General features: G+C 67.4%; 58 protein-coding genes and 1 other RNA gene. 36 read left to right on the plus strand and 23 right to left on the minus strand.

Annotated elements, in window-relative coordinates; translation table 11 throughout:
- Positions 1-170 precede the first annotated feature (170 nt).
- From NK1_RS35310 to NK1_RS24065, 3 genes are all read left to right on the plus strand, one after another.
- On the plus strand, positions 171-2513 hold the full coding sequence (locus tag NK1_RS35310; RefSeq protein ID WP_157104416.1) for a hypothetical protein: 2343 nt from the start codon (positions 171-173) through the stop codon (positions 2511-2513).
- A gap of 183 nt (positions 2514-2696) precedes the next feature.
- Positions 2697-3425: a DUF4231 domain-containing protein gene (locus NK1_RS36075; RefSeq protein WP_084461478.1), complete on the plus strand. Its 729-nt coding sequence runs from the start codon at positions 2697-2699 to the stop codon at positions 3423-3425.
- 159 nt (positions 3426-3584) lie between these two features.
- Positions 3585-4484 (plus strand): hypothetical protein, encoded by a 900-nt coding sequence (locus tag NK1_RS24065; protein WP_157104417.1) that lies wholly within the window; start codon positions 3585-3587, stop codon positions 4482-4484.
- 498 nt (positions 4485-4982) lie between these two features.
- Here NK1_RS24065 and NK1_RS34705 read toward each other — a convergent pair whose 3' ends face one another.
- Positions 4983-5156 (minus strand): hypothetical protein, encoded by a 174-nt coding sequence (locus NK1_RS34705; protein WP_157104418.1) that lies wholly within the window; start codon positions 5154-5156, stop codon positions 4983-4985.
- A 612-nt stretch (positions 5157-5768) separates the two neighbouring features.
- Here NK1_RS34705 and NK1_RS35425 point away from each other — a divergent pair.
- Both NK1_RS35425 and NK1_RS35430 read left to right on the plus strand, forming a co-directional pair.
- Positions 5769-6356 (plus strand): site-specific integrase, encoded by a 588-nt coding sequence (locus tag NK1_RS35425; protein WP_218023167.1) that lies wholly within the window; start codon positions 5769-5771, stop codon positions 6354-6356.
- 47 nt (positions 6357-6403) lie between these two features.
- On the plus strand, positions 6404-6727 hold the full coding sequence (locus tag NK1_RS35430) for a tyrosine-type recombinase/integrase (RefSeq protein WP_218023168.1): 324 nt from the start codon (positions 6404-6406) through the stop codon (positions 6725-6727).
- A 93-nt stretch (positions 6728-6820) separates the two neighbouring features.
- Here NK1_RS35430 and NK1_RS24080 read toward each other — a convergent pair whose 3' ends face one another.
- From NK1_RS24080 to NK1_RS24100, 5 genes are all read right to left on the minus strand, one after another.
- The gene (locus NK1_RS24080; protein WP_063012184.1) at positions 6821-8059 is read right to left on the minus strand and encodes an acyl-CoA dehydrogenase family protein; all 1239 of its coding nucleotides are present in this window, start codon (positions 8057-8059) and stop codon (positions 6821-6823) included.
- A 46-nt stretch (positions 8060-8105) separates the two neighbouring features.
- The gene (locus NK1_RS24085) at positions 8106-9491 is read right to left on the minus strand and encodes an acyl-CoA dehydrogenase family protein (RefSeq protein ID WP_039780112.1); all 1386 of its coding nucleotides are present in this window, start codon (positions 9489-9491) and stop codon (positions 8106-8108) included.
- A gap of 366 nt (positions 9492-9857) precedes the next feature.
- Positions 9858-10643: a histidinol-phosphatase gene (gene hisN / locus NK1_RS24090; RefSeq protein ID WP_245660771.1), complete on the minus strand. Its 786-nt coding sequence runs from the start codon at positions 10641-10643 to the stop codon at positions 9858-9860.
- 56 nt (positions 10644-10699) lie between these two features.
- Positions 10700-11506 (minus strand): SDR family oxidoreductase, encoded by an 807-nt coding sequence (locus tag NK1_RS24095; protein WP_063012188.1) that lies wholly within the window; start codon positions 11504-11506, stop codon positions 10700-10702.
- 292 nt (positions 11507-11798) lie between these two features.
- Complete coding sequence (locus NK1_RS24100) at positions 11799-12386, minus strand: NADPH-dependent FMN reductase (protein ID WP_063012190.1); 588 nt, start codon at positions 12384-12386, stop codon at positions 11799-11801.
- A gap of 132 nt (positions 12387-12518) precedes the next feature.
- Here NK1_RS24100 and NK1_RS24105 point away from each other — a divergent pair, with 132 nt between their 5' ends.
- From NK1_RS24105 to ftsX, 6 genes are all read left to right on the plus strand, one after another.
- Entirely contained in the window at positions 12519-13376 is an 858-nt protein-coding gene (locus NK1_RS24105; RefSeq protein WP_063012192.1) for a helix-turn-helix domain-containing protein, read from the plus strand.
- A gap of 64 nt (positions 13377-13440) precedes the next feature.
- Entirely contained in the window at positions 13441-14553 is a 1113-nt protein-coding gene (prfB, locus tag NK1_RS24110) for a peptide chain release factor 2 (protein ID WP_063012194.1), read from the plus strand.
- Positions 14554-14680: 127 nt separating this feature from the next.
- Positions 14681-15538 (plus strand): mechanosensitive ion channel family protein, encoded by an 858-nt coding sequence (locus NK1_RS24115; protein ID WP_063012196.1) that lies wholly within the window; start codon positions 14681-14683, stop codon positions 15536-15538.
- Positions 15525-15680: an Rv3103c transmembrane domain-containing protein gene (locus NK1_RS34710; RefSeq protein WP_157104419.1), complete on the plus strand. Its 156-nt coding sequence runs from the start codon at positions 15525-15527 to the stop codon at positions 15678-15680. The genes NK1_RS24115 and NK1_RS34710 overlap by 14 nt, the downstream gene beginning before the upstream one ends.
- Positions 15681-15754: 74 nt before the next feature.
- Entirely contained in the window at positions 15755-16444 is a 690-nt protein-coding gene (gene ftsE, locus NK1_RS24120; protein WP_063012198.1) for a cell division ATP-binding protein FtsE, read from the plus strand.
- The gene (gene ftsX / locus NK1_RS24125) at positions 16444-17349 is read left to right on the plus strand and encodes a permease-like cell division protein FtsX (protein ID WP_039780104.1); all 906 of its coding nucleotides are present in this window, start codon (positions 16444-16446) and stop codon (positions 17347-17349) included. Before ftsE ends, ftsX begins: the two co-directional genes overlap by 1 nt.
- Positions 17350-17363: 14 nt before the next feature.
- On the opposite strand, the gene NK1_RS24130 is transcribed toward ftsX, so the two are convergent.
- Positions 17364-17744 carry a nuclear transport factor 2 family protein gene (locus NK1_RS24130; RefSeq protein WP_063012200.1) on the minus strand — a complete coding sequence of 127 codons (381 nt, stop codon included), beginning with the start codon at positions 17742-17744 and terminating at the stop codon, positions 17364-17366.
- A gap of 80 nt (positions 17745-17824) precedes the next feature.
- Positions 17825-19375: an HD domain-containing phosphohydrolase gene (locus NK1_RS24135; RefSeq protein WP_063012202.1), complete on the minus strand. Its 1551-nt coding sequence runs from the start codon at positions 19373-19375 to the stop codon at positions 17825-17827.
- Between the two features lie 109 nt (positions 19376-19484).
- Here NK1_RS24135 and recQ point away from each other — a divergent pair, with 109 nt between their 5' ends.
- From recQ to NK1_RS24145, 3 genes are all read left to right on the plus strand, one after another.
- The gene (recQ, locus tag NK1_RS24140; protein ID WP_063012204.1) at positions 19485-21614 is read left to right on the plus strand and encodes a DNA helicase RecQ; all 2130 of its coding nucleotides are present in this window, start codon (positions 19485-19487) and stop codon (positions 21612-21614) included.
- A 155-nt stretch (positions 21615-21769) separates the two neighbouring features.
- Positions 21770-22000 (plus strand): Rv3103c transmembrane domain-containing protein, encoded by a 231-nt coding sequence (locus NK1_RS35120; RefSeq protein WP_167354297.1) that lies wholly within the window; start codon positions 21770-21772, stop codon positions 21998-22000.
- Positions 22001-22015: 15 nt separating this feature from the next.
- Positions 22016-22252 carry a WLR motif membrane protein gene (locus NK1_RS24145; RefSeq protein WP_036504248.1) on the plus strand — a complete coding sequence of 79 codons (237 nt, stop codon included), beginning with the start codon at positions 22016-22018 and terminating at the stop codon, positions 22250-22252.
- Between the two features lie 7 nt (positions 22253-22259).
- Here the strand turns inward: NK1_RS24145 and NK1_RS24150 are convergent, their stop codons facing one another.
- Positions 22260-22628, minus strand: coding sequence for a hypothetical protein (locus tag NK1_RS24150; protein ID WP_039780101.1), 369 nt, complete (start codon positions 22626-22628; stop codon positions 22260-22262).
- Between the two features lie 341 nt (positions 22629-22969).
- Between NK1_RS24150 and smpB the strand changes: the two genes are divergently transcribed.
- Together smpB and ssrA are read left to right on the plus strand one after the other, a co-directional pair.
- Positions 22970-23443 (plus strand): SsrA-binding protein SmpB, encoded by a 474-nt coding sequence (smpB, locus tag NK1_RS24155; RefSeq protein ID WP_039780117.1) that lies wholly within the window; start codon positions 22970-22972, stop codon positions 23441-23443.
- 81 nt (positions 23444-23524) lie between these two features.
- Positions 23525-23895, plus strand: a transfer-messenger RNA (tmRNA) gene (gene ssrA, locus NK1_RS24160).
- 747 nt (positions 23896-24642) lie between these two features.
- Here ssrA and NK1_RS24165 read toward each other — a convergent pair.
- Both NK1_RS24165 and NK1_RS24170 read right to left on the minus strand, forming a co-directional pair.
- Entirely contained in the window at positions 24643-24984 is a 342-nt protein-coding gene (locus tag NK1_RS24165; RefSeq protein ID WP_063012206.1) for a helix-turn-helix domain-containing protein, read from the minus strand.
- The gene (locus NK1_RS24170) at positions 24981-25364 is read right to left on the minus strand and encodes a type II toxin-antitoxin system RelE/ParE family toxin (RefSeq protein WP_063012208.1); all 384 of its coding nucleotides are present in this window, start codon (positions 25362-25364) and stop codon (positions 24981-24983) included. Before NK1_RS24170 ends, NK1_RS24165 begins: the two co-directional genes overlap by 4 nt.
- A 193-nt stretch (positions 25365-25557) precedes the next feature.
- Here NK1_RS24170 and NK1_RS24175 point away from each other — a divergent pair, with 193 nt between their 5' ends.
- On the plus strand, positions 25558-26568 hold the full coding sequence (locus tag NK1_RS24175) for a hypothetical protein (protein ID WP_063012210.1): 1011 nt from the start codon (positions 25558-25560) through the stop codon (positions 26566-26568).
- 64 nt (positions 26569-26632) lie between these two features.
- Here NK1_RS24175 and NK1_RS24180 read toward each other — a convergent pair whose 3' ends face one another.
- Complete coding sequence (locus NK1_RS24180) at positions 26633-27322, minus strand: DUF899 domain-containing protein (RefSeq protein ID WP_063012212.1); 690 nt, start codon at positions 27320-27322, stop codon at positions 26633-26635.
- 73 nt (positions 27323-27395) lie between these two features.
- The gene (locus tag NK1_RS24185) at positions 27396-28367 is read right to left on the minus strand and encodes a GlxA family transcriptional regulator (RefSeq protein ID WP_063012214.1); all 972 of its coding nucleotides are present in this window, start codon (positions 28365-28367) and stop codon (positions 27396-27398) included.
- Between the two features lie 90 nt (positions 28368-28457).
- Here NK1_RS24185 and NK1_RS24190 point away from each other — a divergent pair, with 90 nt between their 5' ends.
- The 4 genes from NK1_RS24190 to NK1_RS24205 all read left to right on the plus strand — a co-directional run bounded on the left by NK1_RS24190 (position 28458) and on the right by NK1_RS24205 (position 34658).
- Entirely contained in the window at positions 28458-29276 is an 819-nt protein-coding gene (locus NK1_RS24190; RefSeq protein ID WP_063012216.1) for a dienelactone hydrolase family protein, read from the plus strand.
- Between the two features lie 149 nt (positions 29277-29425).
- A complete protein-coding gene (locus tag NK1_RS24195) occupies positions 29426-32218 on the plus strand; it encodes an ABC transporter substrate-binding protein (RefSeq protein WP_245660773.1) in 2793 nt (930 codons plus the stop codon).
- A gap of 48 nt (positions 32219-32266) precedes the next feature.
- Positions 32267-33058, plus strand: a complete 792-nt coding sequence (locus tag NK1_RS24200) for a thioesterase family protein (protein ID WP_063012220.1) — start codon at positions 32267-32269, stop codon at positions 33056-33058.
- Between the two features lie 94 nt (positions 33059-33152).
- Positions 33153-34658: an alpha/beta fold hydrolase gene (locus NK1_RS24205; protein WP_063906100.1), complete on the plus strand. Its 1506-nt coding sequence runs from the start codon at positions 33153-33155 to the stop codon at positions 34656-34658.
- A 48-nt stretch (positions 34659-34706) separates the two neighbouring features.
- Here NK1_RS24205 and NK1_RS24210 read toward each other — a convergent pair whose 3' ends face one another.
- Positions 34707-35468, minus strand: a complete 762-nt coding sequence (locus NK1_RS24210; RefSeq protein ID WP_063012224.1) for a 3-hydroxyacyl-CoA dehydrogenase — start codon at positions 35466-35468, stop codon at positions 34707-34709.
- Positions 35469-35660: 192 nt separating this feature from the next.
- Positions 35661-36668, minus strand: coding sequence for a serine hydrolase (locus tag NK1_RS24215; RefSeq protein ID WP_157104420.1), 1008 nt, complete (start codon positions 36666-36668; stop codon positions 35661-35663).
- A gap of 129 nt (positions 36669-36797) precedes the next feature.
- Between NK1_RS24215 and NK1_RS24220 the strand changes: the two genes are divergently transcribed.
- The gene (locus NK1_RS24220) at positions 36798-37370 is read left to right on the plus strand and encodes a TetR/AcrR family transcriptional regulator (RefSeq protein ID WP_063012228.1); all 573 of its coding nucleotides are present in this window, start codon (positions 36798-36800) and stop codon (positions 37368-37370) included.
- A 20-nt stretch (positions 37371-37390) separates the two neighbouring features.
- On the opposite strand, the gene mscL is transcribed toward NK1_RS24220, so the two are convergent.
- Positions 37391-37852 (minus strand): large conductance mechanosensitive channel protein MscL, encoded by a 462-nt coding sequence (gene mscL / locus NK1_RS24225; protein WP_063012230.1) that lies wholly within the window; start codon positions 37850-37852, stop codon positions 37391-37393.
- 145 nt (positions 37853-37997) lie between these two features.
- On the opposite strand from mscL, the gene NK1_RS24230 reads away from it, so the two are divergent.
- Complete coding sequence (locus NK1_RS24230) at positions 37998-38738, plus strand: helix-turn-helix domain-containing protein (RefSeq protein WP_245660775.1); 741 nt, start codon at positions 37998-38000, stop codon at positions 38736-38738.
- On the opposite strand, the gene NK1_RS24235 is transcribed toward NK1_RS24230, so the two are convergent.
- Positions 38720-39112, minus strand: coding sequence for a VOC family protein (locus NK1_RS24235; RefSeq protein WP_084461493.1), 393 nt, complete (start codon positions 39110-39112; stop codon positions 38720-38722). The genes NK1_RS24230 and NK1_RS24235 overlap by 19 nt on opposite strands.
- A 221-nt stretch (positions 39113-39333) precedes the next feature.
- On the opposite strand from NK1_RS24235, the gene NK1_RS24240 reads away from it, so the two are divergent.
- Positions 39334-40341, plus strand: coding sequence for an AraC family transcriptional regulator ligand-binding domain-containing protein (locus tag NK1_RS24240; RefSeq protein WP_063012234.1), 1008 nt, complete (start codon positions 39334-39336; stop codon positions 40339-40341).
- Between the two features lie 124 nt (positions 40342-40465).
- On the opposite strand, the gene NK1_RS24245 is transcribed toward NK1_RS24240, so the two are convergent.
- From NK1_RS24245 to NK1_RS24255, 3 genes are all read right to left on the minus strand, one after another.
- Positions 40466-40657, minus strand: coding sequence for a hypothetical protein (locus NK1_RS24245; protein ID WP_030515537.1), 192 nt, complete (start codon positions 40655-40657; stop codon positions 40466-40468).
- A gap of 262 nt (positions 40658-40919) precedes the next feature.
- Complete coding sequence (locus NK1_RS24250; RefSeq protein WP_063012236.1) at positions 40920-42623, minus strand: AMP-binding protein; 1704 nt, start codon at positions 42621-42623, stop codon at positions 40920-40922.
- Positions 42623-44284, minus strand: coding sequence for an AMP-binding protein (locus NK1_RS24255; RefSeq protein WP_063012238.1), 1662 nt, complete (start codon positions 44282-44284; stop codon positions 42623-42625). The genes NK1_RS24250 and NK1_RS24255 overlap by 1 nt, the downstream gene beginning before the upstream one ends.
- Before the next feature lie 70 nt (positions 44285-44354).
- On the opposite strand from NK1_RS24255, the gene NK1_RS24260 reads away from it, so the two are divergent.
- Complete coding sequence (locus NK1_RS24260) at positions 44355-45236, plus strand: LuxR C-terminal-related transcriptional regulator (protein ID WP_063012240.1); 882 nt, start codon at positions 44355-44357, stop codon at positions 45234-45236.
- 116 nt (positions 45237-45352) lie between these two features.
- Here the strand turns inward: NK1_RS24260 and NK1_RS24265 are convergent, their stop codons facing one another.
- A complete protein-coding gene (locus tag NK1_RS24265; protein WP_062963607.1) occupies positions 45353-45892 on the minus strand; it encodes a YceI family protein in 540 nt (179 codons plus the stop codon).
- Positions 45893-45994: 102 nt separating this feature from the next.
- Here NK1_RS24265 and NK1_RS24270 point away from each other — a divergent pair, with 102 nt between their 5' ends.
- From NK1_RS24270 to NK1_RS24315, 10 genes are all read left to right on the plus strand, one after another.
- A complete protein-coding gene (locus tag NK1_RS24270; protein ID WP_063012294.1) occupies positions 45995-46816 on the plus strand; it encodes a helix-turn-helix domain-containing protein in 822 nt (273 codons plus the stop codon).
- Positions 46817-46959: 143 nt separating this feature from the next.
- A complete protein-coding gene (locus tag NK1_RS24275; protein ID WP_084461481.1) occupies positions 46960-47526 on the plus strand; it encodes an RNA polymerase sigma factor in 567 nt (188 codons plus the stop codon).
- A complete protein-coding gene (locus NK1_RS24280; RefSeq protein WP_218023169.1) occupies positions 47517-48101 on the plus strand; it encodes an anti-sigma factor family protein in 585 nt (194 codons plus the stop codon). Before NK1_RS24275 ends, NK1_RS24280 begins: the two co-directional genes overlap by 10 nt.
- Positions 48098-48478, plus strand: coding sequence for an Asp23/Gls24 family envelope stress response protein (locus NK1_RS24285; protein WP_063012242.1), 381 nt, complete (start codon positions 48098-48100; stop codon positions 48476-48478). The genes NK1_RS24280 and NK1_RS24285 overlap by 4 nt, the downstream gene beginning before the upstream one ends.
- On the plus strand, positions 48475-48798 hold the full coding sequence (locus NK1_RS24290) for a hypothetical protein (protein WP_245660776.1): 324 nt from the start codon (positions 48475-48477) through the stop codon (positions 48796-48798). The genes NK1_RS24285 and NK1_RS24290 overlap by 4 nt, the downstream gene beginning before the upstream one ends.
- Before the next feature lie 99 nt (positions 48799-48897).
- Positions 48898-49413, plus strand: coding sequence for an Asp23/Gls24 family envelope stress response protein (locus NK1_RS24295; RefSeq protein WP_084461495.1), 516 nt, complete (start codon positions 48898-48900; stop codon positions 49411-49413).
- 1 nt (position 49414) lies between these two features.
- Positions 49415-49603, plus strand: a complete 189-nt coding sequence (locus NK1_RS24300) for a hypothetical protein (RefSeq protein WP_030515548.1) — start codon at positions 49415-49417, stop codon at positions 49601-49603.
- A complete protein-coding gene (locus NK1_RS24305; RefSeq protein WP_063012244.1) occupies positions 49600-49950 on the plus strand; it encodes a hypothetical protein in 351 nt (116 codons plus the stop codon). Before NK1_RS24300 ends, NK1_RS24305 begins: the two co-directional genes overlap by 4 nt.
- On the plus strand, positions 49947-50519 hold the full coding sequence (locus NK1_RS24310) for a DUF6286 domain-containing protein (RefSeq protein WP_063012246.1): 573 nt from the start codon (positions 49947-49949) through the stop codon (positions 50517-50519). Before NK1_RS24305 ends, NK1_RS24310 begins: the two co-directional genes overlap by 4 nt.
- A gap of 138 nt (positions 50520-50657) precedes the next feature.
- Positions 50658-51239 (plus strand): hypothetical protein, encoded by a 582-nt coding sequence (locus NK1_RS24315; protein WP_063012248.1) that lies wholly within the window; start codon positions 50658-50660, stop codon positions 51237-51239.
- A gap of 66 nt (positions 51240-51305) precedes the next feature.
- Here the strand turns inward: NK1_RS24315 and NK1_RS24320 are convergent, their stop codons facing one another.
- Together NK1_RS24320 and NK1_RS24325 are read right to left on the minus strand one after the other, a co-directional pair.
- On the minus strand, positions 51306-52604 hold the full coding sequence (locus tag NK1_RS24320; RefSeq protein WP_063012250.1) for a D-arabinono-1,4-lactone oxidase: 1299 nt from the start codon (positions 52602-52604) through the stop codon (positions 51306-51308).
- A 150-nt stretch (positions 52605-52754) separates the two neighbouring features.
- On the minus strand, positions 52755-53429 hold the full coding sequence (locus NK1_RS24325) for a TetR/AcrR family transcriptional regulator (protein ID WP_063012252.1): 675 nt from the start codon (positions 53427-53429) through the stop codon (positions 52755-52757).
- Positions 53430-53558: 129 nt separating this feature from the next.
- Between NK1_RS24325 and NK1_RS24330 the strand changes: the two genes are divergently transcribed.
- Complete coding sequence (locus NK1_RS24330; protein ID WP_084461485.1) at positions 53559-55076, plus strand: MFS transporter; 1518 nt, start codon at positions 53559-53561, stop codon at positions 55074-55076.
- Positions 55077-55743: the final 667 nt, after the last annotated feature.

Genomic DNA, 55743 nt, shown 5'->3' on the forward strand with positions numbered 1-55743 from the left:
CGGTGGGTGTGCCACCAAGGCCGAGCGAGCCGCCATCTGCTGGCGTGCCATCCAAGCCGACCGAACCCCCCCTGAGGGGTGATGCGGGGGCCGATGGTGGTGTGCCGCTTCTACAAGAGGTGTGGAAAGGGCGAGCAGGGGTTGCGAGTGCTGACGACGTAGCTCGCTTGATGGCCGGATACGACCTTCCTGAGGGTGTTCCGCAGAACCGGGTACACCTCGCCATCAATGACGCTCTACGAGTCACTCGGCAGAGCGGCGGCGGGTTCGACGACTTCGTCAGAAATGTCGACACCCGTCTGAAGGCGTACAAAATTAGCCTGGATGAGCCGTCGGCCGCGTCGGAGAGGTCGACAAGTGAGCGATCTTCGCGTGAGTCGGATGCGAATACCACAGAGCCGAAGGGTGATTCAGGGAAGGAATCGTCGGCCGACTCCGCCAGGGCGCCCAAGCCGGACGAATCGCCGGGACGGCGGGATCCGAGTAAGCCAAACGACGCAGACCGGCCGCCACTTTCGCCACCGGGCCGACCTGAGAGCCCGGCGGCTCGTCCGGGTAGCGAGGGGGACGGTAGTACAGGCAAGCCCGCGAAGAGCGGCGACGGCTCGCGTGGGGACGGTGAAGCCGGCTCGGGCGCGGGGAAGGGGAAGAAGAGCGGCGACGGTTCGGCTGGGGACGGCGAGGGCGGCTCGGGTCCGGGGAAGGGTAAGAAGAGCGACGCCTCTGAGGGGGAGGGTAAGGACGAGTCGGCCAAGAAGGGCAAGACAGGCAAGAAGAGCGACGACGCCTCTGACGGGGAGGGTAAGGACGAGTCGGCCAAGAAGGGCAAGACAGGCAAGAAGAGCGACGACGCCTCTGACGGGGAGGGTAAGGACGAGTCGGCCAAGAAAGGGAAGACAGGCAAGAAGAGCGACGACGCCTCTGACGGGGAGGGTAAGGACGAGTCGGCCAAGAAAGGCAAAAAAGGCAAAAAGGGCGGTTCCGACGACGACGTGGAGACCGGGACCAAATCCGAAGGCGTCGACGACAAGAGCAAGGACGACAAGGGTGCCGACGACAAGGCGGCCGACGACAAGGGTGCCGACGACAAGGCGGCCGACGACAAGGGCGACAAGAACAAGAAGAAGTCCGACGACGATGACGACGACCCCGCCAAGAAGAAGATGAGCAAGGGCAAGAAGCTTCTTCTGGGGGCCGCCGCCGTCGGCGCCGTCGGCTATTTCGCCTCGAACCACTGGTCGCCGTGGGGGCACCAGGGCGACGACGGTGGGTCGGGCGCTGGATCGGGTGAAGGCAGCGGCTCCGGTTCGGGATCCGGATCCGGTTCGGGGTCTCCGGCGCCGATCACCCCGACCGTTCCGAGTACGGCCACCGAGCCGACTCTGCTGAGGCCGACCGCGCCCTCCGGTTACTCGTATACGCCGACTTCGCCCTCTGCTCTGACGCCGACACAGCTGGGCCCGTCCTCGTCGGGGTCGGCGCCGAACGACGGCGCGTGGTCGAACGACCCGACTTCGCTGGATCCGACCACGCCGGGTTCCCAGCCGACCACCCCCGGTTCGCTCCCGGACGACGGTTCCTCCTCCGATGGTTCCGGCAGCCTCGCCCAAGATCCCAGCCAACTGTCTCCGGGGACCGGTCTCGGCAGTGGCGGCAGCGGGGTTTTCGGCGGTGGCGGCACGAGTGCCGATCCGATGGGCGGTATGGGAAACCTGCTGGGGGCCGCGATGGCCGCCATGACCATGATGTCCATGGGATCCGGTGTGGGACCGGACGACAGCGGTCAGGACCCGTATTACTACGACGACGGCGCCGTCGCGCAAGCGCCGCAACCCGCGCCGGCCCCCGCACCCGCCGCCGACAGCGGTGAGGGTTCTGGTTCGGGTGAGGGCTCGGGGTCTGGTTCTGGTGAGGGTTCAGGGTCCGGCTCTGGTGAGGGCTCGGGCTCTGGTTCCGGTGAGGGCTCGGGGTCCGGCTCCGGTGACGGTTCGGGTTCCGGCTCCGGTGACGGTTCGGGTTCCGGCTCCGGTGACGGTTCGGGGTCGGGCTCCGGCCACGGTTCGGGGTCGGGCTCCGGATCCGGTTCGGGTTCCGGTGAGGGCTCGGGTTCTGGCGACGGATCCGGCTCCGGCAATGCCTCGGGTTCCGGTTCCGGTGACGGTTCGGCCTCCGGTTCCGGCGATGCGTCGGGTTCCGGTTCCGGTGACGGTTCGGCCTCCGGTTCCGGTGCCGCCTCGGGTTCGGGCTCCGGCACTACCTCGGCTTCCGGCCAGGGGTCGGGCACGGCCTCGGCGCACAGCTCCGGTCCGGGCGATACCGCGAATTCCGGTGCCGACTCGGCGAATTCGAGTTCCGATTCGAATCCCGCCGCCGAGCCCACCGCCGTCCCGGCGAACTATCGCCCGGGAGATCGCTGGCAGTTCGGCATATCCCCGCCCGGCTCACATCCCTGGCAGCGACTCGCCACCACCAGCCCCGCGAACGGCTCCAACCCACCGCCGACCAAGACCTGAGCGTACGCACGAAAAAACCGGTGCGGGTCGCGAACCCACACCGGTTTTCCGTTGTCCCGCAATCTACTTCAGCTGCGCGCTGGTCAGCTCGAGCACGCGCCGCGCCACGATCAGCTGCTGGATCTGCTGGGTGCCTTCGAAGATGTCGAGAATCTTTCAGCAGAAGTTGTGCGATCTCGACGGATGGCCCGGATATCCGATCTGCGCTGCGGCTTTCTGTCTTCGTGGTTCTTGGTGTTTCTGGGCACTTTCCGATGCTCGGCGGCCTGGGGACGGCCTGGGGGAGATGTCGGCGAACTGAGGCCTTGCGGGTCTGCGCTAGCGGTTACGAGCAACTTCGACCGGTTTCGGCGACCGGTTTCGGCCATACTGAACCATGTGCCGTCGACCGAGGATTCCACATCCAGCGAGAGCCTTGTAACTGAGCAGGCGTACGAGCCTTCGATCACGCCAGAGAACTACATCACTGATCGCTTAGAGCAGTACCAAGGTTGGTATGACAAGAAGGCTGTCAAGATGAAGGCCAATCATCTTCGGATACGGGTCGTGTCCGTCGGTGGTGGTATTACGGTCCCCGCTCTCGTCAACCTCCCGTTCTCGTGGGCTACAGTCGTCGTCACCATCGTGAGTCTGATTGTGGCGTGCTCAGTTTCGCTCGACAGCGTGTTCAAGTACCGAGAGCAGTGGAAGAACTACAGATCTACTGAACAGCTACTCGGTCACGAGAAGGTCTACTTCCGCACGAGGACTGGCGCCTACGAAGGATTGGATGAGGCGACGGCGTTCCGAAACTTGGTGGAGCGAGTCGAAGGCGCGATCGCGGCCGAAAATTCAGCAACATTGAATGTCATGACCACCGCCCAACAGGTCACTGAGCCCGACTACGCGCGCTATGCCGCAGCAGCGTCGTGACTAACCGCCTTCTGCTCCGGAGGCAGCCCCGTTGGGTATTGCGAGGTTTGGGGCTGGGCGCTCCCGTATGGCGAGCAGTGGGTTCTGTATGCGTTCGTACGGCGGCATCGGTACTACTTGTGACATCGTGGTGACACTGTGATGTGGCACCATTGATCAATGAACACCCTGAACAGCGGCGATACTGAAGAGGCATGGGCTCCATTCGGTTTGGATGATGAAGAGGTTGCTGCTCGGACGGCGCTCGATCCGGGGATCTCTTACTGGCTCGCAAATTCCTTATGGGAGTGGGTGCTTGAGAGGCTGATTCGTAACAGCACCGACACCGCCGTTGGCAAGGTGATCTGGTGGGACATGGAGAAGGTCAGGCGCTGCGAGCGAGTGCTTAGGGTGCCGGTCCCTGTCGTCTTCGGAGACACCGCCCTGGACGCCGACAGTGCGCTGGACCATCTAAGGCGTACTTTTGGGAAAACTGAGAAGCTTTCGTGGCAACTCGTCGATCTTTGTCTGTCGTCTGCCACCTCATCGGCGGCGTCGAAGATGGAGAACATCCTCACCGAAGCTGGCTCGGCGTGGACTGTCGGACAGCGACAAGGAAAGCGCGGCTTGGTGCAGCGCATGCCGGATGGTGTAGTCGCGGCAGCTGATAAGGCGTTTACGTACGGTGATGCTGGCAAGCGGCTAGCGTCAGCCTGGGAAGCTGCATTCGGTGTGAACCCAGACCCCGAGAGTGCTTATTCGCGCGCAGTTAAGGCAGTTGAGGACGCTGCGATCCCAGTCGTGAGCCCAAAGAACAAGTCCGCCACGCTCGGGACGGTCATCGCGGAAATCCGTAACGGTGGCAAGTTCAAGCTTCCGCATCTGCGAGAGCACGCAGATGCACAGACGCACGATGTCCTCTTGTCCATGCTCCAAATGCTCTGGACCGGACAACACGATCGGCACGGCGGCCCCTCTGCGGTCGCAGTCCCGAACGTCACGCAGGAGGAAGCCGAGACTGCGGTTGTGTTGGCGGTGAGCTTGGTCGGCTGGTTCGCAACCGGCAAGGTTCAGAAGTAGCCGCACCGGACAGAACTAAGCGTCGGCGGTGGCCCTGGTGGTGGTCGGGATGCGGCATAGAGGTGGGTTGGCTTCCGCCTGCCCCATAGGGCCTGCCCTTCTCGCGTAGAGGCTCCGGGGTCAAGGGTGGGCGAATGCCCATCACGTAGTGACGCGCAGCGCCCTTGAGGCTGGAGGGGCGCGGGAACACAATGCAGGCCGACCACCACCAGGGCCACGTGGCCGAAGGACACGCAAATCAGTAGATCGGGCCGAATCGTCGACCGGCGCCAGGGCTCTCTATCTACTAGATATAAGGCGAATTCGGCAGCGCCTCAACGCAAGTTGTGGCGGAAACCCGGTGCGGACGGAAGGACCGTCGTCCGCACCGGGTAACCGGCGTCCCGATGTGACCAGCATCGGGGTGATCGGCTGGAGTCGACGTCGTTGGCGACTCACTCACCGGCGGCGCTGCCGGTGGCCGAAGCGAGGGGGAAGGGGGCCGCAGCCCCCTCCGGGTCACTCGTAGGCGGCTGCGGGGTCGTAGGCGTCGGCGGCTGCCTGGTTGGCGAGGTCCTGCGCGTGGTGCGGGTGGCAGCGGTAGGTGGTGCGTCCGAACATGGCGGGCTGGGTCTCGGTGGCGGGGGCGTCGCAACCGCGGATTCCGCAGATGTAAGTGGTGGTGGTGCTCATCGGGAGGTCCTTCCTCGTTGCTGGGGTCGATCTGGGCTTGTCCAGACCGCCGGTGTGGGGTGCGGAAAAGGGTGGGCGAATGCCCATCACGAAGTGACGCGTAGCGCCCTTTGGAGTGCCCTGCGTCGGTGGTATGCCTTCGGCGGATCGTCCATAGCAATGGAAGGATCGGTGAGCGCTGGAACCTGCTGGTGTGGAATCGAACTGCGTCGGCCCCAACACCGAGATCCTGGTGAGCTTCCTCGGATATCCGGCTACCGAGGGCGACCACAGCCGGTCGACTGAGCTGGTGGCCGGCCGATTCGGTCCTCGGCTGCGGGAGGCCCGGCCGGGTACGGCAGACGTCGCGCCCAGCACTGCCACGTCGTTGCATGAAGTGGTCAGATAGGAACGGGCGGCGTTCTACCACGTCGCCAGAGCGGCGCCGACGCGCCCGACGCGCCCGCTTGCCGCAGCTTGCGTAGGCGGGCGGTTGCGCGGCGCCGCGTGGCGGCGCCGCTAGGCGGCGCGCCAGCGCCGCCCTTGATCGAGGTCGAGTCGGACAAGCGTGAGGGCAAGTACATCGATCCGCGGGCAGGGCGACGGAAGTTTCGGCAACAGGGTGATAGCTGGGTGAAGGCACAGAGCCCTGATCCGGCCACCCGGGAAGCCCTGCGTAGCCGCCTGGAAAGCCGCATCTATCCAGTTTTCGGGGATATGTGGCTCGGAAGCATTGGCCCGGCGAATCTCCGGGATTGGATCGACGATTTGGACACACGGAAGTACGCGGACAACTACAAAGCTGTGTTGTTCGACATCGTGGCAGGGATCTTCGACTCGGCGATTGATGACAAGCTGATCCGCGAGAACCCCTGTCACGCGAAGTCCGTGCGCCGGCCGATTCGCAGAAGCCCGAAAGTTGTTGTGTGGCCCCATGAACGGGTCCGGGCCGTGCGGGGAGCTATGAGTAAGCGCTACGACATCGCGGTGCCGTTGGGTGCCGGGCTGGGCTGCCGCCAGGGTGAAATCGTTGGATTCTCGCCGGAGCTGGATATCGACCGTGAAGCTGGTGTGGCCCATGTGCAGCGGCAAGTGAAGCTCGTGAAGGGGAAGTTGATGTTTGCCCTGCCCAAGCGGGGAAAGACACGTTTTGTGCCGCTGGCTCCGGCATTACTGGGTGACATCGACGATACATGGAGCAGTACCCGCCCGTATGTGTGACCTTGCCATGGGGCAGCGCTGACGGCGAACCAGTGACCGTTCCGCTGATGATCACGCATCCGAATGGAGGTGCCATCGGAGGCGACCTGTTCACCAAAATCGCTTGGCGCCCAGCGTTTTCCAAGGCAGGGTTGGAATATCAGAACCGCGCTGATGGGATGCACGCGCTTCGGCATCTGTACGCCTCGACACTCCTAGCGCGCGGAGTGTCGATCAAAGAGCTGGCGGAGTATCTCGGCCACGCCGATCCGGGGTTCACGCTGAAGTTCTATGCGCACCTGCTCGATGACAGCCACGAACGTGCACGACTCGCAGTGGATGCGGCCTGGAAAGACTGGTATCCGAGCGATGACGGCCTAGCGGCGGCCTGAGAGGGAATCTTGATCGGAACAGCGTGTCCAGGAACGAAAGAACCGGTGCGAGTCATGAAGCGGACTCGCACCGGTTTTCCGTTGTCCCGCAACCTACTTCAGCTGCGCGCTGCTCAGCTCGAGCACGCGCCGCGCCACGATCAGCTGCTGGATCTGCTGCGTGCCTTCGAAGATGTCGAGAATCTTCGAGTCACGGCTCCACTTCTCCAGCAGGGTGCGCTGGGAGTAGCCCACCGCACCGGCCAGTTCGACGGCCTTCAAGGTCACGTCGGTGCCCATGCGCCCGGCCTTGGCCTTGGACATGGAGGCTTCGAGGGAGTTGGGCTTCTTGTTGTCGGCCATCCACGCCGCGCGCAGGGCGAGCAGGTAGGCGGCTTCCCAATCCGATTCCATACGAAGGAATTCCGCGGCGGCGGCGGACTGGTTGTTGGCGGGGATGTCGTAGGAGATCTCCACGCCGGACTCCTCGAGGATGGTGCGCAGTTCCTCGAGGGCGGCGCGACCGACGCCGATGGCCATCGCGGCCACCAGCGGGCGGGTGTTGTCGAAGGTCTGCATGACCCCGGCAAAACCCTTCTCCACGTTGACTTCCGGGCTGCCGAGGATGTTGTCGGCCGGAATGCGGCAGTCCTCGAGGCGCAGTTCGGCGGTGTCGGAGGCCTTGATGCCGAGCTTGTGCTCGAGGCGAGCGACGGTGAGGCCCTTGGCATCTCGCGGCACCACGAACGACTTGATGGCCGCGCGGCCCTTGGACTTGTCGACCGAGGCCCACACCACGATGTGGGTGGCGCGGGAGCCGGCGGTCACGAAGATCTTGGTGCCGTTGAGGACCCACTCGTCGCCGTCGAGCACCGCGGTGGTCGACACGGCCGCGGAGTCCGAACCGAAGGACGGTTCGGTGATGGCCATCGCCGCCCACACCTTGCCGAAGCGCTCGAGCTGTTCGTCGGTGGCGACGGCGGCGATGGCCGCGTTGCCGAGTCCCTGATAGGGGATCGACAGCATCAAACCGACGTCGCCCCAGCAGGTTTCGAGCGCGTTCAGCAGGGCGGACATATTGCCGCCGTTGCTGTTGCCGAGCAGTTCGGTGGCATGGCTGTCGGCGGCGTCGTCGCCCGACTTGGCCTTGCGGCCGCCGGTGGCGCCGGAGATGTCCTGGGTGCCGGAGTCGGCCAGGCCCTCCACCATGGCGGCCATGGTGTCGAGCTCCACCGGGTATTCGTGCTCGGCCAGGTCGTACTTGCGCGAGATGGGGCGGAAGATCTCGGCGGCGACCTGGTGGGCCTGGTTGGCGCTGGCCCGCAGCTTCTTGGGGAGTTCGAGATTGATCATCGGAATGTCTCCATCAATACGGTTCAGGGGGTCGAGGAGACCCGGATCAGATCAGGACCACACCTTCGGCGACGCCGATCGCCCGCAGATCGCGGTACCAGCGCTCGACCGGGTGTTCCTTGGTGTAGCCGTGACCGCCGAGCAGCTGCACACCGTCCAGGCCGATCTGCATGCCCTTGTCGGTGGCGAACTTGCGGGCCAGCGCCGCCTCCCGGGAGAAGGACAGCCCCTGCTCCGCGCGTGACGCACCCCGCAGGGTCACGAGCCGCAGGCCGTCGAGTTCGATGGCGATGTTGGCGACCATGAACGCCACCGCCTGCCGGTTCGCGATCGGCTCGCCGAACGCCTCGCGCTCCTTCACGTACGGCTTGACGTAGTCCAGCACGGCCTGGCCGGTGCCGACCGCGAGCGATGCCCAGCCCAGGCGGGCCAGCCGCACGGCGTCGGCGTACTCCTCGGCGCGCTGCGCGGCGTCGCCGTCACCCAGGATGGCCTCGGCCGGAACCGCGACGTTGTCCAGGATCAGCCGGCCCAGACCGGCGGCGCGCAGGCCCATGCTCGGATCGGCCTCGATCACCACACCCGGCGTATCCGATTCGACGATGAAAAGCGCGGGGCGGCCGTCGATTTCGGCGCCGACGATGAACAGCTCGGCGTCGGCGGCGGCCGGAACCAGGCTCTTGACACCGTTGATTCGGTAGCCGCTGGGGGAGCGGGTGGCCTTGGTCTGCAGCGCGAACGGATCGAACAGCGCCCGCGGCTCACTGATCACGACCGAGGCCTGCGGCACGTTCTCACCCGTGAAGGCGCCCAGGTAGGTCTGCTGCTGTGCGTCCGAACCCCACTGCGACAGCGCGACGGCCACACCCGACGGGGCCAGGATCGGCAGCGCCAGGCCCATATCGCCGTGCGCCAGCGCCTCGGCGACCAGCGAGTTGGTGACGGCGCCGCGCTCGGTGGCCGCACCCTCGAGTTCCTCGGGCACGTTGATCAGCGTGATGCCCAGTTCGGCGGCGCGCTCGAGCAGATCCTTGGGCGCCTGGGCCGCGCCGTCGGCCTCGTAGGCCGCCGGGCGCAGGATCTCCGCGGCGAATTCGCGCACCGTCTCGACGATCATCTGCTGTTCGTCGGTCGGGGTGAGGTCGAAGTAGTCCTTGCTGCGGGACTCGTTGGCGGGCAAGCGCTTCGGCTTACCGCCACCGGATACCTTGCCGAATGCGCGGGTCGCGGCGCCGAGCGTGCGGAAGCCGGTCTTGGTGCCCTCGTAGGTCAGCCGTTCGATGGGCTTGCGCAGGTTGTACTTCTCGGCCAGTTCGGAACCGGTAATGGTCGTCATGACCCGCATGGCCGCGCCCATCCAGTCGCGCTTGACCGGGTTGAGGCCGACGGCGGAATCCGGACGTCGCTCCGTTGCGGTGTCTCGAGTGCTCATAGTCACCAGTCTTCTCGGGTGTGGGTGTCGGGTGATCGGTCCCAGGATCTTACTTTCGAGTAAGTCTATCTTACTCCAGAGTAAGAACGCAGTCGAGAGGCTGCGCATATCGCCGTGATCTCGATCCCATCGCCGCCTCGGCAACCGCCCCGCACAAGTAGGGCAATTGACCAGGACGGCCACCGAGTACCCAGGTGCGGACGAGCCGAACGCGGGCGAACGGCGAACGCCGCATCGGCCGGTCTTCGGCGCGATGCGGCGTTCGGTTCAGTGGGGTGTTGGAGGGTGTTGGATTCCGGGAGTTGTTCGAGAGGTGCGCTCGCCGGGGGGCGGTCGGCAGGACGAGACCCGTGTCGGCCGTCGTCCTCAGGGGCGCAGCGCGGCGAGTACCGAGTCGTGCAGCAACCCGTTGGTGGCGACCGCGCTACCGTGATGCGGTCCGGGGGTTCCGTCCAGCGCGGTGAAGCGGCCGCCGGCCTCGCGCACCAGCACATCGAGGGGCGCCAGATCCCACAGCGAGACCTCCGGCTCGGTGGCGATATCGACCGCGCCCTCGGCGAGCAGGCAGTAGCCGAAGAAGTCGCCGTAGCCGCGGGTGCGCCACACCTGATCGGTCAGCTCGATCAACTGATCCCGCAGGCCCAGGTCCCGCCAGCCGGACAGGCTGGAGATCGCGAGACTGGCCGAATTCAGGCCGCCGACCGCGGACACCGTGATCGGCTTCGGCTCTCCGGTCTCGAAGCGGGTCCACGCGCCGGAACCCGTTGCGGCCCACCAACGTCGGCTCAACGCGGGCGCGCTGACGACGCCGACGACCGGAACGCCGTCCTGCAGCAGTGCGATCAGACTGGCCCACACCGGAACTCCGCGCACGAAATTCTTGGTGCCGTCGATCGGATCGATCACCCACTGCCGTCCGATGAATTCGGCCTCACCGCCGAACTCCTCACCCAGCACGGCGTCGTGCGGGCGTCGCTCGATGAGGATTTCGCGCAGCGCCCGCTCCACCGCCAGATCCGCGTCCGAGACGGGAGTCAGATCCGGTTTGCTGTTCACCTTCAGGTCGAGGGCGCCGAAACGATCACGGGTGATCGCATCGGCCGCATCGGCCAACAGCAGGGCAAGTTCGAGATCGCCGGCATGATCGCTCACAGGGCAACCGTAATCGGCGCACCCGATCGGAGCCATTCGGCCTCGCGCCGGCCCACCTACTGCTGCGGATTCCAGACCGCGGGCCAATCCTTACCGCGGAAGGCCGCGTCGATACCGCCGTCGCAGAAGATCACCGAGCCGACGAAGAAGCCCGCCTTGTCCGACAGCAGGAAGGCCGCGAGGTCGGCGATCTCCTCCGGGCGTCCCGGCCGCGCGATCGGGGTCATGGCGAGAAACTGCTTCATTCCCTCGCCGGTGAGCGCGTCCTTGCTGCCCTCCTGGGTCATCGGAGTGTCGATGATGCCGGGCGCGATGGCGTTGAGGCGGATGCCGTCGGCGATGTATTCCGCCGATTTGGTGCGGGCGTACCAGGCCAGGGCCGCTTTCGTCGCCGGATAGGCCTGGATCGCGCCCAGGTCGCCGAACGATTCGGCGATGCCGCGGGCCCGTTCCTCGTCGCCGGCCAGGCACGCGTCGGCCAGCTCCACCGGCCAGAGCGGTTGTGTCGTCGTGGAATTCGACGACACCAGCACCACCGAGGCGTTGCCGGATTCGCGCAGCAGCGGCCGCACCCCCTCCAGCAGCGCGATCGCGCCGAAATAGTTCACCGACACCACGAGCCCACCGGGACGCCCCGTCGCGGCCGCGACCCCGGCGAAGGGAAGGAATCCGTCCAGCCGGCCTTCGCTGATCCGGGTGACCTCGGCGACCGCGTGCGCCCGGCCCTCGGCCGTGGCCAGGTCGGCGGTCACTTCGGTGTCGCGCAGATCGACACCGATCACCCGGTGCCCTTCCTTCTCCAGGTGGGCGGCGACGGCCGCCCCGATCCCCGACGCGCTCCCGGTTACGGCGATGGTCCCCATCGACCCTCCTGTTTCGGCTGGATGAAACCGCGAATCCGACTTCGGAATCGAGGCTAGTGGCCGGGACCGGTCGTGCGGTGTTCCGTTCCGCTGAGCGGGCCTGCCGGACTGCGTGCGGCCGGCCGCCGGGACCACCACGGCACTGATTCGTCGGTAGGGCGACCTCCATCGGCTCGTCGTCGCTGAACTAATCGTGCAAACCGCGCCGCATCGGGCGGTTTTCGCGTTTTCTCGTCGAGGTTTGCACGATTAGTTCACCCTGCACTGACCTCGAGCCCGCGTCGGCCGTGGTTCACGCCGCGACCCGCGCCGCAGCCAAAGCGCTCGCCCACCAATGCAATTGGTCGAGCATTCCCGCGGCCGCCGCTTCGGATTCGCCCGGTGCGGTCCATCGTCCCTCGGCGTCGAACTGCTGGTAGTACCGAGGGAAGGACACGTAGTCCCGGATCGTGTGCGCGTTCAGCTCGGCGAACACCTGCCGCAGATGCGCGATGGCGTTCAGCCCGCCGCTCGCCCCGCTGTAGCCCACGAAGCCGATCGCCTTGCGGTCCCACTGCGTGTAGTGCCAGTCGATCGCGGTTTTGATCGAGGCCGGGTAACTGTTGTTGATATCCGGCGTGACGACGACCATCGCGTCGGCGGCGTCCAAGCGCGCGGTGAGATCGAGCATTCCCGCCGGCCGCTGCGGATTCGGTTCGATCCGCGGTGAGACGGCCGGCAGCGCGACGGGCAGCTCAGCCTCGGCGAGATCGATCAGGTCGACCTCGAAGCCGTCGTGCCGCCGGGCCTGCTCGGCGAACCACTCACCGACCACCGGCCCGAAGCGGCCCTCCCGGACGCTGGCGATGACAACTGCGAGCCGCATTGTGCTGCTGGACATTTCGGTTCTCCTTCGGAAAGCGTCGTTCGCTGACATCGACTCTGCCGTCCGGGCGCGCGGCCAGGGAGCCCGCTGTGAGGGTGGTAGTGAGAGGGATACCCTCGGCGCGCCCCGCGCTGTTAGCGTCGATCTGTGAGCGATAACGAGCTGGGGCTTTTCCTGCGTACTCGCCGGGAGGCGGTCACCCCCGCCGAGGTCGGACTCCCTGCCGGACCCCGCCGCCGCACCCCGGGACTGCGCCGCGCCGAACTCGCGACACTCGCCGGAGTCAGCGTCGAATATCTGATCCGGTTGGAACAGGGCCGCGACCGCCGTCCGTCGACGGCGGTGCTGTCCGCATTGGCCGATGCCCTCCGGTTGAGCCCGAGCGAACGCGTCCAGCTGCATCGGCTGGTCAAATCCGCCGACCCAGGATTCAGCTGCACCGGTGGCGCGCTGCCCAATCGTCTGGTCCGGCCCGCTGTGCAAGCGATTCTGGATCGTCTCGCCCCGGCACCCGCGGCCCTGTTCAACCGGCTCGGTGAGATCCTGAGCTGCACCGATGGCTACCGTGCGCTGGTCGGAGGCACCGGCTTGCTCGACCACGGCCTGCCCGCGGGCTACCCGCGCTGGCTGTTCACCGATCCACGGGCCCGCGTCGTGTACCCGGAGTGGGACCGCCGTGCCGATCTGGTGGTGGCGAATCTGAAGGCCGGTCCCTTCCGCTCGGATCCGACCATCGCCGTGCTCGCCGACGAGCTGAGCCTGCTGGCGGGCGCCGAATTCACCCGTCGCGTGGCCGACATCGCCGGACTGCCCGATACCAGCGGCATCAGCCGGATGGACCATCCCGAGGCCGGCCCGCTGCGGCTGGCCTACGAACGGCTGGACCTGTCCGCCGACGACGACCAGTACATCCAGGTCCAGCTGCCCGCCGACGACGCGACCGCCGCGGCCCTCGACGCACTGCTGGGCCGGCGCCCGGGTGGACTGCGCGCGGTATCGGGCTGAGCCGCGGCTGCCGGCGCCTCGCCGCATTTCACCGCCACCTGCGCGAGCGGTAGATTGGACAACCGTGCATCCTGACGTTTCCGCTGATCTCGCCGAACTCGACACCACGTTGAAGACTGTCGAGTCGGTGCTCGACGTCGACGAACTGCGCCGTCGCATCGACGAGCTCGAACATCAGGCCGCCGACCCGGAGCTGTGGAACAACCAGGAGCACGCCCAGCAGGTGACCAGCGAGCTGTCGCACGCTCAGGGTGAGCTGCGCCGCGTCACCGAACTGCGCCAGCGCCTCGATGATCTGCCGGTGCTCTACGAACTCGCCGAGGAGGAAGAGGGCGAGGCCCGCACCTCCGCGCTGGCCGACGCCGACGCCGAACGCGCGGCGCTGCACGCCGACGTCGAGGCGATGGAGGTTCGCACCCTGCTCTCGGGCGAATACGACAAGCGCGAGGCGCTGGTCAACATCCGCTCGGGCGCGGGCGGGGTGGACGCCGCCGACTGGGCGCAGATGCTGATGCGCATGTACGTGCGCTGGGCCGAGCGTCACAAGTATCCGGTCGAGATCTACGACACCTCCTATGCCGAGGAGGCCGGCATCAAGAGCGCCACCTTCGCGGTGAAGGTGCCCTACGCCTACGGCACCCTCTCGGTGGAGATGGGAACCCACCGCCTGGTGCGGATCAGCCCCTTCGACAACCAGGGCCGGCGCCAGACCTCGTTCGCCGAGGTCGAGGTGCTGCCGGTGGTCGAGGGCACCGACCATATCGAAGTCCCGGAATCGGAGATCCGCGTCGACGTGTACCGCTCGTCGGGTCCGGGTGGTCAGAGCGTCAACACCACCGACTCGGCGGTGCGGATCACCCACATCCCGACCGGCATCGTGGTGACCTGCCAGAACGAGAAGTCGCAGCTGCAGAACAAGATCTCGGCGATGCGCGTGTTGCAGGCGAAACTGCTCGAGCGCAAACGCCAGGAGGAGCGCGCCGAGATGGATGCGCTCAAGACCAACGAGGGCGCCTCCTGGGGTAATCAGATGCGCTCGTACGTGCTGCACCCGTATCAGATGGTCAAGGACCTGCGCACCAACTTCGAGGTGAACAATCCGTCCTCGGTTCTCGACGGTGATATCGACGGCTTCATCGAAGAGGGAATCCGCTGGCGGATGCGTCAGGACGGGTGAAACCCGTCTATCACGGCACAATCACGGCATATCGGTCGGCAGGCGGTCGTAGTAACCTGTCTGGCGTGTGTTCGGGCGGCAGAATGGCTTGTGTCGGTGCACGGTTGATACCGGAAAGGATGCGCCGATGACGACGACTCTCGCTGCCGGAACCGGGGCGGAATTCACCTCGTGGCTGCGCGGCAGCGGCCTCGAGATCGTGCTGCTGATCGTGGGCGCGATGCTGTTCAGCCGCTTCGCCACCTTCGTGCGCGACCGGATCACCCGCCGCATCGACTCCGGCTTCCAGAGCAGCGATTCGCTGGTCCGCACCGAGGCCGCCAAACATCGGCACGCCCTGGCCCAGGTCATCACCTGGGTCGTGCTGGTGATCGTGTACTTCCTGGTATCGCTGGAAGTGTTGCGGCGCTTGGGCTTTCAGCTCAGCGGCCTGGTCGCGCCGGCGGCGGTGCTCGGTGCCGCGCTCGGTTTCGGCGCCCAGCGCATCGTGCAGGACCTGCTCGCCGGATTCTTCCTGATCACCGAGCGGCAGTACGGATTCGGTGATGTGGTGCGCATCGCGGTCACCGGGCAATCCGAGCCGGCCGAAGGTACCGTGGAGGACGTCACGCTGCGGATCACCACGCTGCGCAATCCCGATGGGGAGGTCATCACGGTGCCCAACGGGCAGATCGTGAAAGTGACCAATCTGTCGAAGGATTGGGCCCGTGCGGCGATCGATGTGCCCGTGCCCGCCAGCGCCGACATCACCAAGGTCAACGAAATCCTGCACGAGGTGGGCGCCAAGGCTTTTCAGGATCGCCGCCTGAAATCGCTACTGCTGGACGAACCTACGGTGATGGGTCTGGAAGATCTCACCGTCGATCAGATGAACATCCGGATGGTGGCCCGCACACTGCCGGGTAAACAATTCGACGTCGGACGTGAGCTGCGCGTGCGTGTCGCCGCGGCGCTGCGTCGGGAGGGTTTGAGTGAAACCGCGTAAATCGACCGCGATCCTGCTCAGTGTCTGGGTCGCGACGCTCGTGTTGTATCTGTTCGTGAAACCGGCCACGCCGGACCATTCCGGTTTCAACATCGCGAATACCGTTTCCGGTTCCGCGCTGACGACCGCGCCCGCCCGCTGACCTCTCTGTGACAAGTCGCACGGCGCGGAGTGGGCCGGAGTGTGCCCTGACTTCGCTGGCTACACTGGCACCTCGTGATCACCCTGCGGAACGTCACCAAGTCTTATAAAACCTCGACGAGACCCGCGCTGGACAATGTTTCCGTCGAGGTCGACAAGGGCGAGTTCGTCTTCATTATCGGACCGTCCGGGTCGGGTAAATCGACGTTCATGCAACTGTTGCTGCAAGAGGTCAAGCCGACCACCGGCGAAGTGCATGTCGCCGATTTCCGGGTCGACCGGTTGCCGGGACGGCGGGTGCCCAAGCTGCGCCAGCGCATCGGCTGCGTCTTCCAGGATTTCCGATTGCTGCAGCAGAAGACGGTCGAGCAGAACGTGGCTTTCGCGCTCGAGGTGATCGGCAAGAATCGCAAATTCATCAATCGGGCGGTGCCGGAGGCGCTGGACCTGGTGGGTTTGTCCGGTAAGGCGGACCGCCTGCCGACCGAGCTGTCCGGCGGTGAACAGCAGCGGGTCGCGATCGCACGCGCGTTCGTGAACCGGCCGCTGGTGCTGCTCGCCGACGAGCCCACCGGCAACTTGGACCCCGACACCAGTCAGGACATCATGATGTTGCTGGAACGCATCAACCGCACGGGCACCACGGTGCTGATGGCCACCCACGACAACCACATCGTCGACGCCATGCGCCGGCGCGTGGTCGAACTCGATCGCGGGCGCCTGGTCCGCGACGAGGCCACCGGCGTGTACGGGGTGGGCCGGTAATGCGCGCGAGCTTCCTGTTCGGTGAGGTCTTCAACGGCCTACGCCGCAACGTCACCATGACCATCGCGATGATCCTCACCACCGCGGTCTCGCTCACCATGCTCGGCGGCGGCATGCTGGCCGTCCGGATGGCCGACAAGACCGAGCAGTACTTCCTGGACCGGCTCGAGGTGCGGCTGTACCTGACCGAGGACGTCTCGGCCAACGATCCGGACTGCTCCCAGGATCCGTGCAAGGCGCTGATGTCGTCGCTCAAATCCGAGCCCGGCGTGGAATCGGTGCAGTACCTCAATCGCGAGGAGGCGGTCCGCGAGGCGAAGGAGAAGACCTTCAAGGACCAGCCCGAGCTGGCCAAATATGTCAGCGAGTCGCCGCTGCCGGCCTCGCTGCGCGTCAAGATGACCGACGCCGCGCAGTATCCGCGCATCTTCAAGGACTTCCAGGGCAAGCCCGGCGTCGGATTCGTGCGCAACGACAAGGACATCGTCGACCGGCTGGTGAGCCTGTTCGACGGCCTGCGCAACGCGGCCTTCGGCCTGGCCGTGCTGCAGGCCCTGGCCGCCCTGCTGCTGATCGCGAATATGGTGCAGATCGCGGCGTTCACCCGCCGGGAGGAAGTCGGCATCATGCGTCTGGTCGGTGCGACGCGCTGGTACACCCAGCTGCCGTTCCTGCTCGAGGCGGTGGTCGCGGCGCTGGCCGGGTCGGTGCTGGCGGTGATCGGACTGATGATCGCCCGGCCGCTGGTCATCGACCGGGCCCTCGGTGATCTGTTCGCCTCGAAGGTCTTCCCGCGCATCACCGGCGATGACATCGCGGTGGTGGCGCTGACCGTGGTTCCGGTGGGCATCGTGTTCGCCGCGCTGACGGCCTACGGCACGCTGCGCTACTACGTGCGCGAATAGGGTCGTTCCGGGTTTCAGCCGGAGCAGAGCAGGTCGATGGCTTCGATGCGGTCGCCCGCGTCGGCGAAGATGTGTTGTTCCGCGATCCGGGCGGGCGCGTCGGTGCCGATCGGCCGCATGCGGACCAGATACCGCAGATACAACTTGTCGCCGACGCGGCCGGTCTCGCAGCTGAGCACCTCGAACGAGTCGGGGCCGCCGAACCAGTGCCGGAACCGGCTCACCGCGGCGTCGGCGGTGTCGGTGTCGAAGGGACCCGGCGGGATCAGCCCGCGCATCCGGATGTGCGGAGCGAGACAACGCGACAGGGCGGTGAAGTCGCGGGCGGTCAGTGCGTCGAGGAATCGGCCTGCTACCGGCCGATCCGTGGTGGGGGTGGGTGTGATCGTGGTCATATTCTTTTTGTACGGCCACGGGGGTTGTCCGCACATCGGGCGAACAACCGATCTTGCGAGACGAGTGCGCCGATCGGCGCTCAGTCCGCGCCCACCAAGCCGTGCCGCATGGCGAACATCGCCGCGGCGCCCCGGGTGGTGACGCCGATCTTCGTATAGATGTGCTCGATGTGGGTGCCCGCCGTGCGCGGCGTGATGGACAACTGCGCCGCGATCTGTTTGTTCGACCGCCCTCGCACCAGCAGTTGAAGCACCTCGATCTCCCGCGCGGTCAGGCCGGCGACCTGCCGGATGCGGCGCGGGGCCCGCTGTCCGGCGGCTTCCAGAACCGCGCGCACCGCGTCGGAATCCAGCCGACCGGTGGCGACCTCGTCTCGCAGAATCGCGCAGCGCTGATCGAGGGCCATGGCCGCGCGATACGGCCGCTCCTCGCCGAGCGCCTGAAATGTGTCGGCGGCCGCGATCAACCGCGCCGACGGCGGAATCGCCGCACCCGACACGCCGCGCGGATAACCGGAACCGTCCATCCGTTCATGGCACAGACCCGCCACCGTGCCGAGCCGGCGCAGCCGCGCACACCGCGACAACACGCGCTCGGTGAGATACGGAACCATCCGGACCCGTTCGAATTCCGCCGGCGACAGCGCGGTGGGCTTGTTCCAGATACCGGTGGAGACGCCGGTGACGCCGAGTCTCGACACCAATGCCGCTCGCGTCACCTCCGCCGCCTCTTCGCCGGCCATCCCGCAGCGCAGCGCGGCGGCGCCGGCCAGTGCGGCGGTCGCGCGGGTGTGGCCCAGAAACCACGGCGACTTCAGGTCGGCGTAGTCGGCGAAGATCTCCAGCACCTCGGTCAGCTCCGCATCGGGCACCCAGCGATCCAGCGCGGCGCAACCGTCGATGACGGCACTCCAGGCATCGACGGAATCGATGTCGGCGAGTACGTCGGGCCGCCGCTCGCACAGTGCCACCAGCTCCGGATCGAATTCGGTGCCGCTGCGCGAACGCAGCATCTCGACGGCGGCCGCGGGGCCGCCGAATCGGCAATAGACCTCGGCGTCGTCGGCGATCTGGACCACCCGCATCACCCGCGTGATCCGCGCACCCGCGATCCCGTTCGGCACGCCTTTGCCGTCCCACCGCTCGAACGCTTGCGGCAGCGCGGCGCACACCTCGTCCTGCAACCGCAACCGATCCGCGATATCGGCCGTCGTCTGACAGTGGGTCACGAAGGAATGCATCGCATCCCGGAATCCGCTGGTCAGAAAGGCGCCGGTCAGCGCCATCCGTCGGATCGGCGACAACCCCGGACCGATGTGGCCGAGCAGAAACCCCATCATCGGCAGCCCGGCCTTGTCGACCCGATAGCTGTCGGCCCGGATCACCCGATCGTCTCCGAACCAGTGCGCCATCTCGTGCGAATCCGCGACACACCCCACCCACGCGAGCAGCGACACATAGAACGCGGCCGCCTGCTCCGCGCCGGAGAACCCGGCGGCCTTCGCCAGCCGCGTGGCGATCACCGTCTGCCGCAGCACATGCTCCTCCGGCTGCCCCAGACCGAGATCCGTGGCCAGCGACAGCGAGGCGACCAACTCGGCCAGCCGCAACCCGACCGGCGGTGTGTCCATGGAGTAATTGTGCTCGTGTTTTCGGCCTCCGCTTCGCTGCGGCGAGGTCTGGGGTGCACGGGGTGCGGCTGTGGATTGGGGGTTCGGATCGTCGGTGGGGGTCCGTAGGATGGCTGGCGTGAATTCCCCGGAGACGCTCGAGACGGCCGACGCTTCGTCGCGCACTGTGGAAAACGATGCGGCGCAACAAGTTCTGCAGCGCGTATTCGGGTACGACAGTTTCCGGGGATTACAGCGCGAGATCGTGGAGCAGGTCGTCGCCGGTGGCGATGCTCTCGTTCTGATGCCCACCGGCGGCGGCAAGTCGCTGTGTTATCAGATTCCGGCGCTGGTGCGGCCCGGAGTGGGTGTGGTCATCTCACCGTTGATCGCGCTGATGCAGGACCAGGTCGACGCGCTGACCGCGCTCGGGGTGCGGGCCGGCTTCCTCAACTCCACCCAATACCCGGACGAGCGGCGCACGGTCGAAGCGCAGTTCGTCGCGGGCGAACTGGACCTGTTGTATCTGGCGCCGGAGCGGTTGAAGCTCGAATCGACCGCGGATTTGCTCGATCGTGGCAAGGTGTCGGTCTTCGCCATCGACGAGGCGCACTGTGTCTCGCAGTGGGGCCACGACTTCCGGCCCGACTATCTGGCGCTGTCGGTACTGCACGAACGCTGGCCGGACGTGCCGCGGATCGCCTTGACCGCCACCGCCACCGAGGCCACCCGCCGCGAGATCGCCGAACGGCTGGACCTCACCGGGGCGAAGCATTTCGTCGCGGGATTCGACCGGCCCAATATCCAGTACCGGATCGAGCCGAAGAATCGCGCCGATCAGCAACTGCTGTCCTTCATCCGCACCGAACATCCGGGGGAGGCGGGCATCGTCTACTGCCTGTCCCGCAACTCGGTCGAACGAACCGCGGAATTCTTGTGCCGCAACGGAATCGAGGCGGTGCCCTATCACGCCGGCCTGGATGCGCGCACCCGTGCCACCAATCAGTCCAGGTTCCTGCGCGAGGACGGTCTGATCGTCGTCGCGACCATCGCCTTCGGCATGGGCATCGACAAACCCGATGTGCGGTTCGTGGCACATCTGGATCTGCCCAAGTCGGTGGAGGGCTACTACCAGGAGACCGGCCGCGCCGGCCGCGACGGACTGCCGTCCACCGCCTGGATGGTCTACGGACTCAATGATGTTGTGCAGCAACGCAAGATGATCGACTCCTCCGAAGGCGACGCGGCGCACCGGCGGCAGTTGCAACTACATCTGGACGCGATGCTCGCGCTGTGCGAGACCGTGCAGTGCCGCCGCACCCAGCTGCTCAACTACTTCGGCCAGTCCGGTGACACCTGCGGCAACTGCGACACCTGCCTGAATCCGCCGGAATCCTGGGACGGCACGGTCGCCGCGCAGAAGGTGCTCTCGACGGTGCTGCGGCTCAAGCGCGAACGCGGGCAGAGCTTCGGCGCCGGACATATCGTCGACATCCTGCTCGGGAAGTCGAATCCGAAAGTGTTGCAGCACAAGCACAACGAATTGAAGGTCTTCGGCGTAGGTGCCGATCTGCGTGATACCGAATGGCGCGGCGTGATTCGCCAGTTGCTCGCCCAGGGCCTGCTCGCGGTGCACGGTGAATATGGCGTACTGACCCTCACCGAAGCCAGTGACGAGGTGCTGTTCAAGAAGCGCCCGGTCCACATGCGCCGCGAGCCGGAACGGGTGAAGCCACCGCGCGCCGTCAAGGCGAAGGCGTCCCGTCTCGCCGCGGCCGAGCTGGCACCCGCCGCCGCGGGACTGTTCGAACAGCTCCGCACCTGGCGTGCCTCGGTCGCCAAGGAGCAGGGCGTTCCCGCCTACGTCGTCTTCCACGACGCCACTCTGCGCGATATCGCCGGCCGGGCCCCTTCGAACCTGGCCGAACTCGGCGGCATCAGCGGCATCGGTGAGAACAAACTCGCGAAGTACGGGGAGGGCGTTCTCGAGGTGGTCGCGGGATTCGCGGCATCCGGCGCGGGCGGCTCGGACGGAGCGGGCGCGGAGGCAACGGCCCCACGTCCGAACCGGGCCGAGCGACCGGACTCGCGTGGTTCTTCCCGCGCCACCGCACCGAGGCCCCGATCGCGCACCGAACGGTCTCGTGGCCCGGTGACGGGTTCGAGGTTCGAGGCCGCGGAACCGGCAGTCCCGAGTGATTCCGTGAACTGGGACATCCCCGACGCCGATTTCGAGCCCCCGCCGGACGACTCCTACTGAACTGCTCGGTGACCCGGCCTGCCCGCTCACCAGTGTGGTCGGCGGTATCCCCCGCCGTGCGGCCGGTGCCGGCCGCCGGTTGGGACACCAGTGCCACGTTTATCCCTCCGCCCGGCGCGGGTAACCGTCTCGCCGTGACGCATGGCCAGGACGGAGTGATCGAGAGCAACGGGTTGCCGGGAAACCACGACAGGGCTGCGGGCGCCGATTCGACTGTGCCCGCCACGCCGGATCCTTCCCGGATCGGGGTGCGGCCGGTGGGCGGGATAGGCATGCCGCGGCAGTTGCGGCGGGTCCGTACCGGGATGCGGCCCTCGACGCTGGCACTGATTACCGTCTGGATTGCCGTTTTGGCGCTCTATCTGGCGGTGCGACCGGGCGGATAGCGGTAGCGTGCCGCTATGTCCCACGACCATCACGACGACCGCTCCGATCAGTCGTCGGATTCCGGCCCCGGCGGCGATCCGCCGGACGCCGCGAAACCCGGACCTCGCCGCACCCGCGCGGATTCGGTCGAGGCCGGGTGGCTGCGTCCGCACGCGAACCCGCTGGGTCGCCCGCGAGTGACGACCGTGGTCCTGCTGCTCGCGTGGATCGCCCTACTGATTCTGTATCTGCAGGTCCGTCCCGGCGGCTGAGCGCGCGTCAGCGGTCGGCGCCGACGCGCTCCCACATCATCGCTTCGTGCCAGCCGTAGCGTTGAAAGGCCCAGTCCTGCACGGTCTTTGCGACGAGTTCGAAGGCGGGGGAGTGCGGGGTCCCCCAGCGCGCGGTGTCGCGGACGCTGGCGCGGAACTGCATACCCGGCCCGCCCCCGCCGTACTCGACGATATAGCCGCGGCCGTCGTCGGGATCGATGCGCCGATCCATCTCGACGCGCAGATAATGTTGGGCCGCAGGCGAACCCGGGCGTTCGACGACGAGTTGGGGTTCTCGGTAATCCAACTCGGCCAGGAGGTCGTGTAGTTGCGCATCGGTCGGGTCGTCGAGTACACGATCCGAGGCGGTGCTCACTCTGAATCTGGGTACCGTTGTCACGCAACCATTTTGCGCGCTCGCGCGGCGAAGGGCACACGGAATCGGTTCCCGGCGGTGGGGATGTCCGCATTCGTCCGCAGCCGACGACCTCCGGAGCGGTGTTTTCTCTCCGCGGCGCCGGTCTCCCCGCGGCCGGGGCCGGCTGCCGGATGTCAGCCGACCGTGAGCCGGATCACGGCATGTTCCGGGCCGGAATTTCGTTTTCCTTCTGTTCGGCGGCCGTGTAAACCGGACAGGTCCGTACGCTCAGCGGGCATCGAGGCACAATGACAGCGTGGAGCGCCGCCGAGCTGCGCGGAGTCGAGGGAAAGGTGTTCATGAAGGAGAAGGGGCGCAAGGTCATCGCCACCAACCGCAAGGCGCGGCACAACTACACGATCCTCGACACCTTCGAGGCGGGGATCGCGCTGGTCGGTACCGAGGTGAAGAGCCTGCGGGAGGGTAAGGCGTCGCTGGTGGACGCCTACGCCACCATCGACGACGGTGAGGTGTGGCTGCGTGGCCTGCACATTCCCGAATACGGGCACGGCACCTGGACCAACCACGCCCCGCGCCGCACCCGGAAACTGCTGCTGCACCGTCGCGAGATCGACAAGCTCACCGGTAAGACCAAGGAGAGCTCGCAGACCCTCGTCCCGCTGTCGATGTACTTCACCGACGGCAAGGTGAAGGTCGAACTGGCGCTGGCCAAGGGTAAGCAGGACTACGACAAGCGCCACGATCTGGCGCGCCGCACCGCGGAGCGAGAGGTGACGCGCGAACTCGGCCGGCGCGTGAAAGGCATGCGCTGACCGGCGGGAATGGATGAAGGCGAAGTGATGTTAGTATGAACAGCCCGGCCCACCAGCCGGGTGTTCGACTGAGTTGACTACGGGGCTGATCGGTTTCGACTGCGTACGTCGATTCAGGGGAAGCGTGTCGGTGCAGGCAGGAGACCACCGTAAGCGTCGCTGTAACCCAATAAGCGCCGATTCTCATCAGCGCGACTACGCTCTCGCTGCCTAAGCAGTAGAGCGTGTCTGTCAGTCCGGGTTTGCTCTCGGCCCGGGTACTGGCATCAGCTAGAGAGCTTCACCGTCCGGCTCGGTCGCGGAGTCGTACGGGACAACAAACAGCGACTGGGATCGTCATCTCGGCTTGTTCGCGTGACCGAGAGATCCGAGTAGAGGCCTAGCGAACTGCACACGGAGAAGCCCTGGAGAAGCGGCGGAGGACCCGGGTTCAATTCCCGGCAGCTCCACCACAGGCCCCTCACCTGCCCCAGGTGAGGGGCTTTTTCATGCCGGCGCCGGTGACGCTGTCCAGCCATCCTGATGGGCGTGGGTGAGAGAGATGGCTAGCGGAGTATTAGCCGCTGCGTAGCCCTCGACCGCGGCAGCTGAACCAGTTGATCGACGACGGGACGCGCCAGCAGATAGCCGCTCGACTCCGCTATATGCCGAGTGAACGATTCTGGTATACGAAGCGCGTGGGGTGTCGTCGGCGGCGCTGCTGGACTGGATCGATGCGGCCCTGCATGTGATGACCAACGACCGGAGCTCTCTCTACAGAGTCTTGGTGCCGGACAAGATCCAGCAAATTGACGCTGTCCTGCGAGATGGACGCTTCGTCTGGAAGGTTCCGTCCTGATCCGTCTACCGCGTACCGGGAAGCGATCCTTGCTGTCGAAGCGGCAGCGATCCCTGTCGTGGTACCCGCCCAAGCTGGTGCAACCTTGGGTCAGGTCCTTGGCCAACTCGATCGGCAAGGTCATCTATATAAGGTCGCCATCCGCGACAAATCCGGCGTCTCAGTCCCGGTCACGGCGGTTGTACTGATGATTCGGATGCTTTGGGAGGGGCATACCGACCGGCACGAAGGTGTCACGCCTGCGATTCCGATCACGAAAGAGTCCGCTGAGATGGCGGCAACCCTCGCTGTCACTCTGGTGCAATGGTTTGTCTCAGGAGCCGTCAAACGCAGGTGAGTGGTGCTGCGCAGAGCTGATGGATCAGGCGGCGTCAGTGTGGTGGCTGGTGAAGTTCACGCGGGTGTCGTCGGCGTCGAGGGCAATGTTGAGGGTGGCGTCGAGGGCTTCGGCGAGTTTGGCGAGCAGGGGGAGTGTCGGCACGGTGTCGGAGCCTTCGATACGCGAGATCTTGGCCTGTGTGAGGCCGGCGCGTTCGGCAAGTTCAGCCTGGGTGAGTTCCAGTTCGGTTCGGCGATCGTAGACGGCCTTGGCCAGCGCCATGGAGAGCTGGATCTCGCGGCGGGCCTCGGTGACGTCGTCGGGTTCGGTGTAGCCCCCGGCGAGTTTGCGTTCCCGGAGGGTCTTCCAGCGTGCGTGACTCATCGGTCCAATTCTCCCTTCTCGATCGTCCGAACGAATTCCTGATGGGCGGGCGTGTGTTCGGCCTCGCAGGTCTGTTGGGCGATTTTTGCGCGTTTCACTTCGGCGCCTTCTCGCATACGAGTCTTTCGGAACACTGTCAGCAGGATGGCTCGCCGCCCAGGTGCGAGCCAGTAGGTGATTCGGATGGCTGCACCGTCCAGGGTTGGGCGTAGCTCGCGAACCCGGTCGCCGAGATATCGGGCGTAGGGCTCGCCCAGTGACTCTGCTTGCTCAGCCAGCAGGCCCACGTATTCATCGATCTTGAGAAAGTGCTTGGCAGGCAGCGCCTCCAGCCAATCCCGCACCTCGGATTCGATTTCCACGGTGAACAGTTCACCCATGACACCCACGGTATATGTCGTCGACAACATGCGGCAACAGGGCAAGCATCACTGCAGTCGCATAACCGGACGCCGCCATCGCAACTTTCGGCTTGCGGCTGTCAACGAGGGTAGAACTGACAGCGTGACGCGGTATGCATATGAGCAGGGGGCCGGGGCACTTGTCGCGAGTTGGGGGACCGGCAGGGGGGATGTGGCCGAGACGGTCGCGACTCTGCCGCGGACGGTGGAGGCGGAGGTCGCGCTGGCGCTGGCGGCGGCGCTGACGAAGCTGTCGGAGTATCAGTGGCGGACCTATACGCATCCGGCGTCGGCGGCGGGGGATCCGGAGGTGCCGAACAGTGTGGCGTGGCATCGTGCCGAGGAGCGCAACCGGTTCCCGGAGGTGGAGGCGGCCGTGCGGGAACCCAATCTGCCGGACGCGGACGGGATGATGGCGGTCTGCTACAGCGTGATCGAGGAGGCGGCGCATCGGATCGGGCGGGTGGCGCATCTGATCGGCGACGCGACGCTGGTGGATGCCCTGGTCGCCGAGGTGCGCACCGAGCAGGCGGCGATCGAGGCGGCGGAGCTGGGCGATCTGTCCGGGCGGGCCAGGCAGGCGGTGGAGTTGTCGCGGGCCGACATTTCGCCGGTGCAGGTGCACGCGGCCGATGCGCTGCTCTACGCCGACCCGCTCGCCTCCATCGACCGGTTCACCGATATCGACCCGGCCGCCGCCGCGGTGGCCGCCGCGCGCTGGCTGTATCTCGCCGCTCAGGTCGCAGCCGAGGTGGCTGAGGTGCATCCCGTGCACGTGGTCGCGGAGGCGGACAACCTCGAGGCGTTTCAGGTGGAGACGCCGACGCTGGTGCTGGAGCGGCTGTGCGCGGGTGAGAGCCCCACCGAGGTGGTGGTCGACCTGATCGCCGACGCGCTCGCCGCCGCGGAAGGCCGGGTGCGCAACCCGGCCCGGATCGTGGAGGCCGCCGAGGCGATCGAAAGACGTTTGCGCGGAGAGGAACTCGACGAGGAGGGACTCACCGCGATCACCGACGAGTTCCGCATTTCCAGTCTCGATCCGGCCCGTCCGGCCGTCGACCTCCTGGAGGATCTGCTGGACGGCATTCGCGGCTGCTGGCTGCTCTACCAGGAGGAGTACGAGTCGGGGTTCGAGGACCTGGTGCGCGCCGAAGGCGACAAGCAGGGTACGCCGCGGCTGTAGCCGACCTGGAGTTCTAGGCGCAGGGCGAGGAGAGCCGGTCCCGCGGCAGGTTCGCACGGACCGCTCAGGCCCCTGGCTCTCCGTAGGCCGCCGCGATCTCCTTCGACTCGCTCCATTTGCTGTAGGTGGGCGATTGGGGCCAGCCCTCCGGGGAGTCCTGCCATTCCTCCTGCCGCCCGTAGGGCAGCAGGTCGATCAGGGCGAAGCTGTAGCCGAGATGTTCGGTGCCGCGGCCGTCGGTGTGCCAGGTGCGGTAGACCGTGTCGCCGTCGCGGAGGAAGACGTTGACCGCGAAGCCGCCGCCGGGCGGTGCGCCGACGTCCGCGCCGAAGGAGCTGTTCGCGGTCGAGTACCAGGTCATCGCGTTGCCCACGCGCCGCTTGTAGGCCAGTGCCTCGTCGATCGGTCCCTGGGTGACGATGACGAAGCGGGCGTCCCAGTTGTCCAGGAACTCCAATCGGGTGAATTGCGAGGTGAATCCGGTGCAACCGGGGCATTGCCACGTCTCGCCCGGGAACCACATGTGGTTGTAGACGATCAGCTGCGACTTGCCGTCGAAGACGTCCGCGAGCCGAACCGGCCCCTCCTCGCCCTCGAGGGTGTAGTCGGGCATCTTCACCATCGGCAGGCGGCGGCGGGCGGCCGCGATCGCGTCGAGTTCCCGAGTGGCCGCCTTCTCCCGTACCCGCAGCGCGTCGAGTTCACGCTGCCAGGTCTCGGCGTCGACGACGGGCGGCAGTGCTGTGGTGCTCATGGGTCCTCCCTGACCGTTCGGCTTGCGAGTTGTAGATACAGACGTGACCCAGCTCCGGAACTCATCGGTCGATTCACGAACGGGTGCGGCGGAAGGTGGTGCGGTAGTCCCCGGGGCGTTGTCCGGTGTGTGCGGCGAACAGGGCGGCGAAGGTGCCCGCATCCCGGTATCCGACGGCGCCGCAGATGTCGGCGACCGTGCGGTCGGTGGTTTCGAGCAGATGGCGGGCGCGGCGCACGCGCGCGGACTGCAGATAGTCGAGCGGGCTGTGTCCGGTCTCGTCGGCGAAGCGCCGCAGCAGGGTGCGGGTGCTCACGTGGAAGGTGTTGGCCAGTGCGGTGAGGTCGTAGCGGGTGGAGAGATGGCGGTCGAGGTGACGCATCACCCTGCGGGAGAACGTATTTCCGGGTTGCGGCAGCAGGTGGGCGTCGACATACGGGGTCTGTGACGAGCGGGCGTCGTCGACGAGGGCGATCCGGGCGGTGGTCCGCGCGACCCGTGGGCCGCTGTGGCGTGCGATCAAATCCAGCGCGAAGTCGTACATGGCGCTGAACGCGGCCGTCGTCGTCACACCGCGGTCGGTGACGACCAGTCGATCAGCCCGGATATCGGCCTCCGGGCACTGCTGCGCGAGTTCGTCGGCGAACAACCAGGCCGTCGTCGCCTGCCGGCCCGCGAGCAGGCCCGCCCGGGCGAGCAGGAAGGCGCCCACGCAGATCGATACGACGGCGCCGCCCGCGGCGGTATGGTCGCGGATCGCGGCGATCTCGGCGGTGAGCGGTGGCAGCCGGGCATCCGGATCGAGCCCCGGAACGAGTTCGAAGCCCGGCACCACGAGGATGTCGACCTCCCGCAACGGTGAAACCGCCAGTGCCACACCGCCGGAGGCCACCACTCGGCGCCGCGGCGAGACCACCGTCACCTCGTACCCCGCGCGGTCCGGACCCGCGACATGCGCGGCCATCGTCAGCAGATCGGGAATCCCGAACACCTCGGACGCGAAGCAGCCCGGATATGCCAGCACCCCGACCCGGTACGCGCTCACGACCCGCCTCCTCGTCCGATGGCGAGATTACCTCTCGATCTGGCGAACCCGCCGATCGCTTTACCGTCGATTCCGGCCGACGCTGACCGAATGACTATCGACGACAACCCGATCGCCGCCTTCGCGCCCCGTCTCGTCGACGTGGACGGGGTGAGCAAGACCGTCTACACGGCCGGATCCGGTCCGGCCGTCGTGGTGATGCCGGAGATGCCGGGCATCAGCCCCGACGTTCTGCGGCTCGCGCGCTGGATCCGCGATGCGGGTTTCACCGTGTACCTGCCGTCGCTGTTCGGCGTCGACGGCGCCTATCCGACGGTCGACGACGGCGCCGAAGTCGTGCGGCGTGCCTGCGTGAGTGCCGAATTCCGTGCCTTCGCGGGCGGGGGCACCAGTCCCGTCACCCGATGGCTGCGCGGACTCGCGCGGCTGGCCCACGACGAATGCGGCGGCCCCGGAGTCGGCGCGCTCGGACTGTGTTTCACCGGCAATTTCGCGCTCACCATGACCCTCGAACCGGCCGTCGTCGCGCCGGTGGTGAATCATCCCTCGCTGCCGCTCGACGATCCGGCCGGGCTCGAGCTGAGCGACGAGGACGCGACCGCGATCCGCGACCGAATCCGCCGCGACGGTCTCACGGTCCTTGCCTACCGTTTCGACAACGACCGCTGGTGCACCGGCCGCCGCTTCGCCGCCTACCGGGCACTGCTCGGCGACGCCTTCGACGGCCGCGTGCTGGCGGGCGATTCCGCCAACCCCGCCCCACCGCCGTTCTTCCGCGACATCGTCCAGACCCCGCACAGCATCGTCACCGCGCACTTCGTCGACGAGGAGGGCCACCCCACCCGCGCGGCCCGCGACGAGATTCTCGAATTCCTCAGCGCGCGCCTGCACACACCGGCAACGGAGTAGCGCCACGATCGGCGCCGTCCTCGACGTTGCCGGGCGATAGCGGTATCGCACCCGGAAAGCCCTCCGCGGCACCGGATTCTGCGTCCGCACGCGTAGTCGGCTACAGTTCCGGGAACTCTGGAAGTGATGGGGAGCACTCACGATCGGGGATGGCAATGGCGGACCGCGAGCGCTTTATCCGCAAGTATCTGAAGGCGTTGCGGGCGGTCTACGTTCCGGATGAGCGACCGCGGATTCTGCCGACCCTGGTGCGCCGCCGGAAGAATCGGCGGCTGCCGCCGCCGATCGTGCGGCTGATCGCGCCGGAGACAACCGAATTCGACCGCACCACCGGTCTGCTGCCGCGCACGGGGGAGTGGCTGTCCGAACCCGGAGGACGGCGGGCGGTGCCGCGGGCGATGATCGACGTCGCCGACGCACTGCCGGATATGTTCACTCCCGGTTTCGCCCCCGCCGGCGATCAGGAATTGGAGGGGCATTGCCTGCCGATCCTGCACGACCTCTATACCTGCTTCGCCAGCGACGATACGGCCATGGGGCCCATCCCGTTTCCCCGCTACCGCACCGCCGACTGGCTGACCAGGCAGCGGTTGCGGGGTTCGGCGACCGACGCGTCCGATGAACTGCGGGAACGGCTGCCACAGCTGCTGCGGGGGAAGCCGTCGGCCGATCGTTCCGCGACCGCACTGGGCGCGGTGGGCGGCACGGTTGCCCGGGTCCTGACTGTGCTGTTGTCGGTGTGGCCGGTGGTGCGATTGTGGTTGTTCGTGAGCTCGCATATTCCGGGACTCTCGCGGGTGAGCTACTGGTTCATGCACCAGCGCTACCTGTCTCCGGGCCTGTCGCACAGCTTCGTCGGCTTCGGAGTCCGTCTGACCGAGCCGATGCGAGCCCGGGAGAACAAGGACCAGATCGCGAAGCTGCTGCTGAACGCGTTTCTCGAGGATTTGCGTGCGGCCTATCGACGAGTGCCGTGGCGGCCTTCGGGGTGGCGGCGCACCGCCTACCCGGTCGCGCTCCTCGACGGCGTCACCGCTGACGACGGCGCCGACCGCATGATCCGATTCCTCAACGAGATCCGCAACGAGACAGGGCTTTTCGATCCGCTGGTGATCGTGGCACGAATCGAACATTCGACCGAGTCACCGGATGCGCGATTCGACGATCTCGGTGTCACGGTCGACGGTGAAACTCAGGATCCGCTGCTCTCGTGGCGAGACGATATCGACGAGAGCCGCCGCCATCGCAACACCGACAGCTGGTATCTCACGCTGCCCCTTCCGGAGTCGCTGAGCACATCCCTGCCGCGGTTCGATCGGTCCGATCTGGCCTATCCGCCCGCACCGCCGTGGGCGGCCCGCCGTTCGATGGTGGCCGCGGTGGCGCTGCTGCCGGTCGTCGCCCTGGTGGCGGCGGCGGTCGCCGTCGTCCAGCCGCGGCTCATCGCCGGATGTACCGCGTCGCCGTGGCGGTCCGGGGTGGATGTCACCGTGCGTGGCACCGAGTGTGTCGGACTGAGTAGTTCTGCGGCACAGATCTTTTCCGACGATCTCGAACTCGGCGAGATGCAGCGCGAGGTCTTCCACCAGAACGACGTGGCCGCCCGGTTGCGCCATGACAATCCGCGCCGGCCCCTCGTCACGCTGGTCTACTTCGCCGGGATGACCTACGTCGATCGCAACGGGCGCTACCCCCACGCCCAGGCCGAGGAACTGGCCGGATTGGCGGTGCGGCAGCGCTGGGCCAACAAACAGAGCGGTGCGTCCGAACCGTTGCTGCGCGTCGTGATAGCCAACGGCGGGACGACCATGCGGTACGCCACCTGGGTGGTCGACCATCAGATCGCCCGGTTGCTGCGGTCGGATCCGACCGTGGCCGGAGTGATCGGCCTGGACCGCAGTACCGCCGAAACCCGCAGGGCCATAGCGAGATTGGGCGAGCTCGGGGTTCCCACCATGGCGACCACCCTGTCCGCAGACGGGCTGGAGGAGGTCTCACCGCTGTATTTCCAGCCCGTACTACCGAATTCGACGCAGGCGAAGTTGGTCGCCGAGTATGTCCTCGGCGCGCGGAATCTCGATGGCGGTCCCCGCTACGGCAAGGTGAACGTCTACGTCTCCGACGACCCGTCCGATATCTACGTCCGCACGTTGGAGAACGATCTGCGCCACGAGCTCGGGGACCGGTTCGGCGAGATCGAACCCTGGTCCGATCAGGGCCAGATCCCCAGCCGGCGGATGCCCTGCGCACCGATGGACCACGCGCAGCCGAGCGATCTGCTGTTCTTCGGCGGCCGTAATCCGGATTTCGGCCCCTTCGTCAGCGCGGTGGCCCAGCACTGCGGCGCCGGCATGCCGCCGATCCTCGCCAACGACACCGCCACCCGTGCGGTGTCGGACAAACTGGTCCAGAATTCGGCGCCGACCGGATTTCCCGTGCACTACGTCGCCAAGGGCGTGCCGGCGCTGCTGGCGGGCAGAAACTGTGTGCGCGACGGCGAACCCGTCCGGCCCGCGAGCCCGAATATGCACACCCTGTGTTCCGAGCTGCGCGATCTCCGCCGAGCGCTCCCGCATTTCCAGGTGAGCTGGCCCGGTGATCGCACCGGCATCGGATTCGACGTAGCCGAACTGTTCCTGGGAGCGGTCAAGCGGAACCGGGCTCGGCCGGAGTATTCCGGTGCGGTCGTCAACCGCGCCGCCATCGCGCTCGAACTGCGCCGAGGTGAGCTCGACGCCGACACCGTGACCGGGAACCTCCGTTTCGACGGCCCCCACGGCCTGGTCAGCGGCGCATCGATCGCGATCCTGATGACCTCGGATCTCAACGACGCCGAGACCCCGCCGACGTGTTTGCTGCAACTGCCGTTGCCGCCCGACGGCGGCAACGGCTGCCCTCCGGGCACCGGAAGTGACACCGAAACGTGGGTGCGGCCGGGTTGAGTCCACACCACCGCATCGCCGGGATGTGCCGTGCGGTAGTAAGGATCCATGGAGGCCTTCTATCGACCCGATCCCGCGGATCCCGCGCTGTTCCACTCCACCGAGCTGACTCGCGGTCCGTGGTCGCCGGATGCGCAGCACGCGGGGCCGCCGTCGGCGCTGCTCGGGCACGTGATCGAGCGCTGTGAGCCGCGGCCGGGATTCCGGGTCGGCCGCGTGGCGGTCGAAATTCTCGGGCCCGTTCCCATCGCGCCGCTGCGGGCCGAGGCGCGGGTGGTGCGGCCGGGGCGCAGTGTGGAGTTGATCGAGGCCACCGTCGCCACCGACCGCGGGCCGGTGTTGAAGGCGAACGCGTGGCGGTTGCGGGTGGCCGATCCGGAGATCGAGGTGCCGGCGGACGCGGTGGCCGTCGGCGCGTATCCCGGGCCGGACACCGTGCCGCACAGTGGGGAGTTTCCCAGCAACCAGCCCGTCGGATTCCACACCGGGATCGACTACCGCTTCGTCGCCGGCTCCTTCCAGCAGCCCGGACCGGCGGTGTGCTGGATCAAACTGCGATATCCGATCGTCGCGGGAACCACGCCGAGCCCGCTGGAGCGGGCCCTCGCGGCAGCGGACTCCGGTAACGGCGTGAGTGCGGTATTGGATTGGGAGCGTTACCTTTTCATCAACACCGACCTCACCGTCACGCTGCATCGTGAACCGGTGGGGGAGTGGGTCTGCCTGGATGCGGTCACCTATCCGGAACGCAGCGGTATCGGGATGGCCGAATCCCGGCTCTACGACGAGAAGGGACCGGTGGGCCGCAGCACCCAGACCTTGCTGATCGGGAACCGGTAGCGGGCGGGCCGCTGCGCTTCTTCCCGCCACGGGTGACTGTCCAACCCCCCGGCTACCGTGACGACGTGGACGAGTGTGGCGCTGGAAGCTGTTGATGTCGAGAGTGTTTCGGTGGGGTGCGGCAGTTCTGGCGGTGGCGGCCGTGCTCGTGACGTCCGGCGCGGCGGTCCCGTCGCCCCTCACCGGCATGGACCGCTTCTACCGGCAGCAGCCGAAGTGGAAGCCTTGCGCGGTGGAGACGCTGGAGGCCGCCGGCGGATCCTGCGCGGCGGTGCGGGTGCCGCTGGACTATGCCGATCCCGACGGCCGCACCCTGAACATCGCGATATCCCGGGTGCCCGCGACCGACCCGGACCGCAGGCGTGGTGTCCTGCTGGCCGATCCCGGCGGGCCGGGAGCGTCCGGGCTGGACACCATCGATCTGCTGGGCGATGTTCTGGCGCCGGAGGTCCGGGCACAGTACGACCTGATCGGAATGGACCCCCGCGGCGTCGGCCGGTCCGAGGGTGGCCGGACCTGCGGCTGGCCGATCGGCGAGATGATCCGCTCCGCCGGCGTCGGACCGGACGGACTCCTCACCGACACCGCCCGCGCCGCGCGTCTGGCAATGGCTTGTCTGACAGGCGATTCCGCTTCCCTGCGGCAACTGACGACCCGCAACACAGCGCGCGATATGGAGGTGATCCGGCGCGTCCTCGGGGAGCCGTCGCTGAGCTACTACGGCGTCTCCTACGGCACCTATCTGGGCGCGGTGTTCGCGCAGATGTTTCCGCGGTCGGTCGATCGCATGGTGCTCGACAGTGCGATCGATCCCGACCGCTACTGGAACGCAATGGTGCACGACTGGGGTGCAGCCGACGAAGCGGCGCTGGACGATTGGGCCGGATGGGCCGCTCGTCGCGACCCGGACTATCACTTCGGCACGACGGCCGCGCAGGTACGCGCCGCGGTCGAGCAGTTGCTGAACGATATTGCCCGGCAGCCGGTTACGGTGAACGACTTCGTCATCGACGATCATTGGCTGCCGTTCCTGCTGCACAATCTGCTGGGCAACTTCCGGCTGAACGAGAAGATGGCCGACACCGTCGCCGAACTGCGGGCCGCGACCAGCGGATCGCCGCCGGCCGAGCACACGCCCTGGCTGACGGATACGCTGGATTCCCTTCGGCAGTACGAGGATTCGGCGCTGGCGTTCATCGCCTGCGGTGACGACGCCGCGCCCGAGGATCCGGTGCGCTACCGGTCGGAGATCGAACAACGCCGCGCCACGCAACCGATCTTCGGCGCGCTGGCGGCCAATATTCAGCCCTGCGCCTTCTGGCCTCGGCCCGTGGAAAGCTCGACCACAGTGCGGAATTCGGTTCCGGCGCTGATCGTGCAGGCGACCGGCGACCCCCGCACCCCGTACGATCACGCCCTCGCACTTCGTCGCGATCTGACCGCGTCTCGCCTCGTCACACTGGCGGATGTGCGGATTCACATGACATTTCGCCCCGGCCTCAGTCGCTGCGTCGGCGCGGCGATCAACGGGTACTTCGCCGACGGCATGTTGCCCGCGACCGATGTGGTGTGCGCGCCCGACACCGGAGCCGAGCCGTAGCGCACGAAAGGCCCGGATTCCGCGGAAGCCGGGCCTTCGCGTACGAAATCAGCGGGGCGCCATGCGGATCGCGCCGTCGAGGCGGATGGTCTCGCCGTTGAGCATCGGGTTCTCCACGATGTGGCGGGCCAGGGCCGCGTATTCGGCGGGGTCGCCGAGGCGGGCGGGGTGCGGGACCTGCGCACCGAGGGCCTTGATGGCCTCCTCGGGCAGGGTGGCGAACAGCGGGGTGTGGAACAGGCCCGGCGCGATGGTGTTCACGCGGATGTTCACGCTCGCCAGGTCGCGGGCGATCGGCAGGGTCATGCCGACGATGCCGCCCTTGGAAGCGGAGTAGGCGGCCTGACCGATCTGGCCGTCGAAGGCCGCGACGGAGGCTGTGTTGATGATGACACCGCGCTCCTCGCCTTCGAGCTCGGTGGCGGCGATGCGCTCGGCGGCCAGGCGGATCACGTTGAACGTGCCGATCAGGTTGACGTTGATGATCTTGGTGAAGTCGGCCAGCGGGAACGCGCCCTTCTTGCTGACCGTCTTGATCGCATTGCCGATACCGGCGCAGTTCACCGCGATCCGCAGGGTGCCCAGCTGCGCGGCGGCGTCGAGTGCCGCGCTCACCTGCTCCTCGTTGGTGACGTCGGTCGCGGCGAAGACCACACCGTCGCCCAGCTCCTTGGCGATCGCCTCACCGTTGGACGACGGCAGATCGATGATCACCACCTTGGCGCCCTGGCCGTGCAGTTCCTTCACCGTGGCCAGGCCCAGACCCGACGCGCCACCGGTGACCACGGCGACCGCATTCTCGAGCTTCATACGAGGTCCTTTCTGATCGGTATCGGCGTCAGACTAGTCGCCGCACCACCCATAAGTAAATAGCGGTTCGCCTCTCTGCTCGCGATGAAGCAGGAGGTGATCCGCGATCAGTTCTCTTGTTATACCAGCTCACAGCGATCCAAGCAGGACGTTCCTTGCTGGTCGCGCGACCTTGATGTTCTGCCGAGTTCGCTACTTATAGCCGACAGGACACGTACTAGAACATGTTACAGTTTCGGTGGAAGCGGCGGCAACCGCCGAGGTCGGCGCGAGCGTCTGCCGCAGGGCGGTGACCGCGGCGGTGACGGCCGCGCCGCCGGTGGTCCACGCGGTTCCGGCGGGCTGGGTGGTGAGTACGACCACCACGTAGCGGCCGGGCTGGGCCGGATCGGTGGAAACCAGACCGGTCGTATTCAGCGTCGTGGAGTCGTCGAGCGTCATCCAGCCCTGTTTGATCGCCCAGTCCGTCCCGGTGAGGGCGTCGGGGATTCCGAAGTACTGATCGGTTCCGTCGGCGGCGGTCGCGCCGGCCTGATGCAGCGCGGTGAGGATCAGATCGCGGGCCGGCTGCGGGATCTCGGCACCGATGTAGTGATAGATCCGCACCACATCGGCCGGAGTGGTCAGTGTTTCACCCCATTGCGCCGGATCGTCCGGCGGCTGGGTGGCGCCGAGTCCGACGTCCGCCGCGACGCGTGACACGATATCGGGGCCGCCGTCGGTATCCCACAGCGCGTCGGCGATATCGTCGTCGCTCGCCGACAGCATCTGCGACAGCAGTGCGGCGGTATCCGAATCCGGCTGCCAGTTCACGCTTTTCAACTCGTCGAGAGCGATCAGCAGTTTGACCACCGAGGCCGTGTAGAACTGCTGATCGGTGTTCAGTCCCACGAGGGTGGTTCCGGTGGTGGTGTCGACCACGTCGATACCCACCCGGCTGCCGGGTTCGGCGGTGAGGATCGCGTTCTGCATCTGCTGTGCCACCGGATTCGACGAAATCGGCTGGGCCGCAGCGGTGGCCGCCGGGCCGTCGGCGCCGACGGTGGCTGCCGCCGCGCCGACGGTGCCGGAACCGGGATGTGCCGCCGCGGTTCCGGTCGCCACATGTGCCACCGCGATTCCCGAAATCGCGAGTACCACAGCGAATGCCGCGACAGCCAGTGCGCGCCGACGCGGACGGCGGCCGGACAGAGTGTTCATATCTTCCAGAAACCGCACGCAGCTGTGTACAGCTCGAGGGCCGGTTGGTAGAACGCTGTCGGTTCACGGTGCGCTGGCTGTCGGGCGTGTTGGTGGACGCGGACCGGGTCCCTGCGCCACGATCGTCGGGTGACCAAGAGCTCCTACCACCACGGAGATCTGCGGGCCACGCTGCTGACGGCGGCGGCCGAGCAGATCGCTGCCGACGGCGTCGACGCGGTGTCGCTGCGAGCACTGGCCCAGCGCGCCGGCGTCTCACATGCCGCGCCCGCCCACCATTTCGGCAATCGGCAGGGTTTGCTCACCGCGCTCGCGATCCGCGGCTACGAGCTGCTGGCCGACGAATTGCGGGGCGCCCGCGACGATTTCCGGGAGATGGCGGTCGCCTACATCCGCTTCGCGCGCCGCCATCCCGGGCATTTCGACGTCATGTTCCGGCACGACCTGCTGCGGGCCGACGATCCGGAGCTGATCGCGGCGCGCACCGCCTCCGGCGAGGAGTTGCGTTCCGGCGTAGCCCAACTGGGCGTCGCGGAATCCGCGCGACCGGCGACCGAACTGGCGGCCTGGTCGCTCGTGCACGGCTTCGCGTCACTGTGGCGCGAGGGCGCGCTCACCGACTCCGAACTCGGCGGCGCCGATCCCGAACAGCTGGCCCGGCAGATGGTCGCCACCGTCGACTTCGTCGGAGCGAATATGTAACGACGACACCGATATTCGGCTCAGCGCTCGTGCACCATCTCGGCCACCCGGCGCTGCGCTTCGGTCGCGTCGGTGTCGACGACGGCGTCGGTGGTGGCGGTTTCGTTCCGGCCGGCGAGCAGATCGCGGATTTCGATCAACAATTCCGTTTGGGTCGGCACAGCCTTCTTCTTGCGGCTGAATCGTTTCTGCAAGGTGTTCATCGGAAGAATGAGCACGAAATACAAGACCGTCGCCACCATGAGGAAATTGATCGCCGCACTGATGATCGGTCCGAGGGCGATGAACGTGGCCGGTTTTCCGGCCACCAGCTGCACGCCCAATCCGAGCTGCCCGTTGGTGCCCACGACCGCCAGCAGCGGCTCGACGATTCCCTTCGTCACCGAGGTGACGATCGCGGTGAAGGCCGTGCCCATCACCACCGCGGTCGCCAATTCGATGACGTTGCCGCGCATCAGGAAGTCTTTGAACCCTTTGAGCATCTCAGCCTCACGATCGATCCGAACACATCAACGCTGTCTCGGACCGGCAGTCTAACGGCGAGCAGCGAATCAGCAGCAACTCGATGTGGGCTCGATCACGTGTTCGGATCCGAATCCGTCGGTCTCGGACGATACCCTTTCCGGCGTGGCCGAGAATTCGCCGGAGCTCTATCGCGAACGTCGCTCGCGGGCGTCCGCGGGCGCGATGGTGTGGCAGCGGGAGGTGACGGGGGAGTCGGCCACGGTGTTGCCGGACGGCTGTATGGATCTGCTGTGGCTCGGCGGTCGGCTGGTGGTGGCCGGGCCGGATACCCGCGCCTACCGCAGCGGCGCCGCCGCGCAGACCGTGTACGGGATTCGTTTCGCGCCGGGCACCGCGCCGGGGCTGCTGGGCGTGCGCGCCCCGGAACTGCTGGATCGCCGCGCCGAGCTGGACGAGCTGTGGTCGGCGCGGCGGGCCCGCGTCATGGCCGACGTGGTCGCGGCGGCGCCGGATCCGCTGCGCGGACTCGAGGAGGTGGCCCGCCGCTGCGCGGCGGCGACCGCGCCGACCGACCCGGTGGTGGCGCAGATCGTGCGCCGGCTGGATGCGGGGGAGACGGTCGCGGCCACCGCCGACGCGCTGGGGCTGGGTGCGCGGCGGCTGCATCGGCTGTCGATCTCGGCCTTCGGATACGGGCCGAAGATGCTGGCCCGCGTGCTGCGGATGCGCAGGGCTCTGGATCTGACTCGCACCGGCGTGGGTTTCGCCGAGACCGCGGCGCTGGCCGGATATGCGGATCAGGCCCATATGACCCGCGAGGTCCGGGCGTTGACCGGGCGATCTCCGGGCCGTATCCGAGGGGCGGCCGCGCGCCCCGAGGACACTCAGCCCAGCGGCGCGTAAAGATCGACGCCGTTGCCGTCGGGGTCGTGCACGGTGGCGTAGCGCTGGCCCCACACGGCGTCGAAGGGCTTGGTCTCCCCGTGGTATCCGGCCGCGACCAGATCGTCGAATACCGCGTCGACCTCGGCCGCCGAACCGCATTCGACGGCCAATCCGATCCGGCCCGCCGCGGCGTTCCAGCGCCGCTCGCCGCCGACGTCCTGGGCGATGTTCTGCTCGGAATCGAGCATCAGCCGGAATCCGCCCGGCAGCGGCGCTTCCACGTGCCCACCCCCGACGACCTCGCCGAATTCGAGACCGAGCCGCCGGTAGAAGCCGAGTGCGGCCGTCAGATCGGAGACGACCACGCCGATTGCGTTGAGTTGAGGTGCCATGGCGTCACCGTAGAGCGCCGCCGGCGGTGCCGTCTTGAACGAATCGGACGGCGTGGCTGGTTTTGTCACAATTCGGGATCGAAAGCCTGGTGACCAGGATCAATCTCTTACCGCAACGTGCTGACCACCACAATCGGAGTGAATTTAGGTCGAAACGCTGGTCGGAGTGATTAGCGTTTCCTCCAACGTGTTCGGGGACGCGAATGAGGGCAGGAGGGATATTGGGTACCGACCAGACATTGCTGCATCGTTTCGTGATCTCGCAGATGACCGACGCCGGGATCGATCGTGACCGACTGCTGCGCGAATGCGAACTACCGGAATGGACTCTGGCCGGCGAAGGCGTTCACGTGCCCGCGCGGGTCTTTTCCCGGTTATGGGAGATCGGCGAGAATTGGCTCGACGATCCCGACGTGGCGCTGCATGTGGCGAGCAGATATCAGCTGGCCGCCACGCGGCTCTACGACTATCTGTTCGCCAGTGCGCCGACCGTGGGCGCCGGCCTGGCGACCTGCGGTCCGTATGTCACGGCCGTGACCACCAATCACCGTTTCGATCTGGTGGTGGAGAACGAGGCCGAGACCACGCTGTACCTGGACATGATCGAGGGTGACGGGCGCGGCCGCGAACTGGTGCAACTGTGGGGACTGGTCGCCGTGCTGACCCGTGCCCGTCGCGTCGTCGCGGCACCGCTGGACCCGGTCCGGGTAGCGCTGCGACAGCCGGCTCCGCGCCGCCTGGAGGCGTTCGCCGAGGTATTCGGTTCGGCCGAGGTGGAATTCGGTGCCCCGGTGGACTCGATGACCTTTCGGTCGGCCGATATGGATCTGCCGCTGACCACCGCCGATCCGGTGCTCGCGGATGTGCTGCAACCGCTGGCCGCCGCGCTGCCGCCGCCACCGCCGCTGGCCTCGGCCTGGCCGGAGCGGGTCTCGCGGGCGTTGGCCGACGCCTTCGCCGAGGGTGAGGTCTCGCTCGAACAGGTGGCGCGGCGCCTGGCCATCAGTCCGCGCACCCTGCAGCGGCGGCTGTCCGAGGCGGGGACCACATGGCGGCGCGAATTGGATCGGGCCCGCTTGGCCCGGGCCCAGGCCGCGGGACCGCTGAGCCGGGAGCGGCAGGCGGCGCTGCTCGGCTATGCGGACGCCGGTTCGATGCGGCGTGCGGCGCGGCGCTGGTCGATGGTGGCGCACACGCGCACTGCGGGATCGGCCGACTGTCAGGCGTAGGTCACCGGGCGCCCCTGATCGCGGGGCTGCGTAGTCGCGGAGCGCTTCGTTCGATCACCGACCTCGGCGTGCGGGTGTAGCGACCGACGCCGAAGTGGGTGATCGAGCGGCACCGTGGGCTGCGCTATGCCCGCAGATTGCTCGCCGCGATACTCCAGAACGTATGCCGGTCCAGTGCCTGGAAATCCCAGCTCTCGGCGATGGCGTGGGAGGTGGCGACGATGGCCGGTACATCGAAGTCTTCGCGGGTCGCCGTGCCCTTTGCCTCCAGTTCGGCGATCACGTACTGGGTGGCGGTTTCGAAGGTGTACAACACGGTGCTCTCCCATCGGTCGTAGCTACACATCCGGAACGCGCTGCGCGTACTTCGTCAGTCTTGTCACGCTGTCGGAATCGGGCCAGCGCCGAACGCGCCACATCCGGGCAAATGTGCCATTTTCACATTTCGACGGCCGCGAGGAATCTGCGTGAGAATTCTGTACCCGCAGGCGGTTTCGACCAAACTATTCACCGAAAGTGTAGCGCCGCCGGCAAGTCTCCGGCGGCGAGCAACTCATCGGCAAAGCTGTGGCGAACCGCTAAACGGTCGGTTGTGCAAGGACATCCTCGTAGCGGAATTCCTGCGCGATCCCGGTGCCGGAGGCATGGGCGGCCTCCTCGCGCTGCCGCAGTTCGACGCGGCGGATCTTGCCCGAGATCGTCTTGGGCAGCTCCGTGAATTCGATCCGCCGCACCCGCAGATACGGTGCGAGGTGATCACGCGCGTATTCCAGGATGGCCCTTGCGGTTTCGCGGTCCGGCTCCCAGCCGGCGGCCAGCGTGACATACGCCTTGGGGACGGCCAGGCGGGTGTCGTCGGGTTGTGGCACCACCGCGGCCTCCACCACCGCCGGATGTTCGATCAGCACACTTTCGAGTTCGAACGGCGACACCTTGTAATCGGAGGATTTGAACACGTCGTCGGTGCGGCCGATATAGGTGATGTAGCCGTCTTCGTCCCGCGCCGCCACATCGCCGGTGTGGTAGTAGCCGCCCTCCATCACCGCCGCGTTCCGTTCCGGGTCCTGGAGGTAGCCGTTCATCAGATTGACCGGATGAGCGCTCAGATCCAGGCAGATCTCGCCCTCGTCGGCGGGCATGCCGGTGACCGGATCGACCAGTACGACGGGCACGCCCGGCATGGGCCGGCCCATCGAGCCGGCCTTGACCGGTTGTCCGGGAGTATTGGCGATCTGCAGGGTGGTCTCGGTCTGCCCGAATCCGTCCCGGATGGTCAGTCCCCAGGCGTTTTCCACCTGGGCGATCACATCGGGATTGAGCGGTTCGCCGGCACCGAGGATTTCGCGCAGTCCGGACGGACGCTCGCCGAGGTCGGCCTGAATCAGCATGCGCCACACCGTCGGCGGCGCACAGAAGGTGTTGACCTCCGCGCGGCGCAGCTGACCGAGCAGCGCCTCGGCGTCGAAGCGGCCGTAGTTGTAGACGAAGATCGTCGCTTCGGCGATCCAGGGCGCGAAGAAGCAGCTCCAGGCGTGCTTCGCCCAGCCCGGCGCGCTGATCGCGAGATGCACGTCGCCGGGACGGACCCCGATCCAGTACATGGTGCTCAGATGTCCGACCGGATAGCTGATCTGGTTGTGCTGCACCATCTTTGGTTTGCTCGTCGTGCCCGAGGTGAAATAGACCAGCAGTTCGTCGCCCACCTGCGTCACGGTGGGGAAGGGGCCCGCGGACTGCACCGCGGCGGCCTCCGCGTAGTCGTGCCAGCCCTCGACCGGACCGCCGACCGCGATGCGCCGGTAGTCGCCGGGGACCTCGTCGAATTTCGCGGTGTCGCGAGCGTTGGTGAGGACGAAACGCACCTCGCCCCGGGTGATCCGGTCGATCAGATCGGCCGGTCCGAGCGCGCCCGTGGTGGGCATGACCACCGCGCCGAGTTTGGCGACGGCGAGCATCGACTCCCACAGCTCGACCTGGTTGCCCAGCATCAGGATGACCCGATCTCCTCGGCGCACACCGAGTTCGGCGAGCCAGGTCGCCACCCGATCCGAGCGCCGCGCCATCTCGTCGAAACTCACCAGCAGTTCACTGCCGTCCTCCTCGACGATCCACAGCGCCGTGCGGTCGTTGCCGCGTGCGATCACGTCGAACCAGTCCACGGCCCAATTGAATGCGCCGGTCAGCCGGGGCCAGTGGAACGTCCGCACCGCGGTGTCGTAGTCGGTCGCCAGGTCGACCAGCCGGTCGCGCGCCTGGCGATACACCTCGGTGTTGGACGTCATCACTGCACTCCTGTCTGTTGCTGATCCTGCTCCGGCCCGCCGAACAGGCGGACCGAGGTCGCGCGGATATCGACCTTGCGCACCTTGCCGGTGACCGTCATCGGAAATTCGTCGACGACGTGGACGTAGCGCGGAATCTTGTAATAGGCCAGGCGTCCGCCGCAGAACTGTGCCAGCGTCTGCGCGTCCAACCGGGCCGCGCCCTCACGCATCCGGATCCAGGCCACCAATTCCTCACCGTATTTCGGATCCGGGATCCCGACGACCTGTGCGTCGAGGATGTCGGGGTGGGTGTAGAGGAATTCCTCGATCTCGCGCGGGTAGATGTTCTCGCCGCCGCGGATCACCATGTCCTTGATCCGGCCGGTGATCGCGACGTAGCCGTCGTCGTCCATGGTGGCCAGATCGCCGGTGTGCATCCAGCGGGCGGCGTCGATCGCCTCGGCGGTCTTGTCCGGATCGTTCCAGTAGCCGAGCATCACCGAATAGCCGCGCGTGCACAGCTCACCCGGTTCCCCGCGCGGGACGGTCAGCCCCGTGTCGGGATCGACGATCTTGATCTCGAGGTGCGGGCCCACCCGGCCGACCGTGGCGGTGCGCTGGGTGATGCTGTCGTCGCGGCGGGTCTGAGTCGACACCGGTGAGGTTTCGGTCATGCCGTAGCAGATGGACACCTCGGCCATACCCATCCGCTCGATCACCTGCTTCATCACCTCCACCGGGCACGGTGAGCCGGCCATGATGCCGGTGCGCAGCGAACTCAGGTCGAAGGATTCGAAGTCCGGATCGGCCAGTTCGGCGATGAACATCGTCGGCACCCCGTACAGCGAGGTGCAGCGTTCCTCGGCGACCGCGGCGAGGGTGGCCCGCGGTTCGAAGGAGGCCGCCGGAATCACCATCGCCGCACCGTGACTCGTCGCCGCCAGATTGCCCATCACCATGCCGAAGCAGTGGTAGAACGGCACCGGAATGCAGATCCGGTCGGCCTCGGTGTAACCACACAATTCACCGACGAAATAGCCGTTGTTGAGGATGTTGTGGTGCGACAGCGTCGCGCCCTTGGGGAAACCCGTTGTGCCCGAGGTGTATTGAATGTTGATCGGATCATCGGCGGCGAGTCCCGCTCCGGCCTCGGCCAGGCGCGCGGGATCGGCGGCGCGACCGGCGGCGATCAGCGCCTCCCACTCGGCGCTGTCGAACAGGACCACCCGCTCCAGCTCCGGGCATTCGGGCCGCACCCGGCCGATGATCTCCGCGTAGTTCGAGCTCTTGTGCGCCCGCGCCGAGATCAGCATCCGGATCCCGGCCTGGGTGATCACGTAGCGCACTTCCTCGCTGCGGTAGGCCGGATTGATGTTGACCAGGATCGCGCCGATCTTCGCGGTGGCGAACTGCACCAGCGTCCACTCGGCACGATTGGGCGACCAGATGCCGACCCGATCACCCTTGCCGATGCCGGATTCCAGCAGCCCGAGTGCCACGGCGTCGACCTCGGCGGCGAATTCGCGGTAGGTCCAGCGCACTCCGGTCACCCGGTCGACGAGTGCGTCTCGATCACCGTGGACGGCCACCGTGCGATCGAGATTCGCCCCGATCGTCTCGCCCAGCAGCGGCACATCCCATACCCCGTGCGTATAACTGACCGGCCGGACCCGGCCCATACTCGCGCTCACGGATATAGGATTCACGTCACACTTTGCTCTCCACCACCCCCGGAAAGGGGTAGCGCCGATGGCCTCCGCCGATCTGCTCCGCCCGCGCGACGCCGATGCGTTGCGGGCCGAGTTGCGGCAGGTCTCGGCCCTGTCCGGGATGCCGGTGGTGTTCGGGGGAGAGGTCTGCGACGGAGCGCTGATCCTGAGCGAGTTCTTCGGCACCCGGACCGCCGCGATGCGCGGACTGGTGGTCTCGCCGACCTCGGGGGTGGGCGGCGCGGCCGTCGCGAGCCGGCGTCCGACCTCGGTCGCGGACTATCGGGCGGCGGCGACCATCACCCATCACTACGACGCGCCGGTGTCGATGGAGGGGCTGCGCGCGGTGGTCGGGGTACCGGTCGTGGTGGACGGGAGCTCCCGGGCCGTGCTCTACGTCGCCAGTCGCGAACCGGGGCCGATCGGCGATCGGATCGCCGAGCTGGTGCTGCGGTCGAGCCGTCGGCTGGCGGTGGAACTGGCGGTACGCGACGAGGTGGACCGGCGGCTGCGTCTGCGGGCGGCGGCGGGCGGGACCGCGGATTTCACCACCGCACCCGCGCCGGATACCGTTGTCGCGGAACAACTTCGGGATCTGCACGCCGAGGTGCGCGGGATCGCGCAGACGCTCACCGACGCCGAGGCCCGCAAGCGGCTGCGCGCGGTATCGGACACCCTGGTGCGCCTGATGGGCGGGTCCGGCGAGCCCGTGGCGACGGACGCCGCGCCCGGACTGTCTCCGCGCGAACTGGACGTGCTGTCGTATGTCGCCCTCGGTTGCACGAACAGTGAAGCGGCGCAAAGGCTTTCGCTGCGCCCGGAAACGGTGAAGAGTTACCTGCGCAGTGCCATGACGAAACTCGGCGCCCACACCCGGCACGAGGCCGTCGTCCGGGCGCGCCGCTGCGGTCTGCTGCCGTGATGCTGTCGGCCGTTGATCGACCCCGGATACGCGACTGCCGGCCCGGAGAACCGGACCGGCAGGTGCTGATCCGCACGGCGGCGCGGCCGTAGCGGGATGATCGTGATCGGTGTGGACTAGGCCTGCGGCTCGACGAGCTGGATGTCGAGCTCGATGGCGACCTTGTCGCTGAGCATGGCGGTGGGCAGGCCGGGCGCGACGTCGAATTCGCTGCGCTTGATGGCGCCGGTGGCGGTGAATCCGGCGTGGCGGCTGCCGTCCGCGAACGGCTGTACGCCGCCCCACTCGACGTCGAGGGTGACCGGCTTGGTCACGCCGCCGAGGGTCACCTCACCGGTGACCTCGAACTCCTCGGCCACCCGCACCGGCTCGACGGCCTTGAAGTGCAGGGTGGGGCGTTCGGTGACGTTGAGCAGTTCGGCGCTGCGCACGTGCTCGTCACGCTGGGAGTTGCCGGTGTCGAACGAGTCGAGGTAGATGGTGGCCTCGATGGTGGCCGCACCCGAGGCGTCCACGACGAAGCTGGTCTCGAAGTTGTTGAAGCGGCCGCGGACCTTGGAGATGCCCAGGTGGCGGACGGTGAAGTTCACCGAGGAGTGGGCGGGATCCAGGGCCCAGGAGCCGGTGGCGAGAGTGGTCTGCTCGGAAGTGGTCATGTCCACCAGATTTGCGGACCGTGGTCCGGTTAGCCACACCGCGGTTATCCTGGGACTGCCAGGGCGTGGATAAGGGGGCCCGGACAGATACAGGATGGTGTGGTGGCACGATCGGAATTCGGCGAGTTTCTCATCGCGCGGCGGGCGCAGCTGCAACCCGAGGATGTCGGGTTGCCCGTCGGCCGCCGGCGACGCACCCCCGGACTGCGGCGCGAAGAGGTCGCGGCGCTGGCCGGGGTGAGTGTCGATTATCTCGCCCGCCTCGAACAGGGCCGCGATACCAACCCCTCGATGGCGGTGCTGGGTGCGCTGGCCGAGGCGCTGCGGCTCAACGAGGTCGAACGCCACCATTTCGGCAATCTCGCGGTCGGTATGGAACACGCGCGTGAGTGCCCGTCCTCGGGTCAGGCGCGGGAACAGGTCACCGACACCGTGCAGGCCGTCCTCGATGCGATGCATCCCACCCCTGCCTTCGTGGTGGGCCGGTGGCTCGACATCCTCGCCTGGAATCCCGCGTGGCGCGATTTCGCCGAACCGCTGGGACTGCTCGACGAGGTCGCCGAACACAATCTGGCCACCTACTTCTTCGCGCATCCGCAGGCGCCGCAGCGGTGGCGGGACTGGCCGGTCGCCGCGGAGATGATGGTGTCGATGCTGCGCTCGGCGCGCACACACTGGCCCGACGATCCCGGGCTCGAGGCGCTGATCCAGGGATTGCACCGATTTCCGGAATTCTCCTGCCGCTGGCGGGAACACCGGGTCACCGAATTCCGGTCCGGTGCGCTGCACATCGACCATCCGCACCGCGGCGAGGTCGAGGTCGAGATCCAAACACTCAGTCCCGCAATCGATCAGAGTGTGCAGGTGTGGCTGGTCGACCGGCGTGCCGTGCGCACTCCCGCCTTACGACTGGTCAACGAATAGCCTCCGCGCCCGAGTCCGCTCAGCTGTCGATCCGGACACGGAATCCGCGGTCCGCGCCTCGTGAGACGCCGATCACGCATAATCCAACGTGAGGATTCCTGCCGGCCGGTGTCTATCGATTCGAGCAGCGGAGGAGGTGCTGTGTGACCGAGGCGGCAACGGCACCCGAGGCAGCGCTGGACGACGCCACCCTGACCGGGCGCGCACGTGACGGCGATGTCCGGGCTTACGAGCAATTGGTGCTGCGGTATCAGGGAGCGATGTTCCGGTTGGCGGCGCGGATGCTGGCCGACCGGTCCGAGGCGGAGGACGTCATCCAGGAGGTGTTCCTCACCGCGTGGCGCCGCCTGGCTCAATTGCAGGACGACAGCGCCTTCTCGGGGTGGTTGTACCGGATGACCACCAATCGCTGCCTCAACGTCATCCGGTCCCGGCCGCCCCGCGCCGACGTGGATCTCGACACCACCGAATCGCCGCAGCGTGCGACCCAGCCCGAACACGCGGCACAGGTGCACGACCAGATGGCCGCGCTCACCGCGGCGTTGCCGCGGCTGACACCCGAACAGCGTGCCTGCTGGCTGCTGCGGGAGGTGCACGGCCGCTCCTACGAGGAGATCGCCGAGATCGTCGGCACCAACACCACCGCGGTTCGGGGGCGGATCGCCCGAGCCCGGGCGCAATTGGCGGAGGTGATGAAGCCGTGGCGCTGAAGGAGATGACCGACAGCGACTACACGCTGCCCTGCGGGCGCAGCGTCGAACAGGTGTGGGACCGGCTCGACGCCGTGGAGGCGGGGCTGGCCGACGAACACGAATCGGAGTGCCCGCACTGCGGGGCCGCGCGCGAGAGTCTGCTCACGCTGCGCGCGGCCACCCGGGAACTCGTCGACGAGCCGGATCCACCGCCGCCCGCGATGTTCGACCGGATCATGTCGGCGGTACGGGCCGAGGTCCGGCGCGGGCGCATGGTGAGCCTCACCACGCCGCATCCGGGTTCGATCGAGGTGAGCGAGCAGGCCATCGCGGCGGTGCTGCGCTATGCCGCCGACACCGTGCCGGGTGTGCGTGCCCGCAGCTGCCGCATCGACGACCACGGGGCCGATGCCGACGGCCGCCACGCGATCACGGTGGCGCTGTCGATCTCGCTGCGGCACGGCGACACCACGGTCGAACGCGTCGTTCCACAGGTGCGCGAACGAGTGCGGGCGGCGGCCACGGCCCGGGCCGGTCTGGCGCTGGAGCGGCTCGACATCACCGTGGTGGACGTCTACCAGGAGGAGCCGTGAGCGCGGGATTCGCGGAGAAAGCGGAATATATCGCCTCGGATGCGGTAATCGCTGCAGTAGCGGCTCGGGCCGCGGCCTCGGTTCCCGGGGTGGCGCGGCTGGAGCCCGGTGTCCTCGGTCTGCTCGGCCACCTGGCCCGGACGGGACGGCAGTGGCGGAGCAGCCAGGACGTCGCACCCGGTGCGGGCGTGCGCGTCCGCCACAGCGGTGGCTGGCTGAAGGTGCAGGTCGACCTGGCGGTGCGGGGCGAATGCCAGGTCGGCGAGGTCGGGCAGGCGGTACAGCAGGAGGTGGTCCGGATGGTCGCGCAACAGACCGGAATGCTCGTCGACACGGTGTCGGTGGCGATTCTCGACATCGCACCGGGAGCGTCGTGACGGCGGCCGTGAGCGAGGACGAGCTGGCCGGCGATATCGTCGCCGTGATCGAATCGGTGGCGGGATTGCGTCCGGCCGTGCCGCCGGGCGTCGAACTCGCCGAGTGGGTGCCCCGGCTGGGGCCGCGCTCGGCGGTGGACGTGAGTGCCGAGGTCGTCGAGATCCGGGTGATCGCCTCGGCGCTGCCGCTGCCGCCGCTGCTGGACAAGCTCGCGGCGGCCGTGGGCGAACTGCAGGCCGCCACCGGGTGGGCCGGTGCGCGGCTGCGGATCGTGGTCACCGATCTGGACGCGGAAGCGTTCGACACCGCGGTTACCTAGAACATCACTCTCGCCCGTGACATTTCGCCGTCGGCGGGGTCATAGCTAGTGAAGGTTCGTTATCCGCTGTACCGCAAGGGAACTGAACTGGAGGTAATCATGACCAGCACGACAGCCGGTAAGGGCGCGGAGAACGCCGAGGCCGAGGTGGGTAAGGACGCGGGGGGCGGCGCGGGCCAGGGCGGAGCCGCGGCCAAGGCGCCCGCCCGGACCAGCAGCGCGCTGGTCAGCGATCAGGGCACGACCGCCATCGCCGACGCCGTGGTCCAGAAGATCGCCGGATTGGCGACCCGCGAGGTGCGCGGGGTGCACAACCTCGGCGGTGGCGCGGCGCGTGCGTTCGGCGCCTTCCGCGATCGCATCCCCGGTGCTTCGGCCAGTGTGGGACAAGGGGTTTCGGTCGAGGTCGGCGAGACGCAGGCGGCGGTGGACCTGGAGATCGTCGTCGAATACGGCGTGTCCATCGCCGAATTGGCCCGCGCGGTGCGCCGCAACGTCATCACCGCGATCGAGCAGATGACCGGACTCGAGGTGGTCGAGGTGAACATCAACGTCAACGACGTCTTCATCGAAGAGGACGAGGATCAGCCGCCGACCCGCGACCGGGTGCAGTGATATGAACGCCACCACGATCTGCCTGATCTTCGGTCTCTCTCTCGGTTTCGCCGCGGCGTTCGGCGGATTCGGGGCCTTCGCGGTGGTGCTGATCTTCGGCGCGCTGGGACTGGTGATCGGCCGCTGGCTCGACGGCCATGTCGACCTGTCCGGCCTGATCCGTTCGGCGCAGGATCGGGGCCGGAAATGAGCGCTGCCGCGGAGACGGCGTCGGCGTCGTTGCTCTCCGCGGCCGAGTTCCGGGGGCGCACCACCGTGTCCGAGCGCGCGGTGCGGCGTTTGGCGGCCCGGGCGGCGCGTGAGGTCGACGGTGTCGCCGCCGGCCCCGAGGTCTCCGCGCGCGTCACGGCCGATACCGCCGTGTTGCGGGTACGCCTGCCGGTCACCTATCCGACACCGGTCGCGGTGGTCACGGAGGCGTGCCGCGAGCATCTGATGCAGCGCACCCACGAACTGTCCGGACTGGTCGTTCCGCGCGTGGACATCGAGGTCTCCGAACTGGTCAACACGATCGAACCCGCCGGAGGGCTGCGATGAACCGCAGGCCCCGGCGCATCACCCCGGCCGTACTGGTCGCACTCGCGCTGCTGGTGATCGCGGTCCTCGTGGCGGTGTCGCTGATCCAGAACCTGGGCAATGCGAAGGAATTGGTGTCCTACCACAGCATCGCGGTGCATCTGCACGACACGACCTGGCACAGCTACTGGGTGCTCGGTGTCGGCATCGCGCTGGCGGTGCTCGGTGCGGTGCTGTTGCTCGCGGCGCTGCTGCCGGGCCGGCGCGTGGTGGAAGCGCTGGACGCCGAGGAAGGAATGGACGCCGGAATCACCCGGCGCAGTCTCGACGGCGCCCTGAACGATGCCGCGGCCTCGGTCGCGGGCCTCGAGTCGGCACGAGTTCGCCGCGGCCGCAAGAACATTCGGGTCAGCGGCCGTGCCGCCCACCCTGACCACGCCGATCTGGAGCAGACGGTCAACGCCGCCGTCGGCGACCGCCTGGCCCGCATCGCCCCGAAATCCGCCCCGCCCGTCACCACCCGCCTGCGCGCGGCGCAGCAGCCGGAGCGGGTGGACAAGCGAGTGCATGTTCGCAAGGAGGTGTCGTGAGCGACAATCGCGCAGCGGCTCGCGACACCGACCGGGTGCGGGTGTCCCGCAGGTCACAGGAGGTGTCGTGAGCGACAATCGCGCAGCGGCTCGCGACACCGACCGGGTGCGGGTGTCCCGCAGGTCACAGGAGGTGTCGTGAGTTCGAGTTCGGCCAATCGTCCTGCACGGCTCAATCGGGCGTTGCTCGCGCTCTTCGGGCTGGCGCTGATTCTCGCGGGCGTCTATGCCATTCTCGCGTACGCCGGCGTGCTGCACTGGGTCGATCGGGATGCGCCGCTGGTGCCGGGCACCGCCGAGCCGTCGCAGTGGGTGTTCGTGGCGGTGGTGGCGGGCGCGGTGGTCGTGGGCCTGGCGGCGCTGCGGTGGCTGGCCGCCCAGTTCGCGCGGATGCCGGCGCGGATGCGCTGGCATATCGGCACGGTCGGTAATTCCGGTGAGACGCTGATGGATTCGAATGTCGCGGCCGCCCCGGTGGCGACCGATATCGAGTCCTATCCGGAGGTGCGCTCGGCGCAGGCCAGGCTGTCGGGTCCGGGTCGCGCACCGCAACTGCATCTGGTGGTCACGACGGAGCCCGACGCCGATCTGACCGCGCTGCGCCGGCGCATCCTCTCCGATGCGGTGGGCCGGCTGCGGCAGGCGCTGGAGGTCGATGTCGTGCCGGTGTCGCTGGAATTGCGGCTCGCCGATCGCGGTCGCACCGCCCGGGCGAGATAGCGGCCGCGCCACGGGGCGAAACCGCCTCGCCGCCACCGTTTCCCGGTGCCGGTCGAGGCAGTCCGTTCAGTCGAGGGGGCCGAGAACCCGCTCGACATAAGCGTTGGCGAAGCGCCCCTTCGGGTCCAGGCGCCGCCGTACATCCAGGAAGCGATCCCACTCCGGATAGCGTCCGCGCAGCGTTTCCGCGGTCTGGAAGTGGCGCTTACCCCAGTGCGGGCGGCCGTGGTAGCGATCGAAAATCGCTTCGCAGGCCCGGAAATACGGTTCGTAGTCCATCCCACGGTATTGGTGCACGGCGATGTAGCAGGTGTCGCGACCTCCGGCGGGGGACAGGAACGCGTCGTCGGGCGCCACGAACCGCACCTCGGTCGGCATCGGCGAATCGAAGTGCTGCCCAACGGCTTTGATCTCGCGAATGGCGTCGACGGCGTATTCGCGCGGGATGGCGTATTCCATCTCGGTGAAGCGAAACAGCCTGGGGGAGGCGAAGACTCGGTAGGAGCGGTCGATCTGGCGACGGTAGCTACCGGCATAGGCCGCGCCGCGATGGATCCACGGAATCAGGCCCGGCTGCCGGCGGGCGAGGCGGCACAGCGCATCGAAGGTGTGGTTGGACATCAGGATGTCGGCGAACCAGTCCACGGCCTTGGCCCGGGGCTGTTCGGCGAGCTGGACGCGGTTGTTGCGCTTGGTCATCGCCAGTGGGCTGTGCGCGAACATGTAGAACTCGAAATGTTCGTTGCCGTCGACGAATTCGTCGAGATCGGCCAGCACCTCCTCGACCGGAACGGGCCGCTCGACTCCCTCGAGGACGAACGAGGGCACCAGCTGCAGCGTCACCGCGGTCACCACACCGAGTGCGCCGAGGTTCACCCGTGCCGCGCGCCAGCCGTCGGGGTCGCTGCGTTCGTCGAGTTCGATCACGCTCCCGTCGGCGAGCATCAGTTCCACCGAATGCAGTGCGGCGGAGATGTTCTGCAGTGCAGCGCCGGTCCCGTGGGTGGCGGTCGCGGTCGCCCCGGCGATCGACTGCACGTCGATGTCGCCGAGGTTGGGGAAGGCCAGGCCGAGCGGGTGCAGGGCGGTACTCAGCTCGTTCAGCGTCGCACCCGCCTCCACCCGCGCCAGGCCGGTGGCGCGGTCGACCTGCAGAATCCGGTTCAGCTGCGAGAGCTGCAACAGAGTGCCGTCGGTGAGCACGGTGTCGGTGAACGAATGTCCGGCTCCGGCCACGCGCACGGTATGGCCCTCGGCCTCGGCCCGGGCCAGGAGTTCGGCGACGTCGTCGCGTGTGCGCGGAGCGGCGTAGGTGGCCGGCGCGCACCGTTGATCGCCGGCCCAGTTCACCCACGAATTGGTCATGCGTCCAACTTTAGAACATGGCCGAACTGTGCGCCAGCCCTCGTTCGAGCGCGATCGTGTCCGATCACACGTCGTGGATCGAGACGCGGTACTTACGGTGCGGGGTGATCGCTCGGTAACGTTGGCGGGTGCACGGTGCCGGTCAGGGAATTACCTTCTGCGGCAGGCGAATACGGCTTCCTTCGCTTGGTCGACGTCGTCGTCGTTCAGCGGTGGGACCGTCAGTGGTTGCCGCGGAATGCAGTCGCCGCGCACGCCGTCCAGGACGATGCCCATATAGCGCCGCCAGACCTCGGGATTCACCGGCTTGGCGAAACTTGCGATCGCCTCCACCATGTTGATCATCGCGAAGAAGTCCGACGCGGCGATGCCGGGTCGCAGCACGCCCTCGGCGACGGCCTTGTCGAACAACCGGGTGACCATCGGCTTGATCCGCTCGCGGACCGAGACGAAGCGCTCCATGGCGTCGGGCAGTTCGAGCATCACCTCGCCGAAGCCGCGGTTGCTGGCCATATGTTCGCAGCACCACTCGAACAGCCGGGTCAGCCCGTGCCAGGTGTCGGGATCGGCGTAGGCGGCCTCGGTGGCTTCGGCCATATCGGTGACGGTCTGGTCGAAGACCTCGCCGATGAGTTCCTGCTTGTTCGCGAAGCGCCGGTAGACCGTGCCCACGCCCACGCCGGCCGCCTCTGCCACGTCGTCGAGGGTCACCTCCAGGCCGCGATCGGCGAACAGATCTCTGGCCGCTCTGAGGATCCGCGCGTGGTTGCGGGCGGCATCGGCGCGCAGGCGCCGGGGAGCGGGAGCGGCCGTGGCGTGATTCACACCGCGATATTACCAAGTTCGGGGATTAACCGGAGGCGCTCTCTCCGTTATCGTGATAGCTTTCCATGCAAGCGGAGGTTGGTCCTCCACTTCAACCTCCATCTCAACCGCCGTCGGACAAGGAACCCCATGACTTCCGCGATCGATCTCGAAAAGAGCCGGTCGGACCTGCCGTCGAGGCATTCGTCCGGCTCCGCGGGCCGCCGTGGCTCGCATGCAATGCGCTGGTGGGTGCTCGCCGTGCTCGGCGTCGCCCAGCTGATGGTCGTGCTGGACGCGACCGTGGTGAATATCGCACTTCCCGAGGCTCAATTGGACCTCGGCTTCTCCAACGCCGACCGCCAGTGGGTGGTCACCGGTTACGCCCTGGCCTTCGGCAGCCTCCTGCTGCTGGGCGGCCGGCTGAGCGATCTGTTCGGCAGGCGCACCACCTTCATCATCGGACTGGTCGGCTTCGCGGTCGCCTCCGCGGTCGGTGGCGCGGCCAACGGCTTCGAAATGCTCGTGGTCGCTCGTGTCGCCCAGGGTGTGTTCGGCGCGCTCCTCGCGCCCGCGGCGCTGTCGCTGCTGACGGTGACCTTCACCGAACCGTCGGAGCGTGCCAAGGCCTTCGGCATCTTCGGTGCCGTCGCCGGTACCGGTGGTGCGCTCGGCCTGCTGCTCGGTGGCGCGCTCACCGAATGGGCCTCGTGGCGCTGGGTGATGTACGTCAACCTGATCTTCGCCGCCGTCGCGCTGGTCGGCGCCGTGCTGCTGCTGGCCAAGCACACCGCCGAGCACCGGCCCAAGCTCGACATTCCGGGCACGGTCACGGTCAGTGCCGCCCTGTTCGGCATCGTCTACGGCTTCTCGCACGCGGAATCGCACGGCTGGTCCAACGGGCTCACCCTGACCTTCCTCATCGGCGGTGCGGTGCTGCTGGGCGTGTTCGCGTGGCTCCAGACCCGGGTCGAGCACCCGCTGCTGCCGCTGCGGATCCTGCTCGACCGCACCCGGGCCGGTTCCTACATGACGGTCTTCGTCATGGGTATCGGGATGTTCGCGATCTTCCTGTTCCTGACCTACTACATGCAGCTGACGCTGAAGTACTCGCCGATCATGACCGGCGTCGCGTTCCTGCCGATGATCGCGGCGATGATCGCCTCCTCGACCACGGTGCCCTCGCTGCTGCTGCCCAAGGTTGGACCGAAGATCACCGTCGCCGCCGGCTTCCTGATCGCGGCCGCCGGGATGGCGTGGCTGACCCGCATCGGACTCGACACCGGCTACGCCTCGCACATCCTCCCGGCGCTGATCCTGCTGGGCCTGGGTCTCGGTGGCGCCATGTCGACCGCCTTCCAGGGTTCGACCGCCGGTGTGCACCACGAGGACGCCGGTGTGGCCTCGGCGATGGTGAACACCAGCCAGCAGGTCGGTGGTTCGATCGGTACCGCGTTGCTGAGCACCATCGCGTCCTCGGCGGCGGCGAACTACCTGTCCGGCCGTCAGCCCACCCAGCTCGCGGTCGCCGAATCGCTGATCAAGAGCTACACCACCAGTTTCTGGTGGGCGACAGCGATTTTCGTGGTCGGCGCGGTCGCCGCGGCGGTGCTGATGCCCAGCACCGCACCGGCCCCGGCCGAGGGCGAGCCGGTGCTGGCGCACTGAGCACGGCCCCGGTCACAGGGTGAATCGCCCTGCGTGACAATCGGATAGGGTGCCCCGGACTCGACGAGTCCGGGGCACCGTCGTCTATAGGTGCGGGTCGCCCCGGGGAAGCCCGCCAACGGGCCCGCCGCTGTCCCGATCGCGCACGGCGCCGCCCGCGTCGTCCGGTTCGCCGGAGTCACCGGCCGGCAGCGGCGACACGAGGGGACGCGCCCGAGCGTCGTTCGGTGGCTACTCCGTGGACAGGGGCCGCGATGCGCCGGTCCCGGTCCGAGGCAGTGACCGCCGCGAATTCGGTTGCTATTCTCCGTGCCGCCGGAGAGCAAACCGACGGCTAGCGGAAGGGCGGCGCTGGTGAAGCGGTTCGGGACGGGTGCCGCCGAGCCGTGTGCGGCCCGGCGGATCGGGGAAGGGAGCGGAACAGGGCAGGCCGAATCCATCGCCCGGACATCGCCCGGTCGGGGCCGCACCGCCGCGGTGGCGGGCCCGCGCGACCCGGATGCCGGGCCGCGGCTCGATCGCTGACAGTTAGCATGGCTCCACACATTCGGTCGGGCAGGGAGGTGCACCAGGTGGGTTCGCGAACCGGTGCCGCGGTGGTGGTCACGCCGGAGGGGCCGAGCGTGGCCCGGACGAGTTTTTGCTCGTCGCAAGCGAATCCGTTAGT

The organism is Nocardia kruczakiae NBRC 101016 (assembly GCF_001612965.1).
GTDB classification, from domain to species: domain Bacteria; phylum Actinomycetota; class Actinomycetes; order Mycobacteriales; family Mycobacteriaceae; genus Nocardia; species Nocardia kruczakiae.

Bases quoted from the DNA above. Each gene is read 5' to 3' on its own strand.
- NK1_RS35310 (WP_157104416.1), top strand. From the start codon at position 171: ATGGCCGGATACGACCTTCCTGAGGGTGTTCCGCAGAACCGGGTACAC.
- NK1_RS36075 (WP_084461478.1), top strand. From the start codon at position 2,697: ATGGCCCGGATATCCGATCTGCGCTGCGGCTTTCTGTCTTCGTGGTTC.
- NK1_RS24065 (WP_157104417.1), top strand. From the start codon at position 3,585: ATGAACACCCTGAACAGCGGCGATACTGAAGAGGCATGGGCTCCATTC.
- NK1_RS34705 (WP_157104418.1), bottom strand. From the start codon at position 5,156: ATGAGCACCACCACCACTTACATCTGCGGAATCCGCGGTTGCGACGCC.
- NK1_RS35430 (WP_218023168.1), top strand. From the start codon at position 6,404: ATGATCACGCATCCGAATGGAGGTGCCATCGGAGGCGACCTGTTCACC.
- NK1_RS24080 (WP_063012184.1), bottom strand. From the start codon at position 8,059: ATGATCAATCTCGAACTCCCCAAGAAGCTGCGGGCCAGCGCCAACCAG.
- NK1_RS24085 (WP_039780112.1), bottom strand. From the start codon at position 9,491: ATGAGCACTCGAGACACCGCAACGGAGCGACGTCCGGATTCCGCCGTC.
- NK1_RS24095 (WP_063012188.1), bottom strand. From the start codon at position 11,506: ATGGGGACCATCGCCGTAACCGGGAGCGCGTCGGGGATCGGGGCGGCC.
- NK1_RS24100 (WP_063012190.1), bottom strand. From the start codon at position 12,386: ATGTCCAGCAGCACAATGCGGCTCGCAGTTGTCATCGCCAGCGTCCGG.
- NK1_RS24115 (WP_063012196.1), top strand. From the start codon at position 14,681: ATGACGACGACTCTCGCTGCCGGAACCGGGGCGGAATTCACCTCGTGG.
- ftsX (WP_039780104.1), top strand. From the start codon at position 16,444: ATGCGCGCGAGCTTCCTGTTCGGTGAGGTCTTCAACGGCCTACGCCGC.
- NK1_RS24130 (WP_063012200.1), bottom strand. From the start codon at position 17,744: ATGACCACGATCACACCCACCCCCACCACGGATCGGCCGGTAGCAGGC.
- NK1_RS24135 (WP_063012202.1), bottom strand. From the start codon at position 19,375: ATGGACACACCGCCGGTCGGGTTGCGGCTGGCCGAGTTGGTCGCCTCG.
- recQ (WP_063012204.1), top strand. From the start codon at position 19,485: ATGGCTGGCGTGAATTCCCCGGAGACGCTCGAGACGGCCGACGCTTCG.
- NK1_RS24145 (WP_036504248.1), top strand. From the start codon at position 22,016: ATGTCCCACGACCATCACGACGACCGCTCCGATCAGTCGTCGGATTCC.
- smpB (WP_039780117.1), top strand. From the start codon at position 22,970: ATGAAGGAGAAGGGGCGCAAGGTCATCGCCACCAACCGCAAGGCGCGG.
- NK1_RS24165 (WP_063012206.1), bottom strand. From the start codon at position 24,984: ATGAGTCACGCACGCTGGAAGACCCTCCGGGAACGCAAACTCGCCGGG.
- NK1_RS24170 (WP_063012208.1), bottom strand. From the start codon at position 25,364: ATGGGTGAACTGTTCACCGTGGAAATCGAATCCGAGGTGCGGGATTGG.
- NK1_RS24180 (WP_063012212.1), bottom strand. From the start codon at position 27,322: ATGAGCACCACAGCACTGCCGCCCGTCGTCGACGCCGAGACCTGGCAG.
- NK1_RS24190 (WP_063012216.1), top strand. From the start codon at position 28,458: ATGACTATCGACGACAACCCGATCGCCGCCTTCGCGCCCCGTCTCGTC.
- NK1_RS24195 (WP_245660773.1), top strand. From the start codon at position 29,426: ATGGCAATGGCGGACCGCGAGCGCTTTATCCGCAAGTATCTGAAGGCG.
- NK1_RS24200 (WP_063012220.1), top strand. From the start codon at position 32,267: ATGGAGGCCTTCTATCGACCCGATCCCGCGGATCCCGCGCTGTTCCAC.
- NK1_RS24205 (WP_063906100.1), top strand. From the start codon at position 33,153: ATGTCGAGAGTGTTTCGGTGGGGTGCGGCAGTTCTGGCGGTGGCGGCC.
- NK1_RS24210 (WP_063012224.1), bottom strand. From the start codon at position 35,468: ATGAAGCTCGAGAATGCGGTCGCCGTGGTCACCGGTGGCGCGTCGGGT.
- NK1_RS24215 (WP_157104420.1), bottom strand. From the start codon at position 36,668: ATGAACACTCTGTCCGGCCGCCGTCCGCGTCGGCGCGCACTGGCTGTC.
- mscL (WP_063012230.1), bottom strand. From the start codon at position 37,852: ATGCTCAAAGGGTTCAAAGACTTCCTGATGCGCGGCAACGTCATCGAA.
- NK1_RS24235 (WP_084461493.1), bottom strand. From the start codon at position 39,112: ATGGCACCTCAACTCAACGCAATCGGCGTGGTCGTCTCCGATCTGACG.
- NK1_RS24250 (WP_063012236.1), bottom strand. From the start codon at position 42,623: ATGACGTCCAACACCGAGGTGTATCGCCAGGCGCGCGACCGGCTGGTC.
- NK1_RS24255 (WP_063012238.1), bottom strand. From the start codon at position 44,284: ATGGGCCGGGTCCGGCCGGTCAGTTATACGCACGGGGTATGGGATGTG.
- NK1_RS24260 (WP_063012240.1), top strand. From the start codon at position 44,355: ATGGCCTCCGCCGATCTGCTCCGCCCGCGCGACGCCGATGCGTTGCGG.
- NK1_RS24265 (WP_062963607.1), bottom strand. From the start codon at position 45,892: ATGACCACTTCCGAGCAGACCACTCTCGCCACCGGCTCCTGGGCCCTG.
- NK1_RS24295 (WP_084461495.1), top strand. From the start codon at position 48,898: ATGACCAGCACGACAGCCGGTAAGGGCGCGGAGAACGCCGAGGCCGAG.
- NK1_RS24300 (WP_030515548.1), top strand. From the start codon at position 49,415: ATGAACGCCACCACGATCTGCCTGATCTTCGGTCTCTCTCTCGGTTTC.
- NK1_RS24305 (WP_063012244.1), top strand. From the start codon at position 49,600: ATGAGCGCTGCCGCGGAGACGGCGTCGGCGTCGTTGCTCTCCGCGGCC.
- NK1_RS24310 (WP_063012246.1), top strand. From the start codon at position 49,947: ATGAACCGCAGGCCCCGGCGCATCACCCCGGCCGTACTGGTCGCACTC.
- NK1_RS24320 (WP_063012250.1), bottom strand. From the start codon at position 52,604: ATGACCAATTCGTGGGTGAACTGGGCCGGCGATCAACGGTGCGCGCCG.
- NK1_RS24330 (WP_084461485.1), top strand. From the start codon at position 53,559: ATGACTTCCGCGATCGATCTCGAAAAGAGCCGGTCGGACCTGCCGTCG.